The 55,393-nt window shown below is 67.3% G+C and carries 55 protein-coding genes, 1 other RNA gene and 1 pseudogene (2 of these 57 cut by a window edge); 34 read left to right on the top strand and 23 right to left on the bottom strand.

Features of this window, described 5'->3' with window-relative positions; all coding sequences use genetic code 11:
• Positions 1-342: the 3' end of an RNA polymerase-associated protein RapA gene (gene rapA, locus HR9077_RS16745; protein ID WP_136068333.1), read on the top strand. Its footprint begins 2,595 nt before the window's first position; 342 of the gene's 2,937 nt are visible here — the last part of the coding sequence; its start codon lies off the left edge, out of view; it ends in the stop codon at positions 340-342.
• A gap of 25 nt (positions 343-367) precedes the next feature.
• Here rapA and HR9077_RS16740 read toward each other — a convergent pair whose 3' ends face one another.
• Complete coding sequence (locus HR9077_RS16740; protein WP_136068332.1) at positions 368-1,270, bottom strand: TIGR01777 family oxidoreductase; 903 nt, start codon at positions 1,268-1,270, stop codon at positions 368-370.
• 443 nt (positions 1,271-1,713) lie between these two features.
• On the opposite strand from HR9077_RS16740, the gene HR9077_RS16735 reads away from it, so the two are divergent.
• The 7 genes from HR9077_RS16735 to HR9077_RS16705 are packed head-to-tail and all read left to right on the top strand — an operon-like array spanning position 1,714 to position 8,763.
• Positions 1,714-2,625, top strand: coding sequence for a MerR family transcriptional regulator (locus HR9077_RS16735; protein WP_244613314.1), 912 nt, complete (start codon positions 1,714-1,716; stop codon positions 2,623-2,625).
• 32 nt (positions 2,626-2,657) lie between these two features.
• The gene (phrB, locus tag HR9077_RS16730) at positions 2,658-4,073 is read left to right on the top strand and encodes a deoxyribodipyrimidine photo-lyase (protein WP_136068330.1); all 1,416 of its coding nucleotides are present in this window, start codon (positions 2,658-2,660) and stop codon (positions 4,071-4,073) included.
• Between the two features lie 47 nt (positions 4,074-4,120).
• Positions 4,121-4,549 carry a nuclear transport factor 2 family protein gene (locus tag HR9077_RS16725; protein WP_136068328.1) on the top strand — a complete coding sequence of 143 codons (429 nt, stop codon included), beginning with the start codon at positions 4,121-4,123 and terminating at the stop codon, positions 4,547-4,549.
• A 44-nt stretch (positions 4,550-4,593) separates the two neighbouring features.
• Positions 4,594-5,394 (top strand): SDR family NAD(P)-dependent oxidoreductase, encoded by an 801-nt coding sequence (locus HR9077_RS16720; RefSeq protein ID WP_136068326.1) that lies wholly within the window; start codon positions 4,594-4,596, stop codon positions 5,392-5,394.
• Positions 5,391-6,701, top strand: coding sequence for an NAD(P)/FAD-dependent oxidoreductase (locus tag HR9077_RS16715; RefSeq protein ID WP_136068324.1), 1,311 nt, complete (start codon positions 5,391-5,393; stop codon positions 6,699-6,701). The genes HR9077_RS16720 and HR9077_RS16715 overlap by 4 nt, the downstream gene beginning before the upstream one ends.
• On the top strand, positions 6,698-7,486 hold the full coding sequence (locus HR9077_RS16710; protein WP_136068322.1) for a DUF1365 domain-containing protein: 789 nt from the start codon (positions 6,698-6,700) through the stop codon (positions 7,484-7,486). Before HR9077_RS16715 ends, HR9077_RS16710 begins: the two co-directional genes overlap by 4 nt.
• Complete coding sequence (locus HR9077_RS16705) at positions 7,483-8,763, top strand: SAM-dependent methyltransferase (protein WP_136068320.1); 1,281 nt, start codon at positions 7,483-7,485, stop codon at positions 8,761-8,763. Before HR9077_RS16710 ends, HR9077_RS16705 begins: the two co-directional genes overlap by 4 nt.
• Positions 8,764-8,814: 51 nt before the next feature.
• Here the strand turns inward: HR9077_RS16705 and HR9077_RS16700 are convergent, their stop codons facing one another.
• On the bottom strand, positions 8,815-10,668 hold the full coding sequence (locus HR9077_RS16700; RefSeq protein ID WP_136068318.1) for a putative bifunctional diguanylate cyclase/phosphodiesterase: 1,854 nt from the start codon (positions 10,666-10,668) through the stop codon (positions 8,815-8,817).
• A gap of 217 nt (positions 10,669-10,885) precedes the next feature.
• Between HR9077_RS16700 and fabA the strand changes: the two genes are divergently transcribed.
• Positions 10,886-11,401 carry a 3-hydroxyacyl-[acyl-carrier-protein] dehydratase FabA gene (fabA, locus tag HR9077_RS16695; RefSeq protein WP_136068316.1) on the top strand — a complete coding sequence of 172 codons (516 nt, stop codon included), beginning with the start codon at positions 10,886-10,888 and terminating at the stop codon, positions 11,399-11,401.
• Positions 11,402-11,414: 13 nt separating this feature from the next.
• On the top strand, positions 11,415-12,632 hold the full coding sequence (gene fabB / locus HR9077_RS16690; protein WP_136068315.1) for a beta-ketoacyl-ACP synthase I: 1,218 nt from the start codon (positions 11,415-11,417) through the stop codon (positions 12,630-12,632).
• 92 nt (positions 12,633-12,724) lie between these two features.
• Here the strand turns inward: fabB and HR9077_RS16685 are convergent, their stop codons facing one another.
• Both HR9077_RS16685 and HR9077_RS16680 read right to left on the bottom strand, forming a co-directional pair.
• Positions 12,725-13,486 (bottom strand): lysophospholipid acyltransferase family protein, encoded by a 762-nt coding sequence (locus HR9077_RS16685; protein WP_136068313.1) that lies wholly within the window; start codon positions 13,484-13,486, stop codon positions 12,725-12,727.
• Complete coding sequence (locus tag HR9077_RS16680) at positions 13,483-14,355, bottom strand: sugar nucleotide-binding protein (protein WP_136068311.1); 873 nt, start codon at positions 14,353-14,355, stop codon at positions 13,483-13,485. The genes HR9077_RS16685 and HR9077_RS16680 overlap by 4 nt, the downstream gene beginning before the upstream one ends.
• Before the next feature lie 196 nt (positions 14,356-14,551).
• Here HR9077_RS16680 and HR9077_RS16675 point away from each other — a divergent pair, with 196 nt between their 5' ends.
• Both HR9077_RS16675 and HR9077_RS16670 read left to right on the top strand, forming a co-directional pair.
• On the top strand, positions 14,552-15,415 hold the full coding sequence (locus HR9077_RS16675) for an SMP-30/gluconolactonase/LRE family protein (RefSeq protein WP_136068309.1): 864 nt from the start codon (positions 14,552-14,554) through the stop codon (positions 15,413-15,415).
• A 161-nt stretch (positions 15,416-15,576) separates the two neighbouring features.
• The gene (locus tag HR9077_RS16670) at positions 15,577-16,032 is read left to right on the top strand and encodes a hypothetical protein (RefSeq protein WP_136068307.1); all 456 of its coding nucleotides are present in this window, start codon (positions 15,577-15,579) and stop codon (positions 16,030-16,032) included.
• Positions 16,033-16,509: 477 nt separating this feature from the next.
• On the opposite strand, the gene ssrA is transcribed toward HR9077_RS16670, so the two are convergent.
• Together ssrA and smpB are read right to left on the bottom strand one after the other, a co-directional pair.
• Positions 16,510-16,888: a transfer-messenger RNA gene (gene ssrA, locus HR9077_RS16665) on the bottom strand.
• Positions 16,889-16,948: 60 nt separating this feature from the next.
• Positions 16,949-17,428, bottom strand: coding sequence for an SsrA-binding protein SmpB (gene smpB, locus HR9077_RS16660; protein WP_136068305.1), 480 nt, complete (start codon positions 17,426-17,428; stop codon positions 16,949-16,951).
• Between the two features lie 132 nt (positions 17,429-17,560).
• On the opposite strand from smpB, the gene HR9077_RS16655 reads away from it, so the two are divergent.
• Entirely contained in the window at positions 17,561-17,998 is a 438-nt protein-coding gene (locus HR9077_RS16655) for a type II toxin-antitoxin system RatA family toxin (RefSeq protein WP_136068303.1), read from the top strand.
• The gene (locus HR9077_RS16650; protein ID WP_136068301.1) at positions 17,985-18,314 is read left to right on the top strand and encodes an RnfH family protein; all 330 of its coding nucleotides are present in this window, start codon (positions 17,985-17,987) and stop codon (positions 18,312-18,314) included. Before HR9077_RS16655 ends, HR9077_RS16650 begins: the two co-directional genes overlap by 14 nt.
• Before the next feature lie 41 nt (positions 18,315-18,355).
• On the opposite strand, the gene HR9077_RS16645 is transcribed toward HR9077_RS16650, so the two are convergent.
• A complete protein-coding gene (locus HR9077_RS16645; protein ID WP_136068299.1) occupies positions 18,356-18,802 on the bottom strand; it encodes an outer membrane protein assembly factor BamE in 447 nt (148 codons plus the stop codon).
• Between the two features lie 72 nt (positions 18,803-18,874).
• Between HR9077_RS16645 and fur the strand changes: the two genes are divergently transcribed.
• Complete coding sequence (gene fur / locus HR9077_RS16640) at positions 18,875-19,324, top strand: ferric iron uptake transcriptional regulator (protein WP_136068297.1); 450 nt, start codon at positions 18,875-18,877, stop codon at positions 19,322-19,324.
• A gap of 105 nt (positions 19,325-19,429) precedes the next feature.
• Here fur and HR9077_RS16635 read toward each other — a convergent pair whose 3' ends face one another.
• Positions 19,430-20,224 carry an SDR family oxidoreductase gene (locus tag HR9077_RS16635; protein ID WP_244613312.1) on the bottom strand — a complete coding sequence of 265 codons (795 nt, stop codon included), beginning with the start codon at positions 20,222-20,224 and terminating at the stop codon, positions 19,430-19,432.
• A 508-nt stretch (positions 20,225-20,732) separates the two neighbouring features.
• Between HR9077_RS16635 and HR9077_RS16630 the strand changes: the two genes are divergently transcribed.
• Positions 20,733-20,948, top strand: coding sequence for a hypothetical protein (locus tag HR9077_RS16630; RefSeq protein ID WP_136068295.1), 216 nt, complete (start codon positions 20,733-20,735; stop codon positions 20,946-20,948).
• 40 nt (positions 20,949-20,988) lie between these two features.
• Here HR9077_RS16630 and HR9077_RS16625 read toward each other — a convergent pair whose 3' ends face one another.
• Entirely contained in the window at positions 20,989-21,180 is a 192-nt protein-coding gene (locus HR9077_RS16625) for a hypothetical protein (protein WP_136068293.1), read from the bottom strand.
• A gap of 460 nt (positions 21,181-21,640) precedes the next feature.
• Between HR9077_RS16625 and ybiO the strand changes: the two genes are divergently transcribed.
• Both ybiO and HR9077_RS16615 read left to right on the top strand, forming a co-directional pair.
• Entirely contained in the window at positions 21,641-23,995 is a 2,355-nt protein-coding gene (gene ybiO / locus HR9077_RS16620) for a mechanosensitive channel protein (RefSeq protein ID WP_136068416.1), read from the top strand.
• A gap of 151 nt (positions 23,996-24,146) precedes the next feature.
• Positions 24,147-25,802, top strand: a complete 1,656-nt coding sequence (locus HR9077_RS16615) for a dihydroxyacetone kinase subunit DhaK (protein WP_136068292.1) — start codon at positions 24,147-24,149, stop codon at positions 25,800-25,802.
• An 86-nt stretch (positions 25,803-25,888) separates the two neighbouring features.
• On the opposite strand, the gene HR9077_RS16610 is transcribed toward HR9077_RS16615, so the two are convergent.
• Genes HR9077_RS16610 through hemC form a run of 4 tightly spaced genes read right to left on the bottom strand, consistent with a single transcriptional unit; the run spans position 25,889 to position 30,350 of the window.
• Positions 25,889-27,112 carry a heme biosynthesis HemY N-terminal domain-containing protein gene (locus HR9077_RS16610; protein ID WP_136068290.1) on the bottom strand — a complete coding sequence of 408 codons (1,224 nt, stop codon included), beginning with the start codon at positions 27,110-27,112 and terminating at the stop codon, positions 25,889-25,891.
• Positions 27,109-28,623: a uroporphyrinogen-III C-methyltransferase gene (locus HR9077_RS16605; RefSeq protein ID WP_136068288.1), complete on the bottom strand. Its 1,515-nt coding sequence runs from the start codon at positions 28,621-28,623 to the stop codon at positions 27,109-27,111. Before HR9077_RS16605 ends, HR9077_RS16610 begins: the two co-directional genes overlap by 4 nt.
• Positions 28,624-28,629: 6 nt before the next feature.
• Complete coding sequence (locus HR9077_RS16600) at positions 28,630-29,418, bottom strand: uroporphyrinogen-III synthase (RefSeq protein ID WP_136068286.1); 789 nt, start codon at positions 29,416-29,418, stop codon at positions 28,630-28,632.
• Complete coding sequence (gene hemC, locus HR9077_RS16595; protein ID WP_210725950.1) at positions 29,418-30,350, bottom strand: hydroxymethylbilane synthase; 933 nt, start codon at positions 30,348-30,350, stop codon at positions 29,418-29,420. The genes HR9077_RS16600 and hemC overlap by 1 nt, the downstream gene beginning before the upstream one ends.
• Positions 30,351-30,617: 267 nt before the next feature.
• On the opposite strand from hemC, the gene argH reads away from it, so the two are divergent.
• From argH to HR9077_RS16565, 6 genes and pseudogenes are all read left to right on the top strand, one after another.
• A complete protein-coding gene (gene argH / locus HR9077_RS16590) occupies positions 30,618-32,021 on the top strand; it encodes an argininosuccinate lyase (protein WP_136068282.1) in 1,404 nt (467 codons plus the stop codon).
• Positions 32,018-32,143, top strand: a pseudogene (gene lptM, locus HR9077_RS22395) (LPS translocon maturation chaperone LptM); the annotation flags it as partial. The gene argH and the pseudogene lptM, both read left to right, overlap by 4 nt.
• 104 nt (positions 32,144-32,247) lie before the next feature.
• Positions 32,248-33,528 carry a diaminopimelate decarboxylase gene (gene lysA, locus HR9077_RS16580; protein ID WP_136068278.1) on the top strand — a complete coding sequence of 427 codons (1,281 nt, stop codon included), beginning with the start codon at positions 32,248-32,250 and terminating at the stop codon, positions 33,526-33,528.
• Positions 33,528-34,361 (top strand): diaminopimelate epimerase, encoded by an 834-nt coding sequence (dapF, locus tag HR9077_RS16575; protein ID WP_136068276.1) that lies wholly within the window; start codon positions 33,528-33,530, stop codon positions 34,359-34,361. The genes lysA and dapF overlap by 1 nt, the downstream gene beginning before the upstream one ends.
• A gap of 56 nt (positions 34,362-34,417) precedes the next feature.
• The gene (locus tag HR9077_RS16570) at positions 34,418-35,134 is read left to right on the top strand and encodes a DUF484 family protein (protein WP_136068274.1); all 717 of its coding nucleotides are present in this window, start codon (positions 34,418-34,420) and stop codon (positions 35,132-35,134) included.
• Positions 35,118-36,020, top strand: coding sequence for a tyrosine recombinase XerC (locus HR9077_RS16565; RefSeq protein WP_136068273.1), 903 nt, complete (start codon positions 35,118-35,120; stop codon positions 36,018-36,020). Before HR9077_RS16570 ends, HR9077_RS16565 begins: the two co-directional genes overlap by 17 nt.
• 34 nt (positions 36,021-36,054) lie before the next feature.
• On the opposite strand, the gene HR9077_RS16560 is transcribed toward HR9077_RS16565, so the two are convergent.
• Positions 36,055-36,486, bottom strand: coding sequence for a hypothetical protein (locus HR9077_RS16560; RefSeq protein ID WP_136068272.1), 432 nt, complete (start codon positions 36,484-36,486; stop codon positions 36,055-36,057).
• Between the two features lie 148 nt (positions 36,487-36,634).
• Here HR9077_RS16560 and HR9077_RS16555 point away from each other — a divergent pair, with 148 nt between their 5' ends.
• The 5 genes from HR9077_RS16555 (at position 36,635) to HR9077_RS16535 (ending at position 40,285) form a co-directional block, all read left to right on the top strand.
• The gene (locus HR9077_RS16555) at positions 36,635-36,991 is read left to right on the top strand and encodes an ArsR/SmtB family transcription factor (protein ID WP_136068270.1); all 357 of its coding nucleotides are present in this window, start codon (positions 36,635-36,637) and stop codon (positions 36,989-36,991) included.
• Positions 36,988-37,401 (top strand): arsenate reductase (glutaredoxin), encoded by a 414-nt coding sequence (arsC, locus tag HR9077_RS16550; protein ID WP_136068268.1) that lies wholly within the window; start codon positions 36,988-36,990, stop codon positions 37,399-37,401. Before HR9077_RS16555 ends, arsC begins: the two co-directional genes overlap by 4 nt.
• Positions 37,398-38,114: an arsenical resistance protein ArsH gene (arsH, locus tag HR9077_RS16545; protein WP_136068266.1), complete on the top strand. Its 717-nt coding sequence runs from the start codon at positions 37,398-37,400 to the stop codon at positions 38,112-38,114. Before arsC ends, arsH begins: the two co-directional genes overlap by 4 nt.
• A 12-nt stretch (positions 38,115-38,126) precedes the next feature.
• Positions 38,127-39,434, top strand: a complete 1,308-nt coding sequence (locus tag HR9077_RS16540; protein ID WP_136068264.1) for an arsenic transporter — start codon at positions 38,127-38,129, stop codon at positions 39,432-39,434.
• A 74-nt stretch (positions 39,435-39,508) separates the two neighbouring features.
• Positions 39,509-40,285 carry an HAD family hydrolase gene (locus tag HR9077_RS16535; RefSeq protein WP_136068262.1) on the top strand — a complete coding sequence of 259 codons (777 nt, stop codon included), beginning with the start codon at positions 39,509-39,511 and terminating at the stop codon, positions 40,283-40,285.
• 206 nt (positions 40,286-40,491) lie between these two features.
• Here HR9077_RS16535 and yihA read toward each other — a convergent pair whose 3' ends face one another.
• Positions 40,492-41,166 (bottom strand): ribosome biogenesis GTP-binding protein YihA/YsxC, encoded by a 675-nt coding sequence (yihA, locus tag HR9077_RS16530; protein ID WP_136068260.1) that lies wholly within the window; start codon positions 41,164-41,166, stop codon positions 40,492-40,494.
• Between the two features lie 253 nt (positions 41,167-41,419).
• Here yihA and HR9077_RS16525 point away from each other — a divergent pair, with 253 nt between their 5' ends.
• The 5 genes from HR9077_RS16525 to HR9077_RS16505 all read left to right on the top strand — a co-directional run bounded on the left by HR9077_RS16525 (position 41,420) and on the right by HR9077_RS16505 (position 46,174).
• A complete protein-coding gene (locus HR9077_RS16525) occupies positions 41,420-42,052 on the top strand; it encodes a thiol:disulfide interchange protein DsbA/DsbL (protein WP_136068258.1) in 633 nt (210 codons plus the stop codon).
• A gap of 4 nt (positions 42,053-42,056) precedes the next feature.
• The gene (locus tag HR9077_RS16520) at positions 42,057-42,872 is read left to right on the top strand and encodes an endonuclease/exonuclease/phosphatase family protein (protein ID WP_136068256.1); all 816 of its coding nucleotides are present in this window, start codon (positions 42,057-42,059) and stop codon (positions 42,870-42,872) included.
• Between the two features lie 115 nt (positions 42,873-42,987).
• Complete coding sequence (locus HR9077_RS16515; protein ID WP_136068254.1) at positions 42,988-43,545, top strand: TRAP transporter small permease subunit; 558 nt, start codon at positions 42,988-42,990, stop codon at positions 43,543-43,545.
• Positions 43,545-44,951 carry a TRAP transporter large permease gene (locus HR9077_RS16510; RefSeq protein ID WP_136068252.1) on the top strand — a complete coding sequence of 469 codons (1,407 nt, stop codon included), beginning with the start codon at positions 43,545-43,547 and terminating at the stop codon, positions 44,949-44,951. Before HR9077_RS16515 ends, HR9077_RS16510 begins: the two co-directional genes overlap by 1 nt.
• A gap of 122 nt (positions 44,952-45,073) precedes the next feature.
• On the top strand, positions 45,074-46,174 hold the full coding sequence (locus HR9077_RS16505; RefSeq protein ID WP_136068251.1) for a TRAP transporter substrate-binding protein: 1,101 nt from the start codon (positions 45,074-45,076) through the stop codon (positions 46,172-46,174).
• A 112-nt stretch (positions 46,175-46,286) separates the two neighbouring features.
• Here HR9077_RS16505 and nuoN read toward each other — a convergent pair whose 3' ends face one another.
• From nuoN to nuoG, 8 genes are all read right to left on the bottom strand, one after another.
• Positions 46,287-47,744 (bottom strand): NADH-quinone oxidoreductase subunit NuoN, encoded by a 1,458-nt coding sequence (gene nuoN / locus HR9077_RS16500; protein ID WP_136068249.1) that lies wholly within the window; start codon positions 47,742-47,744, stop codon positions 46,287-46,289.
• A complete protein-coding gene (gene nuoM / locus HR9077_RS16495) occupies positions 47,741-49,285 on the bottom strand; it encodes an NADH-quinone oxidoreductase subunit M (RefSeq protein ID WP_136068247.1) in 1,545 nt (514 codons plus the stop codon). Before nuoM ends, nuoN begins: the two co-directional genes overlap by 4 nt.
• A gap of 93 nt (positions 49,286-49,378) precedes the next feature.
• Entirely contained in the window at positions 49,379-51,238 is a 1,860-nt protein-coding gene (nuoL, locus tag HR9077_RS16490; RefSeq protein WP_136068245.1) for an NADH-quinone oxidoreductase subunit L, read from the bottom strand.
• An 11-nt stretch (positions 51,239-51,249) separates the two neighbouring features.
• Entirely contained in the window at positions 51,250-51,558 is a 309-nt protein-coding gene (gene nuoK, locus HR9077_RS16485; protein WP_136068243.1) for an NADH-quinone oxidoreductase subunit NuoK, read from the bottom strand.
• Positions 51,555-52,100, bottom strand: coding sequence for an NADH-quinone oxidoreductase subunit J (gene nuoJ, locus HR9077_RS16480; protein ID WP_136068241.1), 546 nt, complete (start codon positions 52,098-52,100; stop codon positions 51,555-51,557). The genes nuoK and nuoJ overlap by 4 nt, the downstream gene beginning before the upstream one ends.
• A gap of 27 nt (positions 52,101-52,127) precedes the next feature.
• Positions 52,128-52,667: an NADH-quinone oxidoreductase subunit NuoI gene (gene nuoI, locus HR9077_RS16475; protein ID WP_136068239.1), complete on the bottom strand. Its 540-nt coding sequence runs from the start codon at positions 52,665-52,667 to the stop codon at positions 52,128-52,130.
• 30 nt (positions 52,668-52,697) lie between these two features.
• Positions 52,698-53,678 carry an NADH-quinone oxidoreductase subunit NuoH gene (gene nuoH / locus HR9077_RS16470; RefSeq protein ID WP_136068237.1) on the bottom strand — a complete coding sequence of 327 codons (981 nt, stop codon included), beginning with the start codon at positions 53,676-53,678 and terminating at the stop codon, positions 52,698-52,700.
• Positions 53,675-55,393, bottom strand: partial view of an NADH-quinone oxidoreductase subunit NuoG gene (gene nuoG, locus HR9077_RS16465; RefSeq protein WP_136068235.1) — the 3' portion only. 1,062 nt of this gene lie beyond the right edge of the window; the window shows 1,719 of its 2,781 coding nt (coding positions 1,063-2,781); its start codon lies off the right edge, out of view; the stop codon is at positions 53,675-53,677. The genes nuoH and nuoG overlap by 4 nt, the downstream gene beginning before the upstream one ends.

Here is a 55,393-nt window from a genome sequence, read left to right as displayed (position 1 = left end):
GGCCTGGCCAAGAACCTGCAGAAGGTCAAGAAGGCGGTCGCCCGCGACCTGATCAAGTCGCGCCACGATCAACTGCGCGAGCTGCTGGAGCAGGGCGAGCGGGAAGCCGAGCGCGAGCTGCCGACGATCGTCGAGGCCGCCCAGCAACGCATGTGCGGCGTGCTAGACGACGAGCTGTCGCGGCTGCAGGCCCTGGCGCGCCACAACCCCGCGGTGCGTCAGGACGAACTCGATGCCCTGCGCCACGAGCGCCAGGCACTCGATGCGGCGATCGAGAGCGCGCGCCTGCGCCTCGATGCGGTGCGGGTGATCGTCACCGTCGACCGCGAGACGCGCCGCTGACGGCCGCGACGGACGGCGCCAATGGCTAGGCCTTGCGCTGGAGAATGTCGGCCAGCGCCGCGTCGAGGGTCTCGAAATTGAAACGAAAACCGGCATCGAGCAACCGCCGTGGGCGCATGTCGGCGCCGGTCAGCAACAGGTGCGCCATCTCGCCCAGCCCCAGTTCGAGCAGTGGCGCCGGTACCGGCATCAATGCCGGGCGATGCAGCTGCCGGGCCAGGGTGGCGGCGAATTCGGCGTTGCGCACCGGGTGCGGCGCCGAGGCATTGAACGCCCCGTTCAGGGTGTCGTGTTCGAGCAGGAACTCGATGCTGCGCACGTGATCCTCGCGGTGGATCCACGGCATGAACTGGCGACCGTTGCCGAAGCGCCCGCCCAGACCCATCCTGAACGCCGGCAGCAGCTTGGCCAACGTGCCGCCGCCCGCGTCGAGCACCAGGCCGGTGCGCAGCAGCACGACGCGCACTCCGTGGCGTTCGGCCTCGTGGGCCTTGGCTTCCCACTGCGCGCACAGCCGATGCGCGAACTCCTCGTTGGGCGAGGTCTCCTCGTCCACGGCGCGCTGGCCCTGATCGCCGTAATACCCCATCGCCGACCCCGACACCATCACCCGTGGCGGGGTGGGCAACTGCCGGCACAGATCCACCAGTTGCTGGGTGACGCTCAGCCGCGAATCGAACAAGCGTCGCTTCTGGGCGTCGCTCCAACGCTTGCCGGCGATCGGCTCGCCGGCCAGGTTGACGATCGCTTCGGGCTCGCGCGCGGCGAACGCGGCCACCTCGTCACCGATGTCACAGCCTTCGGGCAGCACTCGCCTGGCCGAGTCAGGCGAGCGTGACACGACCATCAGCTGGTGGCCGTCGCGGGCCAGTCGCTGGCAGAGCAAACGCCCGACGAAGCCGCTACCTCCCGTGACCAGTATACGCATGGCGCCTCCCTGTCATTGTAAGTGTCGCGACGCGGTGAGCGTCGTCCCGGGCGAACACAGCGGCAGGCACCGAACGGTTTCATGCCAGATGCTGGCTGAAGCGCTCGCGGCCCTGGTTCGGCGTTTGCCGGGTTATACGGTTATTGTACGCATCTGATAGTCTAGTCAGTGGCTGTCGCGCTTGCCCAGCCATACGCTCACCCAGCCCGGCTGTCGAGCATCCGGCTGGCTTCGACGTACCGATTGTCATCAAAAGCCCTGGAAAGCCGTGCCGGAACCGCGCCAGGCGAATAAACGACTGGAACAGTTGTACAAAGGCATTATCCTGTATAACTCTTTACTCCATCCTGCCCGCATCACGGCACTCGAGGCTATGCGCAGGACACCGGCCGCCGCCCCGGATCCCCGGCGGTACCGCCAGACAGCCAGAGGCACGAGTGCGCATGACCAACGATAAGCCCATGGACACCACCGGCTCGGCACTGTACCCGATTCGCGAAGTCTCCCGGTTGACCGGCGTGAATTCGGTGACGCTGCGCGCCTGGGAACGCCGCTATGGCTTGCTTCGTCCGCAACGCACCCCCAAGGGTCACCGGCTCTACGCCGGCGAGGACATCCGGCGCGTCGAGAACATTCTCCATTGGCTCGATCGCGGCGTGTCGGTCAGTCAGGTGCGCGAACTGCTCGATCGCCCCGGCAGGGCCGAGACGATGACGATCGACGAGGGCGACTGGGCCGGCCAGCGTCGACAGTGGATCGCGGCCGTCGAAGCGCTCGACGTGCAGGGTCTCGAGACACTGTTCAACCAGACCCTGGCGCTCTACCCCGTCGCGGTCTGCCTGCTGGAAATCTGGCAGCCGGTGGTCGAGGAACTCGAGGAGCGCTGGCATGATCGCCTGGGCGCCGCCGCGCAGCGCCAACTGCTGGAGAGCTTCCTGCGCACACGGATCGGAACCCGTCTGTATCATGCCAACCAGTACCGCCAGGGACCGCCCCTGCTGCTCTCGCGGCTGTCCGATGACGCCGGCCGGCTGGGCGCGCTGTTGCTGGCGCTGGCCGCCAGCGACGCCGGCTACCGCATCCAGCTGTTCGACGCCCCGCTGCCGCTCGGTGAATGGGCGCTGGCCATGGAGCGGCTGGACGCCGCCGCGCTACTGCTGTCAAGCGACCGCGCCGAAGGCAACGAGCTGATTCGCCACCACTTGCCGCGGCTCGCCACGCAACTCAAGGCGCCACTATGCCTGGCCGGCCCGGTCGTCCATATACGCGCCGCCGACCTCGAGGCCAGCGCCATCCAGCCGCTCGGCGATACGCCGGTCGCGGCAATCGAACGTCTGCGCGGCCTGCTCGGCTGACGCAGCAACCCAGCCAGCGACGGGAGACGCTCATGGCCCGCCAATTGATGTGGTTCCGCAGTGACCTGCGCACCCTCGACAACACCGCGCTGGCTGCCGCGGCTCGACGCGGCCCGGTGATCGCGGTGTTTCTGCACAGCCCGGGGCAATGGCGCGACCATGGCCACGGCGCCAACAAGATCGACTTCCTGCGCCGCGGCGTCGAGGCCCTGCGCGAGGCCCTGACCGGGCTCAACATTCCGCTCGTCCAGCGCGATATCGGATACTTCGAGGCCGCCCCGCGGGTGCTCGCCGCGCTGGCCCACGACTACGACGCCGAGGCACTGCACTTCAATCGCGAATACCCGCTCGACGAGCGTCGCCGCGACGCCGCGGTACGCGACGCCTGCGAGACAGCCGGCCTCAGCGTGCATGGCTACACCGACGCGGTGGCCTTCGAACCGGGGGAGCTGGTTACCGGTCAGGACGATTACTACCGGGTCTTCACCCCGTTCGCCAAGGCCTGGCACCGCCGGATCGACGCCGCTCGGCTGACGCTGCGCGACACCCCCGAGCCCCAGCCACGCCAGCCGATCGCCAGCGATGCCCTGCCCGAGGCGCCCGGATACGCGGACCGCCCCGTCGATGCCGTGCTGTGGCCCGCCGGCCAGGAGGCCGCCGCCGACCGCCTGGCACGCTTTCTGCGATTCCGCGCCCGCCACTACGCCGAGCAGCGTGACCTGCCGGCGCTGGCCGGGACCAGCGAACTGTCGCCCTACCTGGCGCTGGGCATGATCTCGCCGCGCCAGTGCCTGCAGGCCGCGATGAACGAAAATGGCGGCCATCTCGGCGACGGCGACAAGGGGCTGACCAGTTGGATCAATGAGCTGGTGTGGCGTGAATTCTACCAGCACATCGTCGTCGGCTTTCCCGACGTGTGCCGTCACCGCCCCTTCCAGGCACATACCGACAAACTCGCCTGGCGTTACGACGACGCGCATTTCGCAGCCTGGTGCGAGGGCCGTACCGGCTATCCGCTGGTCGATGCCGCAATGCGCCAACTGGTCCGGACCGGCTGGATGCACAACCGCCTGCGCATGGTGACGGCCATGTTCCTCGCCAAGCATCTACTGATCGACTGGCGGCGCGGCGAGGCGTTCTTCCTGCGCCACCTGGTCGATGGCGAGTTCGCCGCCAACAACGGTGGCTGGCAATGGGCGGCTTCGACGGGCACCGACGCGGCCCCCTATTTCCGCATCTTCAACCCCACCACCCAGGCCAGCCGCTTCGATCCCGAGGGCCACTTCATCGCCCACTACCTGCCCGAGCTCGCCGAATTGCCGCCCAGGGCGCGGCACGCCCCGCCCGGCGATGCCCTCGGCGCCAGCCGCTACCCGGCCCCGATCGTCGACCACAAGGCCGCCCGCGTCCGGGCGCTCGATGCCTTCAAGGCGCTTTCCCGCGACTGACCCACCGCCGCCGCTCGGATTACCGCACCCCACGAAAGGAGCTCGCGATGGCCGTCGACCCGACACTGGAGACCTTCTGCGCCCTCTACAAAAAACTAGACAAAAACTGTACAGAAGTTCTATACGAGATTTACACTGCGGATATTGAATTCGCCGACCCGTTTCAGCGGATCGAGGGTATCGCGGCGCTCACCGGCTATTTCGAGTCGCTCTACGCCAACCTCGAAAGTGCGCGCTTCGAGTTCGCGCAGCGCCAGCGACAAGACGACCAGGCGTTCGTCTGCTGGACGCTGACGCTGGTGCATCCAAGGCTGGCCGGTGGCCGCGAGGTAGCCGTGGAAGGCTGCTCGCGACTGCGCTTTCGTGGCGACCGGGTCTGCGAGCATCGCGACTACTTCGATGCCGGCGCCCTGCTCTACGAGCACCTGCCCCTGTTCGGCACGGCGATTCGCTGGCTCAAGCGGCGCCTCGCCTGAACCCACGGCCCGATCGAAGGGGCGCCCACTGAGGGGGAACCGCGATGACGGTGTTGAGCGGACAACGACGCATCTGGCTGACCGGCGCCACCTCGGGCATCGGCATGGCGCTCGCCCGGCGATTGCTTGCCCAGGGCCACCGCGTGGCCCTCAGCGCGCGCCGCCGCGAGGCGCTCGAGACACTGGCCCGCGGTTACCCGAACGCGCTGGTCGTGCCCTGCGACATCACCGATCGCGAGGCGGTCGCCGAGGCCGCCCGCGACATCGACGCGGCGTTCGCCGGCCTCGACCTGCTGCTGCACGACGCGGGAACGTGCGAATATCTCGACGCCCGCGATTTCGACCTGGCACTGGTCGAGCGCGTGATGGAAGTCAACCTTCACGGCGCACTGAAGGTCGTCGACGCCGGCCTGCCGCTGCTGCGCCGCGCCCGGGACGCTGGCGGTACCCGGCCGCTGCTGGCCGCGGTGTCCAGCGCCGCGGCCTACCTGCCGCTGCCGCGGGCCGAGGCCTACGGCGCCTCCAAGGCTGCGCTCAGCCATTTCCTCGAATCGCTGCGCATCGACCTGGCCGGCGAAGCGATCGACGTCAGCGTGATCCACCCCGGCTTCGTCGAAACGCCGCTCACCGCGCGCAACGATTTTGCCATGCCCATGCGCATGGATGCCGAAAGCGCCGCCGACGCGATTCTCGCCGGCCTCGAGCGGCGCAGCCTGGACGTGCACTTTCCGCGCCGCTTCACGTACCTGATCAAGCTGCTGGGCATCCTGCCCCCGGCGGTGCGTCTACGCCTGGGGCGTCGTATCGCCGGACGCAGGCGCGCGACGCAGGCGGGGGCGCGATGACCGACGGGCAGCGCATCGCCGTGATCGGCAGCGGAATCAGCGGCCTGAGCGCCGCCCATTACCTGTCGGCGCACCATCGGGTGTCGCTGTTCGAGGCCGAACCGCGCCTGGGGGGACACACCGCCACCGTCGATGTGACGCTTGCCGGCCGCGACTACGCAATCGACACCGGCTTCATCGTCTTCAACGACCGTACTTACCCCCACTTCGAGCACCTGATGGAAGAGCTCGGTGTCGCCTGGCAGGCCGCCGAGATGAGCTTCTCGGTGCACGACACCCAGCGCGATTTCGAGTACAACGGCCACACTCTGGGTTCGCTGTTCGCCCAGCGCCGCAACCTCTTCCGCCCCTGCTTCTATCGCCTGCTCGGCGATATCCTGCGCTTCAATCGCGCGGCCAGCGCCGACCTCGAGGCCGGACGACTCGACCCGACGACCACGCTGGGCGAGTATCTCGATGCCGCCGGCTACGACGAGGACTTCCGCCGCCACTACCTGCTGCCCATGGGCGCCGCCATCTGGTCGGCAAGCATCGCCGACCTGAGGCGTTTCCCGGTGGCGTTCTTCGTGCGCTTCTTCCACCATCATGGCCTGCTGTCGCTCGCCGACCGGCCACAATGGCGGACCCTGGTCGGCGGTTCACGCAGCTACATCCCGGCGCTCACACAGCGCTACGCCGAGCGGATCCATCGCCATTGCACGGTTTCCTGCATTCGCCGCGATGCCGGCGGCGTCGATGTCGACACGACGCTGGGCACGGCGCGTTTCGACCAGGTGGTGCTCGCCTGCCACGCCGACCAGGCACTGGGGCTACTCGGCGACCCCAGCCCGGCCGAACGGGACATCCTCGCCGCCATTCCCTACCGGGACAACGAGGTCGTGCTGCATACCGACAGCACACTGCTGCCACGTCGCCGCCGTGCCTGGGCAAGCTGGAACTACCGCCTCGACGGGCGAACCGACGAGGCACGGGTCGCGGTGACCTACAACATGAACATGCTTCAGCGCCTGACGGCGCCAGAGACCTTCTGCGTGACGCTCAACGACACCGCGGCCATCGACCCCGCCCGGGTCCTGGGGCGCTATCGCTACGCCCACCCCACCTTCACCCGCGACGGCGAGGTGGCCCGGGCGCGCCATGGCGAGATTTCGCAACCGCGCCTGCATACCCACTATTGCGGCGCCTACTGGCGCAATGGCTTCCACGAGGATGGCGTCTGGAGCGCCCTGCGCGTGGCTCGCGCCCTGCAACCGCCCGGGGCCGGCGAAGGCGTCGCCCAGCGGACCCGCGGGGAAACGACGCCATGATCGATACACCGCGCAGCTGCATCTATCGCGGGCGACTCCGCCATCGGCGCTTCGTGCCCCGCGCGCATGCCTTCAGCTACCAGCTGTGGATGGCCTGGCTGGACCTCGACGAACTGCCCCGCCTGTTCGCCGGCGTGCCCGGCTTCAGCGCGAGGCGCGGCGCCCTGGCGCGCTTTTGCCGGGAAGACTACCTGGCCCCTCACGATCGCCCCCTCGCGCAGGCGGTGCGCGAACGCCTGGCCAGCGAACTGGGCGGCGAACTGGCCGCGGCGGCGGACGGCCGGGTGTGCATGCTCGCCCAGTTGCGGGTGTGCGGCGTGACGTTCAACCCGCTCACCCTCTACTACGTCTATGATCGCCATGAGCGACTGCGCGCGGTCCTCGGCGAGGTCACCAACACGCCCTGGGGCGAGCGCCAGGTCTATGCCTGCGCCGTCGACCCAGTTCGTCACCTGCACGGCGCGACGTTCGCCAAGGCGCTGCACGTATCGCCGTTCAATCCCATGGACATGGACTACCGCTGGCGCTTCAACAACCCCGGCGAACACCTGTACCTGCACATGGAGAACTGGCGGGAGGGGACGCGCCATTTCGATGCCACCTTGACGCTGACGGCACGGCCGGCCACCCGGCGCGTGCTGGTCGAGACGCTTTTCCGTCAGCCATGGATGAGTCTCAAGACCGTCACCGCGATTCACTTCGAGGCGTTTCGCCTGTGGGCCAAGCGGGCGCCGATTCACGCCCACCCGCGGCGCGACCCAGACCATCGGGAGGACTCGCCATGACCTCGCTTCGCCCACCCGCCGCACGTCCCGCCGGGCCCGGCGCATCGGGCCTCGATAGAGTGACGCGCTGGCTCAAGCCACGCCTGCTGGCCCAGCTCGACCGGCTCGGGGGCGGCTATATCACGCTGATCGAGCCCGACGGCGAATGCCGTCGGCTCGGCCGTGGCGGCCCGCTCTCGGCATGCGTCACGCTGCACCGCGAGCGTGCCTGGCGACGCCTGGCGCTGGGCGGCACCGTGGGCGCCGGCGAAGCCTACATGGACGGCGACTGGGACGCCGACGACCTGGTCGCGCTGGTGCGGCTGTTCGCGGCCAACCTGGAACGCGTCAATGGAGAGGTCGAGAACGGCAGTGCACGGCTGGCCCGCTGGCTGTCCGGTGCGCTCAATGTGCTCAAGCGCAACACGCGGCGCGGCTCCCGCCGCAACATCAGCGCCCACTACGACATCGGCAACGAGCTGTTCGAGTTGTTCCTCGACCGACGCCACCGCATGTATTCCAGCGCGATCTTCCCCCACCCCGGGGCGAGCCTCGAGGAGGCTTCGACCTGCAAGCTGGAACGCCTGCTCGACACACTCGATGTCGGCGCCGACAACCACCTGCTGGAGATCGGCACCGGCTGGGGCGGTCTGGCGATCCACGCCGCCCGGACCCGCGGCTGTCGCGTCACCACCACCACCCTTTCCGCCGAGCAGCATGCCCATGTCGCCCGCCGCATTGCCGAGGCGGGGCTAGAGGATCGCATCACCCTGCTTCAGCAGGATTATCGCGAACTCGAAGGACGTTTCGATCGGCTCGTCTCGGTGGAAATGATCGAGGCCGTCGGCCATCAGTACCTGGGCGACTACCTGGCGACGCTGGATCGCCTGCTCAGCGACGATGGACTCGCCGCACTCCAGGCGATCACTATCCGCGATCAGCGCTTCGAGGCCGCCAAGCGCGACGTCGACTTCATCAAGCGCCACGTGTTCCCGGGCGGCTTCCTGCCGTCGCACAGCGCGATCCTGACGGGGCTTGCCCGGCACACCACGCTCAACCTGCTCGATCTCGAGGAGATCGGCCCGCACTACGCACGGACCCTGCGCGAGTGGCGCGAGCGCTTCGAGGACAACCTGGAAAGCGTACGCCGGCTCGGCTACGAGGAGCGCTTCATCCGACTATGGCGCTACTACCTGTGCTACTGCGAAGGGGGCTTCCTCGAACGCTCGATCGGCACCTGCCAGCTGCTGCTGGCCAAGCCCGGAGCCCGCCGCAGGCCGCTTACCGGTGAACCATGAACCCGCACGGACGGGCGCTTGCCCGTACGGCTGGCTCACGCCGGCGCTCGCTCAGGTCGCCGACGAGGGCTTGAGCGAGGCATTCGCCGCCGTCTTGAGATAGCGCGCCTCGATGGTCTCGGCCGGCTCCGGCCGGGCAAACAGGAAGCCCTGGGTGATCGGGCAGCCATGGGCGATCAGGAAATCGCGCTGGGCCTGGGTCTCCACGCCCTCCGCGACCACTTCGAGGCCCAGCCCCTCGGCCATCGCCAGCACCGCCGAAACGATGGCGGCGTCGGCGACGTCCTCGGGCAACGCCCGGATGAAGGCGCGGTCGAGCTTGAGCTTGTCGATCGGCAGTCGCTTCAGATAGGCCATCGAGGAATAGCCGGTGCCGAAGTCGTCGATGGCGATCGGGTGGCCCTTGGCCCGCAACGCTTCGAGGCGCGGCGAGATATCCCCGGCACGCTCGTCGAGCAACACCGATTCGGTGAGCTCCAGGCCGAGCATGCGCGCCGGCATGCGGTGCTGGGCCAAGGCCGCGGCAAGCCGCGATTCCAGATCGCCCTGGATCAGTTGCAGCGCCGAGATGTTGACCCAGATCGGCACCCGCGGCATGCCGCTGGCGTACCAGCTGGCCAGCTGGGCGACGGCCTGCTCGATGACCCAGTTGCCCAGCGCCGTCATCAGGCCGTGGCGCTCGGCCAGCGGGATGAAATCGCCCGGCGAGACCATGCCCAGTTCGGGGTGGCGCCAGCGCAACAGCGCCTCCAGGCCGACCATGCCGCCATCGCTCAGGCGATGCTGGGTCTGGTAGTAGAGTTCCAGTTGATCGCCCTGGGCCAGGGCGCGTCGCAGGTCGTTGACCATCGCCAGCTGGCGGTCGCCGGCGACCTCCAGCGAGGGTCGAAAGCGTCGATCGTGGTTGCGACCGTGGCGCTTGGCCGAGTACAGCGCCGACTCCAGGCGCTGGAACAGCACCCCTGAGTCGTTGCCGTCGTCGGGTGCCCGGCAGCTGCCGATGGTCAGCCCCAGGCGCAGCGAACTGCTGTCGATCTCGAACGGCTCGCTGAGATGCTCGCGCAGCCCGGCGACCCACTTTTCGTGGTCGTCGAAGGTGGTGGTGCGGATCACCATGAACTCGTCGCCGCCCAGCCGGCCGACGACGCCCCCGGCGACGAAGGCCGCCAGCCGCTGGCCGAAGCGCGCCAGCAGGCGATCGCCGCAGTCGACCCCCAGGCCGTCGTTGATCGCCTTGAAGCCGTCGATGTCGATCAGCGCCATGTCGAGCCCTTCGCCGGCGCGCAGCCGACGCAGGCGCGATGTCAGCAGGTCGTGCAGCCGGCGGCGATTGGGCAGCCCGGTCAACGGATCCTCGAAGCCGATCCGCCGCAGATCCTGCTCGCGCGCCTTGTGCCGCGAGATATCCGTGAACAGGCCGACGTAATGGCTGATGCGGCCCTTGGCGTCGGGACATGCCTGCATCCGCAGCCATTCGGGATACTGGTCGCCGTGCTTGCGCTGATTCCAGATTTCGCCCTCCCAGCGTCCGGTGGCGTCCAGCGTCTGCCAGTAGCGCTCGTAGAAGGCCTTGTCGTGGCGTCCGGACGACAGCGTCGAGGCGTCCAGGCCCAGCACCTCCTCGCGGGTATAGCCGGTAATCTGGGTGAAAGCCGGGTTCACGCTGATGATCCGGTTGTGCTTGTCGGAGATGATCACGCCGTCGCCGGACAGCTTGAGCGCCTCTTCGCTGAGCAGACGACGGCGATGCTCGCGCTTGACCTGACGCCAGCCATCGACCAGGGCGAACAGCACCATGGCCAGCGCGGCCAGACGCAGCGACACCAGCGGCAGCCAGCTCATCGCCGCCAGGGCGGCCAGGCCCATCCAGGTCATCGGGCGATTAAGGGTAAAGGTGGGCCACATGGCTGCTCGTCTTGTGTGGGGTTGGCGCGACAAATAGTGGCATCATGCCCCGCGCGCCAAGTCTGGCGCAAGCTGCACCGCCACCAATGTCGGCATTGCGCGACGTTCTCACCCCGGCTAGCCTGGGGCCGGCGTGCATTCACCTCGCGGTGCCAGTAGACTAGGCCCGTCTGCGCCGGGTGCGTGGCACAACAATTCGGACTCTCGGAATGACTCAGTGACCAAGCAACACTCTTTCAGCTACGAAGAACTGCTGGCATGCAGCCGCGGCGAACTGTTCGGCCCGGGCAACGCCCAGTTGCCGGCCCCCAACATGCTGATGCTCGACCGCATCACGCAGATCCATGAGGCCGGCGGCGAATACGACAAGGGCGAGCTGATCGCCGAACTGGATATCCATCCCGACCTGTGGTTCTTCGACTGCCACTTCCCGGGCGACCCGGTGATGCCCGGCTGTCTGGGGCTGGACGCCATGTGGCAACTGGTCGGCTTCTACCTGGGCTGGCTGGGCCACCCGGGCCGCGGGCGGGCGCTGGGCTGCGGCGAAGTCAAGTTTTCGGGCCAGATCATGCCGGATGCAGAGAAAGTCACCTACCGGATCAACCTCAAGCGGATCATCACCCGGCGGTTGATACTGGGCATCGCCGACGGCACCGTCTCGGTCGACGGTCGTGACATCTACCAGGCCAATGACCTGCGTGTCGGCCTGTTCACCTCCACCGCGAATTTCTGATCAGGAGGCTTCCATGAGACGAGTGGTAGTCACCGGCCTGGGTATCGTTTCCTGCCTCGGCAATGACCAGCATCAGGTTCTGGATTCCCTGAAAAGCGGCCGTTCCGGCATCCGCTTCAAGGACGAGTATGCTGAGCGCGGATTCCGCAGCCATGTCGCCGGCGTGGTCGACATCGACCTCGATGCGCTGGTCGATCGCAAGCAGCGCCGTTTCATGGGCGACGCGGCCGCCTATGCCTACGTGTCCATGGCCCAGGCCATCGAGGACGCCGGGCTGAGCCCCGACCAGGTGTCCAACGAGCGTACCGGGCTGATCGCCGGCTCCGGCGGCGCCTCCAGCGCCAATCAGGTCGAGGCCGCCGACGTGTTGCGTGAAAAGGGTCTGCGGCGTGTCGGCCCCTACCGGGTCACGCGCACCATGGGCAGCACCGTGTCGGCCTGCCTGGCCACGCCCTTCCAGATCAAGGGGGTCAATTACTCGATCTCCTCGGCCTGCGCGACCTCCGCCCACTGCATCGGCAACGCCGTCGAGCAGATCCAGCTCGGCAAGCAGGACGTGGTGTTCGCCGGCGGCGGCGAAGAGGAACACTGGACGCTCTCGTGCCTGTTCGACGCCATGGGCGCACTGTCCACTGGCTACAACGATCGTCCCGAGCAGGCCTCGCGACCCTACGACAAGGGCCGTGACGGTTTCGTCATTGCCGGCGGGGGCGGCATGGTGGTGCTCGAGGAACTCGAACACGCCAGGGCCCGCGGTGCCAGGATCTACGCCGAGGTGGTCGGCTACGGTGCGACCTCGGATGGCTACGACATGGTCGCGCCTTCCGGTGAAGGCGCCGCGCGCTGCATGCGCCAGGCCATGGCGACAGTCGACGGCCGCATCGATTACATCAATACCCACGGCACCTCGACGCCGGTCGGCGATGTCGCCGAGCTCAAGGCGGTCCGCGAAGTATTCGGCGACCGCACCCCGGCGATGAGTTCGACCAAGTCGCTGACCGGCCACTCGCTGGGTGCGACCGGCGTTCAGGAAGCAATCTACTCGCTGCTGATGATGGAGCACGATTTCGTTGCCGCCTCGGCCAACGTCGAGACCCTCGACGACCAGGCCGAAGGCTTCGATATCGTCACCCAGCGCCGCGACAACGTGGCCCTCGAGCGCGTGCTGTCCAACAGCTTCGGCTTCGGCGGCACCAATGCCTGCCTGGTGCTGCAGCGCCACAGGGACTGACCCCCGGCGGAAGCAGGACAGTGGCTCGCACAAGCAAGGGCACCCGATTCAGGGTGCCTTTCTTGTTGCCGGGAATGTCCGGGCGGCCCCGGTCAGACCGGCAGCTTGCTGGCCGCCGTTTCGCTGGCTGCCGCCGGCCGCGGCACCTCGGAAATCGATGCCAGCTGCTCCTCGATCCAGGCCTCGACCTCGACAAGCACCGCTTCCGGCGTGCGCCCTTCGGTAGCGATCGGCGGGCCGACCACGACATTCAGCGGCCCGGGGTTCTTGACCCAATGATGTCCCGGCCAGCGCTCGCCGGCATTGTGCGCCACCGGCAGCACCGGCACGCCGGCCCGGCAGGCGATCACCGCCCCACTCTTGTTGTAACGCCGTCGATGGCCCGGCTCGACCCGCGTGCCCTCGGGAAAGATCAGCACCGACAAGCCTTCGCGCAGACGCTGCGGCCCCTGCGAGAGCACCTGTTTCATGGCCCTTGCCGGGCGCGAGCGATCCAGCGCGATAGGATGCAATAACCGCAGCGCCCAGCCGAACAGCGGCAGGTTGAGCAGTTCCTGCTTGAGCACCGTGCATACCGGCGGCTTGAGAATCTGCAGGAACAGCGTTTCCCACTCGCACTGATGGTTGGCGAGTATCACCACCGGCCCCGCCGGCACGTTGTCGCGCCCGCGCACCGTATAGCGTACGCCACAGATCCGGGCGAACCAGCCGACGATGAAGTGATTGTAGAGGTTGAGCAGCCGGTAGCGCCCGGCCAGCGGCAACAGCGGGGTGATCGGCAGGCACAGCAGGCCGAATACCAGGATGGCCAGGAAATAGCCGAGATAGAAGATAGCGCTACGAATCGTCTTCATGGCGCCTCCTGGGCCTGGTAGGCCTGGCACCAGGTGTCCAGCATGCGTCCCAGTTCGAGCCGCCAGGGTTTCTGGTGGACGCCGAAGGCATCCAGCACCCGCCGGCAATTGAGCACCCGGCGCAGGGGCTGATCGTGGTGGTGATTGAGCGCCTTGAGCTCGCCCAGCGCCGCCTGCCTGCCGAGCCCCTCGAGACGCGTCGCCAGCTGGGTGCGGACTACCGAGGCAAAGGTATAGCCGCTGACCGGCTCGGTGCCGGCCAGGTGGTAGGCGCCCCAGGCATCGGCACCACAGCCTTGCTGCTGGAGCATGCCGATCAGGGCCAGCGCCACGGAATCCGCCGAGGTGGGGCAGAAGATGATGTCTTCGGCGACCCTTACCTGGCGGCCGGCCATCAGCGTATCGATCAACTCGGTCAGCCAGGCCCCGGCGCCCTCGAGGGCGAACAGCGGCCCCAGGCGCACGATCAGATGCCGGGCGCACCGTTCGCGTACCCGGTTGCCGGTCACGATCAGCCGCCTCAGGTTCTCGTCGCGTGGCGACGGGATCACGTGCTCGTCGATCGGCGTATCGGCACCGTCTTCGTAGAGCTGGTCGGAAACGCACCAGACCAGCGGCACATCGTGGCGCTGGCAACACTCAAGACACCCCTCCACGGCTTCGGCATGCGCCATGACCGCGGAGGGGTCGGCATCGCTGGGCTGCACCAGCGGCGGGATCAAGACGGCATCCGGCGCCATTTCGGCGAGCCGGTCCGGGTCGAGCAGCATCCCCTCCTCAATGACCAGCTCGGTGTCCCCCCGCCGGTTGGCCTCGCGCGCCAGCGCCAGACTCAAGCAGTGGGGGGCGTCCAGGATCAACAACTTCACGGCGCTTCCCTTATAAAATTGGCTTCGCGACAAATCGCCTTCGCGTTCCGCGGCGCGGCATGCAGCGCGATTCGGCTCGGCAAACGGTGTCCATACTTAGCACTTCCGCCAAAAGCTGTCATCCGCGTGCGTTCTCATCAGGGCTCGCTTGCGGCACTCTAGTGCAACGCGCTTGCACCGTCTCGACGAGGAGCCCATGACCGCACAACCGCAAAACCTCTGGAACGCCCGCACCCGACTCGGCGAAGGACCGTTGTGGTCCAGCGAGTATCGCTGCCTGCTGTTCGTCGACATCCTTGGCAGCCGCCTGCTGAGCTACGCCCCCGACAGCGGCGAGACGCGCAGCTGGCCGCTCGAAGAGGCCTGCTGCTGGCTGGTGCCGCATGCCGGGGGCGGCTTCGTCGCCGGGCTGCGCTCGCGGCTCGTCCACCTGACCCTGGACGACGGCTCGCCACGTATCCTGGCAACCCTCGCCGAGCCGGTCGCCGAAGCCCCCGGCCACCGCCTCAACGACGGCAAGGCCGATCTCCGGGGTCGACTCTGGTTCGGCAGCATGGACAGCCAGGAGCAGGCGGCCAGTGGCCGGCTGCTACGCTTCGACCAACGCGGCCTGCACGAGATGGACCGCCCCTATACGGTGACCAACGGTCCGGCGATCAGCGCCGATGGCGGAACGCTCTACCACACCGACAGCCCGGCGCGCACGATCTACGCCTTCGACCTTGCCGACGACGGCACGCTCAGCAACAAGCGCCGGCACCTCCGGTTCAGCGAGGAGGACGGCTTTCCCGACGGCATGACGCTGGACGCCGAAGGCGGCCTGTGGGTCGCCCACTGGGAGGGCGCCCGGGTGAGCCGCTTTCTCGCCGACGGTCGCCGCGACCGGGAGATTCGACTACCGGCTTCGCGCGTCACCTGTTGCGCCTTCGGCGGCGACGATCTCGCCACACTGTATATTACCACCGCAGCCGAGGGCTGTGAGGCACAAAGCCAGGCCGGCGCCCTGTTCGGCATACGCCCCGGCGTCCGGGGCCTGGCGCCTGGCGCCTACCGCCCATGAGTGGAGAGGCTTTTCGGCTCGGTCGAAGGCACAAAACTCGCAAAGGTTAACCCATGATCAGGTACAGGGGGGCCATGCCGGGTTACTTTCAAGGGTTCCCGGCGGCCGGGCGCTCCGACTACCGGGGAACAAGGAGCAAGATTACCGATAAGGAGGTCACCATGACCGAGCAGAACGATTACCTTGCAGACGACGCACGCCAGGTGGAGCCCGGCGAGCTGGTCGCCTTCGATGTGCCGATCCTCAGCTCGAATGCCCGCGCCAAGGAAATCGGCGAGATGCTGCGTTTCCTGCAGGACGCCGCCGCCTTTGGCGCCGCACCGTACATCGCGCGGGTCCGCTACGATTCCACCGGTGGGGTATGCCACATCGACGTCGACGAGACCGTCTCGTTACCCGAACGGGCCCGGCATCAGCTGCTCGGCGCGGCACGCAAGCATCTGGCGCGCTTCACGCTCTGTGGCGTCAACGAGCTCGGCGAGTCGAGAGCCCGCATCGAGCACCCCGACGATACCTCCGGCTACCCCCAGGCTGCCGACAACGATGACGCGGTCACCGGGAACCCCGGCCCCGCCGATACCCTGACCGACCCGCTTCGCGACGGCAGCGCATCCTGACGCCCCGATGCGCGCCTGCTCTCCCCTGCGCCCCGCGCCGCCAGCGGGGCGCCTTGAGGGCCAGCGGCCCCCGACCCATGGCAGATCTCGCGCAAGCGATGTCCGTGATCTCTTACACGCAAACGCAACGCAGGTTAATTGCCCGGAAGCGCAGGGCTTCCAGACTATGCGTGGTGAGCAAGGACACACTCACTACAGGGACGAACGAGCTACGGATGGCTCGACCAGGGATGCGCGGGCAGGAGGCCCGCGGAGGCAGCAAGGAATGCACGGCGCCATGAGCCCGGCCAATACGGTCGGGCTCATTTTTTTGCACCGCCGTCGACGCGCCGCCATGAACGTGGAAGGCACCAGGCTGGCCTTGCCCATCCATACGGCGGGAGGCAGGCGAAACGCCCGAAAAGCTGACCACGGCACGCCCGAACCATGCCCGGAAACGAAAAAAGCACCCGCAGGTGCTTGATTCGTATGCTTGAGTGGTGGAGGCGGGGGGAATTGAACCCCCGTCCGCCGGCACTCGCCCATTGGCTCTACATGCTTAGTTCCGTCTTTTGTTTTAGCGTTACTGGCTCCGACGGGCAGGATCCAGCAACGCGAGCCTTCTTAAGTTTGACGATTGACGCGAAGGCGCCGCCAACCGCGATCCCATTACTTTGCGCTCGTCTCCCGTCCACGATGAATGGGCACATCGCTTCGGGGCCAGGCTAACACTAGCAGGTTTTAAGCTGCCAGCGCGCCCTGAGCGTAGTTTTCGTCGTTTGCGACTATTTAATCGTGATGTTGGATTTACGAGATACATCACGCTCTCGGCATGCACCTCAGGGGTTGTCACCGGCGTCGAAGCCATGTCGCCCCCATAACGCGCAGATCATACCAGAGTATTTTGCTCAGGTACAACCTGCATCGGCCGTCTCTCTCACTTGTTGTCGCGCATGATGCGCGCCTTCTGACGGTTCCAGTCGCGCTCCTTTTCCGTGGCGCGCTTGTCGTGCTGCTTCTTGCCCGTGACCAGCGCCAGCTCGCACTTCACCAGGTTCTTCTTCCAGTACAGCTTCAGCGGCACACAGGTATGGCCCTTGTCCTGCGTCCGCGAGAAGATCTTGGCGATCTCCTTGCGATGCAGCAGCAGCTTGCGCGTGCGCGTCGGATCGGCCAGCACATGGGTACTGGTGGTATTGAGCGGCATGAAGTGACTGCCCAGCAGCCAGGCCTCACCGTTCTTGACCAGAATATAGGTGTCGGTCAGCTGGGCCTTGCCGGCGCGCAGGCTCTTTACCTCCCAGCCCGCCAGAGCCAGGCCCGCCTCGAAGGTTTCTTCGATGTGGTATTCGAAGCGCGCCTTCTTGTTGAGAGCGATGGCACTGCTGCCCGCCTTGTTGGCTTTTTTCTTGCCCATGGATCCTCGTATGTCGCTATGCGGTGACGCCCAATAGGCCCCACATGGGGTGAGGCATGATATCCTTCAAGGGCTTGGCGAGATAAATCGCCATGATACGCTCCAGTTTCAGGGAAGTCAGCGGAGAGGTACATGCCCACGGTCAATCGGTCCGCATTGGTGCGACATTCCGCCCAGGCCATGTTCGATCTGGTCAACGATTTCGAGCGCTACCCGGAATTTCTACCGGGCTGTCGGCGTACCCGACTGATCGAACGCGACGCAGAGCACCTGGTCGGTGAGCTGACGCTGGCCAAGGCCGGTGTCGAACAGAGCTTCACCACGCGCAACGACCTCTACCCGCCCGAGCGCATCGAGCTGTCGCTGGTCAGTGGTCCGTTCAAGCGCCTGCAAGGCCAGTGGCTGTTCACGCCGATGGGCGAGGACACCTGCAAGGTGTCGCTGGAGATGAGCTTCGAGTTTTCCAACCGCATACTCGGCATGGCGTTCGGCAAGCTGTTCAGCCAGGTGGCCAGCCAGCTGGTGGATGCCTTCACGCGGCGCGCCGATGATGTCTATGGTCGCTACTGAACCCCACGACGAGCCTGCAGCAATCAATGTCGAGGTAGCCTTCGCGCTGCCCCAGCGCCAGCGCATCGTCGCCCTGACGCTGGCCGCCGGGACAACGGCCCGCGAGGCGGTGCGGTGCGCGGAACTCGGCCGCCATTTCCCCGAACTGCCGGCATCGACCTTTCTCGAAGCCGAACTGGGCATCTTCGGCAAGGTTCTGCGCGAGCCTCACAAGCATGTACTGCAACCCGGCGATCGGATCGAGGTCTATCGACCGCTGCTCATCGACCCCAAGCAGGCCCGTCGTCAGCGCGCCGACCGCTCTTCCGACCGATAACCGGCCCGGGGCAGCTTCTCGCCCGGGCAGGCAGGTGGCGGCTACTCGGCCGCTCCAGCTCCCAACGAAGTACGCCCGGGCGTCGTGTCGATGACGTTGCCCGGCGGCGCGTCCTCCTGCATCGCCGGACCCGGCCCGCTCTCCGGCTCGAGATCGACGTCGGTATCGATCTCGCCAAAGGTCCGCATGTCGACCAGGCGATCATTGTCGAAAGTGAGCGTCAGACGCTTGTAGATGACGTCGCCGTAGGCCTCGTCGAGGCGAAACACGTAGTCCCACTGGTCATCGTCGAATGGCGTCTCGAGCAACGGACTCCCCATGACATACTGGACCTGCTCACGGCTCATGCCGGGTTCGAGCTGCTCCAGCATGTCCTCGGTGATCAGGTTGCCCTGGGGCAGGTCGCGCTTGTAGACGCCGAGGTAGCTACAGCCACTGACGAGCACCAGCGCGAGGGAAAAGATGACTGTTTTGATCAGGTTTTGCATTTGGTCCCGTTCTTCACTATCGTTGCTTTGGTCGATCATAACCGACCCACCACGATACTGCGAAGAGTAACCATGGCCGACCAGAACCATGAATTGCGCCGGGCAGGACTTAAAGTCACGCTTCCCCGCGTCAAGATCCTGCAAATCCTCGAAAAGTCCCGGGACATGGAGACTCATCTCAGCGCCGAGGACGTCTACAAGGCGTTGCTGGACGCCGGTGAAGATGTCGGTTTGGCAACCGTGTACCGCGTACTGACTCAATTCGAAGCCGCTGGCCTGGTCATCCGCCATCACTTCGATGGTGGCCATGCCCTGTTCGAGGTTTCCCAGGAAGAACATCACGACCACATGGTCTGCCTGGAAAGCGGCAAGATCGTCGAATTCTACGACGAGGCCATCGAAAGGCTCCAGCACGAGATCGCCGAAGAGCATGGCTTCGAGCTCGTCGATCATGCACTGGTGCTTTACGTGCGACCCAAGGGTTCCAAGGTCACTCGTCAGGACGGCAGCAAGAAGGCCTGATCGGTTGACCCAGCCGCCGGCGATGGTCATCGCCGGCGGCTTCCGCATGTCCGATGCCTGCCGGCCCACCGGTTCCGCAAGGCCACGCCATCTGGCCGTCCGACCTCAATGGCCGCCGGGGAAATTCTCGGAATGCCGCCCCTCCCGCTTGAGCGTCTCTCCCCCGTCGACGAACAGCGTCTGCCCGGTGACAAAGCGATTGTTCAGCAGATAGTCGAGCGCCTGTCCCAGTTCGGCCAGCTCACCCTGGCGTGCCAGCGGAATGCCGTCGCGCCGCCAGGCCAGATAGTCGTCGCCGCGCACCAAGGCCGGCAGCACCACGCCTGGCGCAATGGCGTTGACGCGAATGCCTGGAGCGAGCTCCAGGGCCGCCATGCGGGTCAGTTCACCGAGGCTCTTCTTGGCGAGCAGGTAGGCTGCGTAGGCCGGCTGGTTGAACGCGATCTTGTTATCCAGGATATTGACGATGCTCCCCTCGCCGATCTCGTTGGCGAAGCTGCGCGTCAGTCGGAACGGCGCAAACAGATTGACGGCGAACTGCTCCTCGAGAAGCGGCCCCGAGGTCTCGACAATAGCGGCTGCCGCGTAAGCCGAGGCGCTGTTGACCACGAGGCAAAGCGCCGGGAAGTGCGCCTTGGCGCGAGGGATGAGCGCCTCGACGTCGCCTTCGCGAAAGTCGCAGGGCAGGCACTCGCAGGCTCGCCCCATGTCACGAACGAGCGCGGCCACCTCGCTCGCCTGCTTGTCGGAATGATGGTAATGCAAGGCGATATCGTAGCCCTGCCGCGCCAGGTGTATCGCAAAAAAGCGGCCGATTCGGGTTGCCCCACCGGTAACCAGTGCGGCCTTGCTGAGGGTTTCGATGCTGCCACTCCCGGGATCGCTGGATTGAGTCGTCAAATACCTTCACAACATACCCAGCCACCCCGACGCCAACAAGCCTTACCGTGCGCTGGCGGCCAGCAGCTGGCCGATGGCCTCCGCGGCATGGCCTGTCGCGGAGCTGGCGACGGGCTCGTACTCATGGTGACGGCACTGCGGGCAGGCAGGGGGCATGGCATGGCGAGCATGCTGGATATAGACGAGCGTCCAGCAATATCGACAGACATGTAATGACCGATCCCCTTCCATCTTCGCTTCCTCGTTCGTCCCGGCAATGGCACCAGTGCCAGTTGCAGTGTGGCAGCGCCCGCCGAGACTCGTCGAGATGGAAAATGCCCGCTATATGAGCGAGAGTTCAAGCCACACTCGCAGCGTGTTCGGCTCCTGCACGGCGTGACCAGGAAAGCCATGCTTTATGTGTCATGCCGGGCTAATCGGCGCTCATGGCCACTGGCCGTTGCGCTTCGATACACGGCCGCCCCTGTGCCACACTCGGACTACATCCTGCCAAGGAGGCAAATCAGCGATGCTCAAGAAAACCATCACCTGGCGCAAACTTCCGGATCCTCACAATGTCGAGGCGCCGAAGTACGAGGTCTACGACAGTGACACCGGCGCCACCATCGGCGTGTTCGATGACCGCGAGGCCGCCGAGGATGAAGTCGCCCGCATGAACCGTTCGGACGTGGAAGGCCTCGAGAAGCAACATCGCAAGAAGGATGCCGACCCGGCCGACAGCTGAGAACGCCGGTCGGTCACTGCAGCCGCCGCCCGGCCAACGGTCAGGAAGCCAGGCGGGCCGGGCGCTGCGTGACGCTGTCGCGCGCCAGCACTCTTTCGAGGTCGTCGCCGTGGCACTTGAACGCCCCGCACTCGGCGCAGCGAATGGTCTGATCGGTCTCTTCGAGCGTCGGCAGCATGAAGCGCTCGCCGTTACAGACGTTACAACGCAATTCCAGCGTGACTTTCAACATGGGTGATCCCTTCCCTTTTTCGACTGTCGCCATTGCATTCGGCCCGGTTCGGCGGCCCTCGCCGGGCCGACACGCCCCTGCCGGTGCCTTGCCCCTTGCAGCCGCACACCAGTTATCGGCCGATCGTGAAGGCCTTGTGTGTCTATCGGCTCATGTACAACATGCGTATAATAATTTCACCGACTCTGCCAGACAATGCGCCCCGAAGCCGTGCTGGCCCACTTTGAAGCCGACCGTTCGCGACCGATTGGCTGCGGGACGCCAGATGCCGGGTCCTAGACAGGGTAGCGAATGACAGAGAATCTTGCCTGCCCCTTCACCGAGCTGGCCACGCCTGGTAAAGGTTCTTCAGCGACACCCGACAACCAGCCGGCAGACCAGTGCCGCCGTTACATGGAGGTTCAACGTGCTGAAATCGCGCAATATCCCTTGGTCAGGCTGCTGGCTGGCCCTGGCCCTGATGCTGTTCTGCGCCCTGCCGGCATTCGCTCAGCAATCCTCCAGCGCCGTGGAGCCGTCGCAACCGGAACAGTCGGTGCCGGCCTACGCCACGCTCGCCGATCTGCTCGAGAATGAGACGTCGCGGCAGCGCCTGATCGAGGAGTTGCGCTCGCTGGCCGAGACGACCACGCCGGGCGAACAGGCGCTGCCCGCCGAGGCTCCCAGCGCCGAGGCCGTGGCCGACCAGGCTCCCAGCAACCAGCGTCCCGAGCAGGTTTCGCTGGCGCGCCGGCTGGCCGTCATGACCAGCAGCATCGCCGGCGATATCGGCGGCCAGTTCAGTGCCCTGGCCGGCGCACTGGGCGGGCTCTTCGCGCCCCAGGCCGATGCCGGCCCCGGTATCGATACCGCCGCCGCGCTCTCCGCGGCCGTCAACCTGGGGCTGGTCATCGTCGCCACCTTCGTGGTGTTCTTCATTCTGCGTCGCCTGGGCCACCCCCTGTTCTCGCGCATCAGCCAGTGGTCGCAGGCAAGCAATGAGCGCAGCGCTCTGCTACGCCTGGTCGGCGCCGTGGCCATCGCCGCGCTGATCGACATCATCGTCGTCGCGCTGGCCTATGTCGGCGGCAACCTGATCGCCACCTTCGCCATCGGCGACAGCGGCAGCCTGTCGACCCAGGCCTCGCTGTTTCTCAATGCCTTCTTGATCATCGAGCTGGTCAAGGCAGCGATCCGCATGCTGTTCTCATCGCACTACGATGGCCTGCGGCTATTGCCGACCACCGCCGACGAGGCGAAACACTGGAACCGCTGGCTGGCCACGCTCACCGGCTTCGTCGGCTACGGCATGCTGGTGCTGGTGCCGATCGTCAACTTCAACCTGTCGCCGGCGCTGGGCCAGGGCATCGGCCTGGTCATCATGCTGCTGGCATTCGTCTACGCCACCCTGATGGTGCTCAAGAATCGCGCCAAGGTGCGCGCCGCCCTCGAGGCCAAGGCCGAGCAGGCCACCATGAGCCCCAGCCGAGTGGCCCTGCGGCTGCTGGGCAAGCTCTGGCACCTGCTGGCCATCGCCTACTTCCTGGTGGTCCTGCTGGTCAGCATCGTTCGCCCCGAGGACGCCCTGCCGAGCGTCGCCGCGGCGACCCTGCAGACGCTGATCATCGCCGGGCTGGGCCTGCTGCTTTCGGGGGTGCTCACCCAGCTGATCGGTCGGCGCATCACGCTCTCCGACGACCTGCGGCGCAAGCTGCCCAAGCTGGAGACGCGGCTCAACGCCTATATCCCCACCTTCCTCAAGGTGATCCGCGCGATCATCCTGATCGCGGTGATCATGCTGGTCCTCAACGCCTGGGGCGTATTCGACCTGGTCGCCTGGTATGCCACCGACGCCGGCCGCGGCACGATCGGCAAGCTGATCGACGTGATCATCATCCTGGTGGTCGCCTGCACGCTGTGGATCGCCCTGGCCAGTCTCATCGAGCATCGCCTCAATCCGGAGACCGGCACCGGCGAACCCACGGCTCGCGCCAAGACGCTGCTCAGCCTGTTCCGCAACGCCCTGGCGATCGCCCTGATCACGTTGACCGCGATGATCGTGCTGGCCGAGATCGGCATCAACATCGGACCGCTGATCGCCGGCGCCGGGGTGCTGGGCCTGGCGATCGGCTTTGGCGCCCAGAAGCTGGTTCAGGACATCATCACCGGGGTGTTCATCCAGGTGGAAAACGCCATGAATACCGGCGACGTGGTCACCGTCGGCGGCGTCACCGGCACCGCCGAGCGGCTGAGCATTCGCTCGGTGGGCATCCGCGACCTGGCCGGCACCTACCACATCGTGCCGTTCTCCAGCGTCGACACCGTCTCCAACTACATGCGCGAGTTCGGCAACCATGTCGGCGAGTACGGCATCGCCTATCGCGAGAGCATCGACGACGCCATCGCCCAGCTGGAGCTCGCCTTCGAGGATCTCAAGGCCAGCGAGGAGCACGGTCACAAGCTGCTGGCACCATTGACCGTGGCCGGTGTGGTGGCCCTGGCCGACAGCTCGGTCAACATCCGCGTGGTGATCAAGACCACGCCGGGCGACCAGTGGGGCGTGGGCCGCGCCTACAACCGCCTGGTCAAGCTGCGCTTCGACGCCGCGGGCATCGAGATCCCCTTCCCGCATACCACGCTGTACTTCGGCGAGGACAAGGATGGCGGCGCGCCGCCGGCCAACATCCGGCTGGTCGAGGAACGTCACCAGGCCGTGGATACCCGCCAGGAAGCGGACGCCTCCAGCGGCGCTGCGGCGCCACCGGTCTACCGGGTCAGCGATCCGTCTCACCGCAAGCCCGACAGCGACGACGTCGACGATCCTCAGGAGCGCTGACGCTCGGCAGCGCCTCGTCGGCCGCCCGCTTCGCGACGGTCCTGGCAGTACCGCGAATCCCGCCTCGAGGCGGGATTCGCGTTTGTGGTGCCATACGAGAACGGAAGGCACTACCCTTTTAGGCGCCCCTTGCTATGGACCAGGAGCCTTCATGAAGCATTTCTACAATGCCCCGGACGATCTCGTCGCGGAAATCCTCGAAGCCGAGGCGTACCTGGGACCCGTGCGCCTTTCCTCCGCGGCGAGCGGCATGCGCCTCGTGCTGCGCGCCGACTGGGACAGGCAGCGCCAAGGCGACAGCCAGGTGGCCGTGCTCTCGGGTGGTGGTTCGGGACACGAGCCCGCCCATGCCGGCTTCGTCGGCGAGGGCATGCTGACCGGCGCCATCGCCGGCAGCCTGTTCGCCTCGCCCAGCGTCGAGGCCGTGCTCAGCGGTATCCGCGAAGTCTGCGGCCGGGCCGGCTGCCTGCTGATCGTCAAGAACTACACCGGCGACCGGCTCAATTTCGGCCTGGCCGCCGAGCGGGCGCGTGGCGAAGGGCTCGCTGTCGAGATGGTCATCGTCGCCGACGATATCGCTCTGCCCGATACGCCGCAGCCCCGCGGCATCGCCGGCACCGTCGTCGTGCACAAGGTCGCGGGCTATCATGCCGCCCAGGGCGAACCGCTGGCCGAGATCGCCCGCCTGGCCAGCGAGGCCGCCGGGGGAATGGCCTCGCTGGGCATGGCGCTGCGCGGTGCGAGCCTGCCGGGCCAGGCGACCGACGAGCGCGCGCCGGAACTCGGCCTGGGCATCCACAACGAGGCCGGCGCCCAGCGCGTCTCGCCGGGCACCGCCGGCGAGGCACTGGCCAGCGTGCTGAGGCCGCTGCTGGCGACGCTCCGTGAGCGTCATGGGTCACAACCGCCAATGATCGCCCTGCTCAACAACCTCGGCGGCTGTGCCACCCAGGAGATGGCGGTGCTGGCCCAGGGTCTGCTCGCCGAGCTCGGCCCCGAGCGCCTGCCGATGCTGATCGGTCCCGCACCGCTGATGACCTCGCTCGACATGCATGGCTTCTCCATCACCCTGATGCCGCATGGCGAGGCGCTGGCCACGGCGCTGAGCGCGCCAACCACGGCGCCCGGCTGGCCCGGGGTACGCCAGGTGCGCACGCCGCAGCGCTTCGAGCCCCGCAGCGTCCAGCAGGCCAGCGCACTGGCCGACGGCGCCCCGCAGGACGCCGCCACCGCTCGTGCGCTCCAGCGGGTCCTCGATGCGCTGAGCGAGGCCCGCGAGACGCTGGACGCCCTGGATGCGCGCAGCGGCGACGGCGACGCCGGCAGCAGCCTGGCCAGCGGCGCCGGGTCCATCGGCAAGGCCCTGCGGGCCGGCCGCCTCGACACGCAGGATCCCGCCGCCATGCTCAACGGGATCGGCGAACTGCTGGCCCGCGACATGGGCGGGTCCAGCGGCGTACTGCTGTCGATCCTGGCCACCGCGTCGGGTGCCGCCCTGGGCCAGGGCAGAGCCTGGGGCGAGGCCCTGGGCGACGCCGTCGAGCGCATGCAGCACTACGGCGGTGCGCGCCCGGGGGACCGGACCATGATCGATGCGCTGATACCGGCCAGCGACGCGCTCGAGGCGGGGCAGGCAATGGCCGATGCCGCCAGGGCCGCACGCCAGGGCGCCGAGGCGACCGCCGGCATGAAACAGGCCGGTGCCGGTCGTTCGGCCTACGTTCCCGAGGACGCCCTCGACGGCGTCACCGACCCGGGCGCCGAGGCGGTCGCCCTGGCCTTCGCGGCGCTGGCCGATATCAACTGATCGATCGGCCCTCGTAAGTAGCCCCGCACATACGCCCGTCATAAAAAAAGGGCGCCCTCGGGCGCCCAGGAGAGCATTCGTAGCGATCAGGGATTCTGATCGCTCGGCTGGGGCAGTGCCGGTAGCGACTTGTCGAGCAACTCGACGCTCTGCCGGTAATACAGCTGGCTCTTGTTGTGCTCGCCGAGATTGGCGAACAGCCGCGCCAGCTCGGCGCACACCACACCGCTGGGGCGCTGGCGCTGACTGGCCTCGAAGTACTCCTGCGCCTTGCCCCAGTAGGCGTTGCGCAACGACAGGCGCCCCAGGGTCAGCAGCAGGTCGGGGTCGTTGGGACGCTCCTGCAGCCACTTCTCGGCATAGGCCAGCTGGCGGCCGGCATCGACGTTGAGCAGCCCGTAGCGCAGCACCAGGCGGTTGTCCCAGCGCTCCTTGAGGGTCTGCCGCAGCAGACGTTCGGCCAGGGCCTCCTCCTTGCCGCGCACCAATGCCTCGGTATACAGGGCGACCAGCTCGACCTCGTTGCGCAGATGATCGGGCATGTCCGCCCAGAGATTGCGCACCCGCTCCAGGTCGCCGGGCGGCCGGGCCGCCTGCAGGATCAGTTCGCGATAGGCGCGCTGCTCGAGCTCGCGACGCTCGTCGTCGCTGACCAACTGCTGGCGGGCCAGCCGCGGCATCAGGCGACGCAGCCCTTCCCAGTCGTTGACGCTGAGGTAGGCCTGCTTGAGCAGCTTGAGCACCTGGGGATGCTCGGGCAGCTGCTTCTCGAGACGCGTCAGGGTCGCCAACGCCTCCTCGAACTGCTGACGATCGAGCATCAGTTGCGCCTGCACCAGCCCGACCGCGGTCTCGGCGCCCTCGGTGCTGAAATGGGCCCGCTTGAGCAGGCTGTCCGCCTGCTCGTAGCGCCCCTGGTAATGCGCCGCCAGCGCCGCCGACAGATAGTTCACCAGCGGCGTGCTGGAGTCGTCGGCGGCCTTGGTCAGCGACTTCTCGGCGCGCTTCCAGCGGCCCTCGGCGAGCGCCACCAGTCCGCGCACGGTGCGCCGCATGGCGTTGCGGTTGCGGGTGCGGCTGTTCCATACCTTGAGCCGGCTGACCGGGCGCCGCAGTCGCGTCAGCAGCCGCAGCAGGAAGTGCAGGACCAGGAACGCGGCCAGCAACAGGATCAGCCCGAACCAGAACGAGGTCTGGAAGGAGGTGTCGCCGACCCGGATCAGCCAGTAGCCGGGCAGCGACTTCATCAGCTGGCCGAACAGCGCGCCGATGGCCAGGCCGAAGACGACGATCAGGACGAACTTTCTCATGCCGCGTCGCTCCCGGCGTCATGGCGACGCTCCATGATCTCGCGCAGCTGCTGCAGCGACGCGCTGATATCCGGCAGCTCGGGGTGCACGTTCCTGTCGGCCAGGGTGGCCAGCCGCTCGAGCGAATTGGCGACGCCCTGATTGCCGGTATCGTAGTAACGCTCGATCAGCTTGCGCGCCTTGTCGAGGCTCGCCGCGTAAAGCTCGGCGTTGCTCTGCAACAGCGCCAGCTGGGCCTGCTCGAGCTGCAATCGCACGTTCTGGCGCAGGTAGGATTCCTGCTCCGGGGTCATCAGCGCCTCGAGCGCCTGGTCGTGCTTGCGCACCACCACCAGATCCTTGAGTTCCTGACCGAAGCGCGACAGCTGCTGCCGCCAGCCACCTTCCATCGGCGAGGTATCGCCGGCCTCGGCGGCCTGCTGCTGGACGTCCTGCTCCAGCGGCAACCGGGCGAGCTGCTCCTGCTGGGCCATCAGCTCCAGATAGAGCCCGGTGCGGTCGACCTGAGCGACCGAATCGAGCGCGCCGATCTCCGACTGGATGGCCCGCCGCACCGGCGTCAGCGCCGGATTGTCGATCTGCGCCAGACGCTCGTCGGCGGTCTCGAGCAGCGACATCGCGCCCTTGACGTCGCGCTCGAGCTGCAGCCGCTGGTTGGCGAGACGCAGCAGGTACTCGACCTCGGCGAGGCGCCATTCGCTGGTGTCGGTCTGCTGCTTGCTGGCGAGCTGCTCGAGCACCTTGTCCAGGGTGGCGTTCATCTCCTCGCGGTACTGCTGGAAATCGTCGCGCAGCGTCTGCATCGCCTGCTGGCGTTGCTGGTCGCCATCGCCGAGCTGCGACTCGAGCCGGGAGATCGCCTGGGCATTGCCTTCGATCTGCGTCAGGCGCTGCTGCTGGGTCTGGAGTTTCTGCCAGCCCCACCAGCCGCCCAGCAGCACGACCAGCGCCAGGATGATCACCAGTGCCAACGCGATGCCTCCGGCCTTGCCGCCATTGCCGGACCTGCCACCCGGCGGCTTGCCACCGGAACCGCTGCCGCCGCCAGGCTTGGCGGCCGCGCCCGCCGCAGTGGATGTAGCGCTATCGCGCGAGCCGGCGGGCTTGTCGGCTGGCGTCGAGGACGGGGCGGATGCCGAGCCAGACTTGGCATCGCCGCCGGACGGCGACTTGTTGCTGCCCTTGTCCTTGCCCGAATCGCTCTTGCCCCTGCCAGCATCGGCGCTCTTCGTCGTCTCGGCGGCCGGTCGCTTGCTCGAGATGTTCGCGCTGTCCGGGCCAGCGGAACTGCCGGACGGGGCCCTGGCGGCCGACGTGCCCTGCTCCGGCTTGTCTTCGCCGGACTTCGACGCCGCGGTGGGCTGCTCGCCGCCCGACGACGTCGACGCGTCCTGATCGGCGCTCGCCGGGGCGTCGGCCGGGCGCCGGGACGCCTCGTCCGCCTTGCCCTTGTCCTTGCCCGCGCCTGAAGACGCACGCTGTCCGTCCTGATCGTGCTCTTGCTTACTCATCTGTCGCTAGCCCTTTTCAAGATCGTCATGATCGGCGCCGTCCAGGTCGCAGGCATCGGCCACCGCTGTCGCCAGCGCGGCCGGGGAGGCGCCTCGCGCCACCCGGGGGCGCAGAAAGCCCAGCGTGTCGGCCAGTGTAGCCAAACGCCGACTGGAAACGATTAGCGGTTGGTTCAACGCACCCGCACCACACCATCCTGCCAGATGTTCGAGCAGTTCGCCGCTGGTGACCACCAGCGCGGCGTAATCGCCGCCGGCCAGGAGCCGCTCGCCCGCCCCTTCGGGGGGACGCATCAGCCGCCGGTAGAGCGCCAGCCGGGTCAGCCGCGCGCCGCGCCGGGTCAATTCCTCGGCGAGCCGCTCGCGGCCGCCCTCGCCGGCCGCCAGCAGCACCCGCTGCTCGGCGAGACACTTAAGCGAGGGTAGCGCCAATAGCGCCTCGCTGGTGCTGCCCTGTTCGCTGGACGGCAGATGCACGCGGACACCCAGCCGCTCGTTGAGAACCTGGGCACTGCCCGTGCCCAGCGCATAGAAGCACGGACCCAGCGGCAGCTGCGGCCAGTAGCGATCGAGCCCCTCGGCCAGGCACCCCGCGGCGAAGGGGCTGGCCACCACTACCCGCTGAAAATTGTCGAAGTCGAGCCATGCCTGGCGCACCGCCGGCGTCTCGTCGAGCGTCTCGAGGCGCATCACGCCGAGCGTTTCTACCTCGGCGCCACGCGCCTCCAGCGCCCGGCGCAGCGGCGGGGCGCGCTCGCCGGGCCGGGTAATCACTACCCGCGGGCGCGGCTGCATCACGCCTCGCCGTAGACCTGGGCGAGGATCTCCCCGGCGCCCTGCTCGAGCAGATCCTCGGCGACCCGCACGCCGAGGGTTTCGGGCTCGTAGACCGAGCCGCGACCTTCGGCCCGCAGCACCCGCGAGCCATCGGGCGTCCCCACCAGCGCGCGCAGCCACAACGTGCGGCCCCCCTCCTCGAGCACCGCGTGACCGCCGATGGGGACCTGGCAGCCCCCCTCGAGCCGGGTGTTCATGGCACGCTCGGCACGCACCCGGGTGGCGGTCTCGGCGTGATCGAGCGGTGCCAGCAGCGCCAGCAGTTCGGGATCGTTGGTCCGGCACTCGATGCCCAGCGCCCCCTGGCCACAGGCCGGCAGGCTGACTTCCGGCGGCAGTTCGTAGGTGATCCGCGCGTCCAGTCCCAGCCGGCGCAGCCCGGAGGTGGCGAGGATGATCGCGTCGAAATCGCCGGCATCGAGCTTGCCCAGCCGGGTCTGGACATTGCCGCGCAGGCTGAGCACCTCGAGATCGGGGCGCGCCTCGCTGATCTGCAGGCCCCGGCGCAGGCTCGAGGTGCCCACCCGGGCGCCCTCGGGCAGCGCTTCGGGGCCGGCGTAGTGATTGGAGACGAAGGCGTCGGTGGGCTCGGCGCCCTCGAGGATCACCGACAGGCCGAGCCCCTCGGGAAAGTGCATCGGCACATCCTTCATCGAGTGCACGGCGATGTCGGCGCGCCCGTCGAGCATGGCGTCCTCGAGCTCCTTGACGAACAAGCCCTTGCCGCCGACCTTGGCCAGCGGCGTATCGAGAATCTTGTCACCCTTGGTGGCCATCGCCACCAGTTCCACGTTCAGTTCCGGATGGAGGGCCATCAGCCGGTCGCGCACATGTTCGGCCTGCCACATGGCCAGGCGGCTCTTGCGGGTGGCGATTCGAAGGGTCGTCATGGTCGGCACTGGGCTCTCCCGGCGCGAGCCCGGCACGGGCTCGGTGAAATTAGGCGCGATGAGCGGCTCATCGATGAAGGCCGCGCAAAAGGCGGCGAATCGATCACCAGCGTCTGCGGCATGTATGCCGTCATCATAAAGCAGTCGTCAGACAAGGAAAATCGCTCGTCCGGACGCCGCCGGGCGGGCCGCCCGCTCGCCTGCCGCGCTGACTCTGGTACACTCGGAACACAACGTTCTCGTGACCATGCAGGATCCGCAACCCCGATGAGCCAGCACACCAACCAGTCCTGGGGTGGCCGCTTCAGCGAACCCACCGATGCCTTCGTCGCCGCCTTTACCGCGTCGATCCCGTTCGACAAGCGTCTCTATCACCACGATATCCGCGGCTCGATCGCCCATGCCACCATGCTGGCGCAAGTCGGCGTGCTGACCGACGACGAGCGCGACAGCATCATCGACGGCCTGAAAGCCATCGAGGCGGAGATCGAGCGCGGCGAGGTCGAATGGTCGATCGCGCTCGAAGACATCCACATGAACATCGAAGCGCGCCTGACCGACAGGATCGGGGTCACCGGCAAGAAGCTGCATACCGGACGCTCGCGCAACGACCAGATCGCCACCGACATCCGTCTCTACCTGCGTGACGAGATCGATGCCGTGGCTGCCGAGCTCTCACGCCTGCGCGGCGGCCTGATCGAGCTGGCCGATCGCGAGGCGGATACCATCATGCCCGGCTTCACCCACCTGCAGACGGCGCAGCCGGTCACCTTCGGTCACCACCTGCTGGCGTGGCAGGAGATGGTCGCCCGCGATCACGAGCGACTGCTCGACTGTCGCAAGCGGGTCAACGTGCTGCCGCTGGGCGCCGCCGCGCTGGCCGGCACCACCTATCCCATCGACCGTCACGTCACCGCCGAGCTGCTGGGTTTCGAACGCCCGGCGGAAAACTCGCTGGACGCGGTCAGCGATCGCGACTTCGCCATCGAATTCACCGCCTTCGCCAGCATCCTGCTGATGCACCTGTCGCGCATGAGCGAGGAGATGGTGCTGTGGGCCAGCGCCCAGTTCGATTTCGTCGATCTGCCCGACCGTTTCTGCACCGGCTCGTCGATCATGCCGCAGAAGAAGAACCCCGACGTGCCGGAGCTGGTGCGCGGCAAGACCGGGCGCGTCTATGGCCACCTGATGAGCCTGCTGACGCTGATGAAGTCCCAGCCGCTGGCCTACAACAAGGACAATCAGGAGGACAAGGAGCCGCTGTTCGACACCCTCGACACGGTCAAGGGCTGCCTGCGCGCCTTCGCCGACATGATCCCGGCGCTCGAGGCCAAGGCCGACAACATGCATGAAGCGGCACGGCGCGGCTTTTCCACCGCCACCGACCTGGCCGACTACCTGGTACGCAGGGGCGTGGCCTTCCGCGACGCCCACGAGATCGTCGGCCAGTCGGTGGCCTACGGGCTCGCGCAGGGCAAGGATCTCTCCGAGATGACCCTCGACGAGCTCCGTCAGTTCTCGGAAGCCATCGGCGAGGATGTCTTCGAGGTCCTGACGCTCGAGGGCTCGGTCGCCGCGCGCAACCATATCGGCGGCACCGCACCGGACCAGGTTCGCGCCGCTGCCCAGCGCGCCCGCGACGCCCTGGCCACGCAGGGAGACGCCCGATGATCGCCCCCCGCATTGTACTCGGCAGCGTGCTGGCCACCTGCGTGCTGCTCGCCGGCTGCGGTCAGAAGGGCCCGTTGTACATGCCCGGCGACGAGCAGGCCGCCGAACAGTACGATCCGGCCGACGCCTACGAGAATGGCGACAGCACCGCGGCGGATGCCGAGCCGGGCGCCGAGGGCGAGGAAGCGCAGAATACCCGGCCGAGCGAGCAGAGCGGAGAGTAAGCATGGATCATTTCGACTATCGTGACGGCGTACTCTATGGTGAAGACGTACCGCTGCCCCAGGTCGCCGGGCGCTTCGGCACGCCCTGCTACGTCTATTCGCGCGCCACTCTGGAACGCCATTACCGAGCCTACAGCGAGGCGCTGTCCGGTCATCCGCACCTGATCTGCTACGCGGTCAAGGCCAACTCCAACCTCGCGGTGCTCAATCTGCTGGCGCGTCTCGGCGCCGGCTTCGACATCGTCTCGGTGGGCGAGCTCGAGCGCGTGCTGGCCGCCGGCGGCGACCCCGCCAAGGTGGTCTTCTCGGGGGTCGCCAAGCAGCGCCACGAGATGGCCCGGGCGCTCGAGGTGGGCATCAAGTGTTTCAACGTCGAATCGCTGGCCGAACTCGAGCGCCTCGACGAGGTGGCCGGCGAGTGCCGCGAGATCGCGCGGGTCTCGCTGCGCGTCAACCCCGACGTCGACGCGCGCACGCATCCCTACATCTCCACCGGACTCAAGGCCAACAAGTTCGGCATCCCCGCCGACCAGGCCTTCGACATCTACGCCCGGGCCGCCGAGTTCGCGCACCTCGAGGTGGTCGGCATCGACTGCCATATCGGCTCGCAGCTCACCGAGCTGGCGCCGTTCCTCGATGCCCTGGACCGCCTGCTGGTGCTGCTCGACCGGCTCGCCGAGCGCGGCATCGCCATCGAGCACCTGGATCTCGGCGGCGGTCTCGGCGTGCCCTACCACGACGAGACCCCGCCGGCACCGTACGACTACGCCCGCGCGCTGCTCGAACGGCTCGCGCAGTGGGACAGCCAGCGCAAGCTGACCCTGCTGTTCGAGCCCGGGCGCTCGATTGCCGCCAATGCCGGGGTACTGCTGACCCGCGTGGAATATCTCAAGCCCGGCGAGGAGAAGAACTTCGCGGTGATCGACGCCGGCATGAACGATCTGATCCGCCCGTCGCTGTACCAGGCCTGGCAGGCGATCCTCCCGGTGGATGCGCGCCAGCCGCGCGATTCGGCACGCTACGACGTGGTCGGCCCGGTCTGCGAGACCGGCGACTTCCTGGGCAAGGATCGCGACCTGGCGATCGGCGCCGGCGACCTGCTGGCGGTCCGCTCGGCCGGCGCCTACGGTTTCGTCATGGCCTCGAACTACAACAGCCGGCCGCGGCCCGCGGAGGTGATGGTCGACGGCGATCGCATGCATCTGGTCCGCCAGCGCGAGAGCGTCGAGTCGCTGTGGGCGGGCGAGGCGCTATTGCCGGCCCCCGCCGTGGAGCGTCGTTGATGCGGGTGCACTTCACCAAGATGCATGGCCTGGGCAACGACTTCATGGTGGTCGACCTGGTCACCCAGCGCGTACGTTTCGAGCCCGAGCAGATACGCCGGCTGGCCGATCGGCATTTCGGCATCGGCTTCGATCAGCTGCTGCTGGTCGAACCGCCGCGCGACCCCGAGCTGGACTTTCGCTATCGCATCTACAACGCCGACGGCGGCGAGGTCGAGAACTGCGGCAACGGCGCGCGCTGTTTCGCCCGCTTCGTGCGTGACCAGCAACTGACCCACAAGCGCGAGATTCGCGTCGAGACGCTGGGCGGGCCACTGACCCTGCGCGTGGACGATGACGAGCGCGTCCGCGTCGACATGGGCACGCCGCGCTTCGCTCCGGCGACGGTGCCCTTCGCGGCCGAGGCCGACCTGGCCCGTCATGCCCTGGAGGTCGATGGCGAACGGCTCGAGGTCGGCGTGGTATCGATGGGCAACCCCCATGCGGTGCTGCGGGTCGACGACATCGATGACGCGCCGGTGACCCGGCTGGGGCCGGCCATCGAGCGCCACCCGCGCTTCCCGCGCCAGGTCAACGCCGGCTTCATGCAGGTCGTGTCGCGTCACGAGATCCGCCTGCGGGTCTTCGAGCGCGGTGCCGGCGAGACGCTGGCCTGCGGCACCGGTGCCTGCGCCGCGGTGGCCAGCGGCATTCGTCAGGGACTGCTCGACAGCCCGGTCGAGGTCCATCTGCGCGGCGGCCGGCTGACCATCGAATGGCCGGGCGGCGATGCGCCGTTGATCATGACCGGCCCCGCCGAGCGGGTCTTCGACGGTCGTGTACAACTTTGTTGAGTCACTGAGTTTTGTTAGCTCGCTGATCTCAGCGAGCCGAACGACAAGAGGACGCCATGCCCCCTGCGAAAGCGCCCGAATCCCGCCAGACGCTCGACGCTGAAAGCGTGGCCCGCTGGCTGGCCCGCCATCCCGACTTCTTCATCGGTCGCGAGGGCCTGCTCCAGCAACTCAAGGTGCCGCATCCCGAATCTCACGGCGCCATTTCGCTACTCGAACGACTGGTCATCGATCTCCGCGAGCGCGCCGAAGGCGCCGAATGGCGACTCGAACAGCTGCTCGAGTCGGCGCGCTACAACGAATCGCAGTATCGCCGCACCCGCGAACTGGTGCTGGCGCTGCTCGAGGCCGAAGACAGCGACGCCCTCGGCGAGGCGCTGGCCACCCAGCTCGCCGAGCGCTTCCAGACCCAGGCGGTGGCGCTGTGGTGCGCCCCCGAGCTCACCGATATCGAACCCCGGCCGCCGCAGCCGCCGCGCTTCGTGCTCGACGAGAACAGCGGCACCCGCCTGGGCGCGTTGCTCGATGGCCGCGCCAGCCGTTGCCGGCGCCTGTCGCGCAAGGACTGGCAGCGTCTGCTGCCGCACAGCGAGCCGCCCAAGCAGGCCGGCTCCTGCGCGCTGACCCGGCTGACCCTGGGCGAGCCCCTGGGTTACTTGATCCTCGCCAGCCACGACGGCGACTACTTCCGTGCCAGCCTCGACACACTCTTCACCGAATACCTCGGTGAAGTCGTCGCCCGCCTGATGATGCGCCATGCCGGACGCCTGTGATCGCCTGACGGCCGAAATCGAGGCATTCCTCGCCGGCTTGGCGCAGCACGCCAGCCCGGCCACCGTCGATGCCTATCGCCGTGACACCGCGGCCCTGCTGCGCTTCGCCCGCGATCGCGACCTGCGCGACTGGAGCGCGCTCGATGTCGCCGAGGTGCGCCGCTTCCTAGGGGGCGAGCGCAGCCGCGGCCTGGCCCCTCGCAGCTTGGCGCGGCGACGCGCGGCGCTGTCGAGCTTCGCCGAGCACTTGGTCCGGCACGGCGTGCTCGCCCATAACCCGGTGCGCCTGGCGCCCTCGCCGCGCGCCCCTCGGCACCTGCCCCGTCCCGTCGACGTCGACCAGTTGGCGCGCTTCCTGGATACGCCCCACGACGGCTCGCCGCTGGCGCTGCGCGACCAGGCGATGTGCGAGCTGCTCTACTCCTGCGGCCTGCGCCTGGCCGAGCTCGCCGCGCTGGACCTTTCGAATCTCGACGGCCAGCGCGCACGGGTAATCGGCAAGGGCGGCAAGCCGCGCCAGGTGCCCGTCGGCCGCCGCGCTCGCCAGGCGCTGGATGCCTGGCTGATGGCCCGCCGGAGCCTGGTCGGCGGCGACGAGCCGGCGCTGTTCGTCGGAAGCCGCGGCGCGCGGCTCGGTCACCGCGCCATCCAGAAGCGCCTGGCCCGGCTCGCCGTGGAGCGCGGCCTGCCCGAGCACCTGCATCCGCATCGCCTGCGCCACTCCTTCGCCAGCCATCTGCTGGAATCCAGCCAGGACCTGCGCGCCGTGCAGGAGCTGCTCGGCCATGCGCACCTGTCGACCACCCAGGTCTATACCCACCTGGACTGGCAACAGCTGGCCGGGGTCTACGATGCTGCCCACCCGCGGGCGCGACGCCGCGACTGAGCGAACGCCGGCCCTTGGAACCGCGGGTGATCGGTCACTCTCCGCCGAGCCGCACCTCGCTCCCCGCGTACCGCCCGCTCGGATAACGGCCATTCGCGGGCTGGTGCTCGCTGATCTCGAGCGTCACGTCGGTCGGGGTCGCGCCGTAGCGGGCCGCGATCTCCGCAAATGCCGCCTGCATGTGCGTGTCGATGATTTTCGCCATGGCTTCCCGGGTGGCGCGATAGTCGGCAATGGTCTTGTCGAGCCCGGCGTCTTGGGTCCGCTCGGGGCGTTCCGGCTCTGGCTGCGGGCCTGGCTCCTGCGCAGAGGCGGCCTCGCCTTCGTAGGTCGTGGCGCTCTCGCCGGCATAGGCCCGCAGGGAGTCGATGAGCTCATCGATGACCTGCCTGTCCCCCTGACGCGCTCGCGCGGCAAGCGACCCCGCCCGGGCAAGGTTCCTGATCAGTCTGTCAAAGTCGCTCATGCGGCCTCCTGTCGAATCCATGAAATGGAACGTTCAGTGTAATCGCTGTCTGGCATGAGGGTTTGACCGGACTGCGCTCGTCGATGTTTCGGACAAGCCTTGGCGATACGTTGTTGCGCCTTCGCTTCATGTCTGTAATTCTGGACATATGGACAATACAACGGCTATCGACGCCTTCGCGGCACTATCCCAGGCGACCCGCCTGGAAACCTTCCGGTTGCTGGTCCGCCACGAGCCGGCGGGGCTGCCCGCCGGCGAGATCGCGCGGCTGCTGGAGGTGCCCCACAACACCCTGTCGGCCCACCTGGGGGTCCTGTCGCGGGCCGGCCTGGTCGTCTCGCGCCGGCACAGCCGCTCGGTGATCTATCGCGCCAGCCTGGAGCGCATGCAGGAAACGCTGAGCTTTCTGGTGCGCGACTGTTGCGCAGGGCGTCCCGAACTGTGCGAGCCCCTGCTCCGCGAACTGCAACCCTGCTGCCCAACCGACGAGGGAGCTCCTGCATGACCAGCGTGATCTATCACAATCCGCAGTGCGGCACGTCCCGCAACACCCTGGCGATGATGCGCCGGTCCGGGGAGGAGCCGCATGTCATCGAGTATCTGAAGACACCGCCCACGCGGGCAAGGCTGGTCGAGTTGCTGTCCGCCATGGACATGACGCCCCGGCAGCTCCTGCGCCGCAAGGGAACCCCCTACGATGAACTGGGCCTGGACGACCCCGGGCTCGGCGACGAGCAACTGATCGATGCCATGCTGGCGCACCCCATCCTGATCAACCGCCCCATCGTGGTGACCGACAAGGGCGCGCGTCTGTGCCGGCCCTCGGAGGCGGTGCTGGCCCTGCTAGCACATCCGGTGGCCGAGTTCACCAAGGAAGATGGCGAGATCGTACGCCATGGAGGAACTGCGTCATGACGCTGGATCAACTGCCCAACATCGATCCCGAGCGCTTGCGCCCCATCGACGTCGATGCGCTGGCCGGCCCCGGCCAGCCCCGGCATCCACCACGCATCCTGGTGCTCTACGGCTCGCTGCGGGAACGCTCCTACTCGCGGCTGGTGGCGGAGGAAGCCGGCCGCCTGCTGCGCTGGTTCGGCTGCGAGGTGCGCACCTTCAACCCCTCGGGGTTGCCGCTGCCCGACGACGCCGACGCCAGCCACCCCAAGGTGCGGGAATTGCGCGAGCTGGCCGAGTGGAGCGAGGGCATGGCATGGGTCAGCCCCGAGCGGCATGGGGCCATGACCGGGATCATGAAGGCTCAGATCGACTGGATCCCCCTGGCGCTGGGCGGCGTGCGCCCCACCCAGGGCAAGACGCTGGCGGTCATGCAGGTCTCCGGCGGCAGCCAGAGCTTCAACGCCGTCAACCAGCTGCGCACTCTCGGGCGCTGGATGCGCATGCTGACCATCCCCAACCAGTCCTCGGTGCCCAAGGCCTTCAACGAGTTCGACGACGCCGGGCGGATGCGACCGTCGCCGCTCTATCTGCGCATCGTCGATGTCTGCGAGGAGCTGGTGAAGTTCACCTGGCTGACGCGTGGCTGCTCGGCGTATCTGACCGATCGCTACTCGGAGCGTGTCGAGAGTGCGGAAGCGGTCTCCAGGCGCGTCAACCAATCAACGCACTGAGGAAAACGTTCAATGCTGGCCTTTGCGATCTTTCTGGTCACGCTGGTGCTGGTCATCTGGCAGCCGCGGGGGCTGGGCATCGGTTGGAGCGCCCTGGGCGGCGCCGCGGCGGCCCTGGCAACCGGCGTCGTCGACTGGCACGACGTCGGCGTCGTCTGGCATATCGTCTGGGATGCCACCTTCACCTTCGTGGCGCTGATCATCATCTCGTTGATCCTCGACGAGGCCGGCTTCTTCGCCTGGGCCGCCCTGCACATCGCCCGCTGGGGCAACGGACGGGGCCGGGTGCTGTTTCCGCTGATCGTGGTGCTGGGCGCGTTGATTGCCGCGGTGTTCGCCAACGATGGCGCGGCGCTGCTGTTGACGCCGATCGTGGTGGCCATCCTCGCCCGGCTGGAGTTCAGCCCCGCGGCGGCACTGGCGTTCATCATCGCCACGGGGTTCGTGGCCGACTCGACCAGCCTGCCGCTGGTGATCTCGAACCTGGTCAACATCGTCAGCGCCAACTATTTCGAGATCGGCTTCGATCGCTACGCCCAGGTGATGGTGCCGGTCGACCTGGTCTCGCTGGCCGCCACGCTGCTGGTGCTGGGCGTGTACTTCCGCAAGCGGATACCGCCGCGCTATGACGTCGCACGGCTGGAGGCACCGGCGACGGCGATTCGCGACCGTCAGGTCTTTCGCGCGGCCTTTCCGCTGCTGATCGCGCTGCTGGTCGCCCTGTTCCTGACCGCCCGGTGGCAAGTTCCGTTCGCCATCCTCATGGGCACCGCGGCGCTGCTCCTGACGGCCATCGCCGGACGCTGGTTCTCGCCGGGGCACGTGCATGTCGTCTCGCTCAGCAAGGTCGTGAAGAACGCGCCCTGGCAGATCGTGCTGTTCTCGCTGGGCATGTACCTGGTGGTGTATGGCCTGGGCAATGCCTGGCTCACGGCCTGGGCAGCGGACGTGCTGGTGTGGCTGAGCCGGCAAGGGGATTTCGCGGCGACCATCGGCACGGGCTTCGCCTCGGCGCTGCTGGCCTCGCTGATGAACAACATGCCGTCGACCCTGGTCGGCGCCCTGGCCATCGACCAGGCGCAGGTATCGAATCAGACACAGCAGCTGATGATCTACGCCAATGTCATCGGCAACGACCTGGGGCCCAAGTTCACACCCATCGGCAGCCTCGCCACGCTGCTCTGGCTGCACGTGCTGGCCGGCAAGGGGTATCGCATCGGCTGGGGGCAGTACATGAAGGTCGGGCTGATCATCACTCCGCCGGTGCTGCTGGCCACGCTGGTCGCGCTGGCGCTCTGGCTACCGGTCATTTCGCCATGACCCGCGAGGCGTGATCGACGGGACGATCTATGGCACATTGCCAGGCACCGGCACGACGGCCTTGCGGAGCGCCCATGACTGCAACGACACGCCACGCCCGCATCGAGGCGCTGACCTTCGACCTCGACGACACGCTGTGGGACAACCGGCCGGTGATGGAGCATGCCGAGCCGACGCACTATGCCTGGCTCGACACCGAGCTGGCCGACTGGCTGGCCGCCTCGCCGCTCGGTGAGCTGTTCGCCGGGCATGAGCGCTATGCCCAGCGCTTTCCGCTGGCCGCCTACATCGAGCGCCGCCTGGCCCTGGCGCGACGCCATCCGCTGCGGCGCGGCGACTTCACCTGGCTGCGCGAACGCGCGCTGATCGAGCTGCTCGAGGAGTACGGCCTGCCACGCAGCGCCGCCCATCTATGGGCTGCGGCGGCCATCGGCCACTTCCTGACGCTGCGCCACACGCTCACGCCCTATCCGGAGGCGATACCGCTGCTCGATGCACTGCGCCAGGATTACGCGCTGGCGGCGATCACCAACGGCAATGCCGATCTCCAGCGCCTGGAGCTGGCGCAGCATTTCCCGGTGGTGATCGCCGCCGGCGAGCTGCTCGCGCCCAAGCCCGACGCCCGCCCCTTCCTCGCCGCCCTGGCGCGACTCGGCAGTCGCCCGGCACGGGCACTGCATGTCGGCGATTCCTGGAAAGAGGATGTACTGCCGGCATGGCGGCTGGGCATGCGGGTGGCCTGGATCGACAAGCACGACGAGCGCCGCACGGACCTGCCGCCCGGCGTACACCGCCTGGCTCATATACGCGAGTTGACGGCCCTGCTCGAGCGCCTGGATGGCGAGCGCTGAAGGCCGGTCATCGATCGGTGAGGCCGCTCGGCACGGCACGTCACTCAGAACTCGTTTCCCAACTCCCAGCAATATCGGCGCCGGAGACAAGGCGAAGCAAGGGTCCTTTGCCATGGAGGGCAAAGGTAGCGCCCAAGGACGGGTTAACAGCGCCCTTGCGAAGGCTTGCCGCCGGCAAAGCCCGCCTCTCGTCTACCGAGGAACTCTCAATCGCCATCGGCCTCGTCGAGCAGCCACGCATCGAGACGCGCCGCGAGTTCGTCGACGCCCTGGCGCTTGAGCGCGGAGAACAGCTGGATGCTGACCAGATCCTCCCACTCGGCGAGCTGTCGGCGCACCTTCAGCAGACTGTTCTTGGCGGCCCCGGGCTTGAGCTTGTCGGCCTTGGTCAGCAGGATGTGCACGGGCATGTCCTGGTCGTCGGCCCAGCCCAGCATCATCTCGTCGAAGTCGGTGAGCGGATGGCGCACGTCCATCATCAGCACCAGGCCCTGCAGCGACTGGCGTTTCTGCAGGTAGTCGGAAAGGTGCCGCTGCCATTCGCGCTTGACCGATTCGGGGACCTTGGCGAAGCCGTATCCGGGCAGGTCGACCAGCCGCTGGCAAGTATCGTTGGCGATGCCGAAGAAGTTGATCAGCTGGGTGCGCCCCGGGGTCTTCGAGGTCCGCGCCAGCGCCTTCTGCTGGACCAGGGCGTTGATGGCGCTCGACTTGCCGGCGTTGGAGCGCCCGGCGAAGGCGACCTCGCGGCCGTCATCCGGCGGGCAGGCCGCCAGTGTCGGGGCACTGGTCATGAACTGGGCGGTATGGAAATTGAGGCGGCTCACGGCGGCTGGCTTCCTGGCGTTGCGGTACTGACGAATGGCTCGACGAGTGGCCATGGCACGCTTTGGCGTCACTCGCCAGGGCCTCGATGATGGCCCGGGCAGCCGCCCGGCGCGGGCCGGATTGTACCATCACGCGCTCACGGGCGGCGAACGTCGCTCGCCGCGGTACCGAAGAACACCGACCTCTCGCCTCCCGGGGAACCCCCTCGCCATTCGAGGCTCCAAGTGGGGCCGGTCGCCGTCTCATGCGACCCGGATATCTGTTACCTTTGCCGTATAGTCGGTTTTTCACGAGGAGAAAGGACGCATGTTGAAACAGTGGATCGCCGCGGTCGCCGGCCTGGGTCTGTCGTCATTGGTCATGGCCGCACCGCCGGTCGCCGGCGAGGACTACAAGGTTCTCGATACCCCGGTCGAAACCAGCGTGGCTGAGGGCCAGATCGAGGTCACCGAAGTGTTCTGGTACGGCTGCCCGCACTGCTACAAGCTGGAAGAGCCGCTCAATGCCTGGGTCGAAGAGTTACCCGACGACGTCACCTTCCAACGCGTCCCGGCGACCATGGGCGACACCTGGACGGCCCACGCGCGCGCCTTCTACGCCGCCCAGCAACTCGGCATCCTCGACAAGGTCCACGGCGATTTCTTCGATGCCATCCACGAACAGGGCCAGCGCCTGACCGCCCCCGACGACATCGCTGCCTTCTTCAGCGACTACGGTGTCAGCGAGGCGGATGCCAAGGAAGCGTTGAGCTCGTTCGGCGTGAAGAGCCAGATCAACCAGGCCCACGCCAAGATGCGCGCCTACGAGCTGATGGGCGTGCCGGCGCTGGTGGTCGACGGCCACTATGTGGTGACCGCGCGTACCGCCGGCAGCCTGGAAAACATGCCCCGGATCGCCGGTGCGCTGATCGACAAGGTTCGCCAAGAACGCAGCGAGTGACGCCATGAGCAGCGCGCGCGCCACACCGGCCGGGGCCCATGCCGAGACACTGCGGCTGATGACCTTCAACCTGCAGGTCGGCATCCAGACCTCGGCCTACCATCATTACCTGACCCGCAGCTGGCAGCACCTGCTCCCCCATCCGACGCGCCAGCGCCGTCTGGATGCCATGGGCGAGGTGCTCAAGGCGTTCGACATCGTCGGCCTGCAGGAAGTCGACGGCGGCAGCTTCCGCTCGGGTAACGTCAATCAGGTGGAGTACCTGGCCCAGCGGGCCGGGCTGCCCCATCACTACAAGCAGCTCAATCGCAACCTGGGCCGGGTCGCCCAGCACAGCAACGGCCTGTTGTCGCGCCTGGTGCCCGAGCGTATCGAGGAGCACCGTCTTCCCGGCACCCTGCCCGGCCGCGGCGCCATCCACGCGCGTTTCGGCTCGGGCCCCGACGCGCTCCACGTGTTCGTCGTCCATCTGGCGCTGAGCCATCGCTCGCGGTCCCGCCAGTTCGACTACCTCGGCGAGATCATCAAGCCGCTCAAGCATGTGGTGGTGATGGGCGATCTCAACTGTACTCCGGATCAGTTGCACAGCCGCCATTCGGGCTTCTGCACCGCGCTGCCGTTAAAGCCGGCGCGCCCCCTGTTGAGTTATCCTTCCTGGCAGCCAAGCCGGGCGCTGGATCATATCCTGCTTTCCTCGTCGCTGGAGGCGGACAATCTGCAGGTGCTCGACCAGCTCTACTCGGACCACCTGCCGATCGCCGTGGATATTCACCTCCCCGCTGGCTGCCAGCACGCCCTGGCCAGATCGTCAGACCAATGATCCATTGCCGGCCCTGCCGGCACACGGCACTCTGACGCTACTTCAGGCGTGGCCTGGCCGTTGCATACAACTCCCCCAGAAAAACGGCAACCGCTGCCACGATAGCGAGGGATCCATGAATCGAGCTGCATCCGAACCGGCGCTTCTGGTCTGGATCGACACCCTTACCGAACGGCTGGGCAAGGCACTCGCCTGGCTGGTCCTGGTAATGATGCTGGTCCAGTTCCTGGTCGTAGTGCTGCGCTACCTCTTCAACTTCAACAGCATCCCCATGCAGGAATCGGTGATGTACATGCACGCCGTGCTGTTCCTGCTGGCCGCCTCCTACACCCTCAAGCACGACGGCCACGTGCGCGTGGACATCTTCTATCGGGGCTTCTCGCCGCGCACCCAGGCCTGGGTCGACCTGCTGGGCACGCTGTTCCTGCTGCTGCCGTTCATGGCCTTCGTGGTTTTCTCCAGCCTGGGCTATGTCGGCAAGTCCTGGGCGATCCTCGAAGGCTCGCCGGACAACGGCGGCATCCCCGGCGTGTTCCTGCTCAAGACGCTGATCCCGGCCTTCGCGGTGTTGATGATCGTCCAGGGCATCGCCGAGATCATCCGCAAGGCGCTGATCATTTCCGGTCGACTGCCGCCCGCCACGGAGCATGATCACAGCGAGGAGCCGATCTGATGCTGGAGTTCATGCCGCTGGTGCTATTCGCACTGATCTGTGCCGTGCTGATGCTCGGCTTCCCGGTGGCGCTGACGCTGGCGGGCACCTCGCTGGCCTTCGCCGGGCTGGGCATGGGGCTCGAGTCGCTGGGCATCGATGCCAATTTCGACGCCAGCTTCCTGTCCGCGCTGCCCAACCGTCTCTACGGCACCATGACCAACCAGACGCTGCTCGCCGTGCCGCTGTTCGTGCTGATGGGCGTGCTGCTGGAAAAATCCAAGGTCGCCGAGACCCTGCTCGACGCCATGGCGCTGCTGTTCGGCTCGCTGCGCGGCGGGCTGGGAATCTCGGTGACCATCGTCGGCATGCTGCTGGCCGCTTCCACCGGGATCGTCGGCGCCACCGTGGTGACCATGGGCCTGCTGTCGCTGCCGACCATGCTCAAGCGCGGCTACAGCCAGTCGCTGGCCACCGGCACCATCTGCGCCACCGGCACGCTGGGCCAGATCATCCCGCCGTCCATCGCCCTGGTGCTGCTCGGCGACGTGCTCTCGTCGGCCTACCAGCAGGCGCAGTTGACGATGGGCATCTGGAGCCCCAAGACCGTCTCGGTGGGCGATCTGTTCGTCGGCGCGCTGGTCCCCGGGCTGATCCTGGTGGTGATGTACATCGCCTACGTGGCGTTCATCGCCTGGCTCAAGCCGGAGTCGGCTCCCCCGGCCGACCGTCAGGAGCTGATGGCCGAGCTCAATCACCGGGGCAGCCTGCTCACCCTGCTGCTCAAGGGCCTGGTGCCGCCGCTGGCGCTGATCGTCGCCGTGCTGGGCTCGATCCTCGGCGGCTTCGCCACCCCCACCGAAGCCTCGGCGGTGGGGGCCTTCGGCGCGCTGATGCTGGCGCTCGCCTATCGCAAGCTGGACTTCGCCACCCTGCGCGATGTGGTGCGCTCGACCACTCACGTCACCACCATGGTGTTCCTGATCCTGATCGGCGCGGCACTGTTCTCGCTGGTGTTCCGCGCCTACGGCGGCGAGGAACTGGTCGAGGAGCTGTTCGCCAACATGCCCGGCGGGGTGGTCGGCGCAACGATCATCGTCATGCTGGTGATCTTCCTGCTCGGCTTCATCCTCGACTTCATCGAGATCACCTTCGTGGTGGTGCCGATCGTCGGCCCGGTACTGCTGGCCATGGGCCTCGACCCGGTCTGGCTGGGGATCATGATCGCCATCAACCTGCAGACTTCGTTTCTCACCCCGCCGTTCGGCTTCGCGCTGTTCTACCTGCGCGGCGTGGCCCCCGAGTCGGTGCCCACCACGGCGATCTACCGCGGCGTGATCCCGTTCATCGTGCTGCAGCTCTGCATGCTGGTGGCGCTGGCCTTCGTGCCCGAGCTGGCGACCTGGTTGCCGGCCCAGTTCAAATAGCCCGAGCGAGGTTTTCCAGGGTGTAGCCGTTTTCAAGGTGTAAGGAGGGCGGGGCAACGACCCGCCCACTACCAAGCAGCGCGTCAGCCAGGCGCGTACGACACAACAAAGGGGAACGCACCATGCAAATCAAGAGGTTGGCTTCAGCAGTCGCGATGGCAACCGGCGCGGCCGGGCTGATGACCCTGGCCGCGACGGCCCAGGCGCAAGAGACTTTCGAGTGGAAGATGGTCACCTCGTGGCCGAAGAACTTTCCCGGGGTCGGCCAGGGGCCCGAGCGCCTCGCCGAGCTGGTCGACAAGATGTCCGACGGCCGGCTGACCATCGAGGTCTACGGTGCCGGCCAGCTGGTTCCCGGCTTCGAGGTCTTCGACGCGGTTGCCGAGGGTACCGCCGAGATGGGCCACTCCGCATCCTACTACTGGAAGGGCAAGGCGCCGGCCGCCCAGTTCTTCGCCGCCGTGCCGTTCGGCATGAACGCCCAGGAGATGAACGCCTGGCTGCAGTATGGCGGCGGCATGGAGCTGTGGAACGAGCTGTACGACCAGTTCGGCGTCGAGGTCATGGTCGCCGGCGCCTCGGGTGTGCAGATGGGCGGCTGGTACAACAAGGAGATCAACTCGGTCGCCGATCTCGATGGTCTGAAGATGCGCATGCCGGGGCTTGGCGGCGAAGTGATGGATCGCATGGGCGTGGCGATCGTCAACATGCCGGGCGGCGAGATCTTCACCTCGCTGCAGTCCGGGGCGATCGACGCCACCGAATGGATCGGCCCCTACAACGACCTGGCCTTCGGTCTCTACCAGGCCGCCGATTACTACTACTACCCCGGCTGGCACGAGCCGACCGTGATGTTCGAGGCGATCGTCAACGATGAAGCCATGGCGTCACTGCCGGACGACCTGCAGGCGATCCTGCGCACCGCGGTGGCCGACGTCAACCAGTCGGTGCTCGACGAGTACACCGCGCGCAACAACGACGCCCTGCAGACGCTGATCAACGAGCATGACGTCCAGCTCAAGCGCTTCCCCGACGACGTGCTCGCCGAAGCCCAGGCACTCTCCGAGGACGTGGTCAGCGAACTCGCCGCCTCCGACCCCATGGCCAGGAAGATCTACGACTCCTATCGCGCCTTCCAGGACAAGGTGGAGAGCTACCACGCGATTTCAGAGCAGGCCTTCTACAACGCCCGTAATCCCGAGGGCGACACCACCACCGAGTGAACAGGCTCGATGGGATAAGATGGGATAAGTAGTCATGCCCCGCGCCATCGGCGCGGGGCTTTTTATTGTGCCGGTGATTGCACCGGGCTTATCGCTCGCGGAGGACCGAACGTCAACCCGCCGTCTCGAGCATGGCCCCGCCCATGATCCTTACCCACTCGATCATCGGCGTGGGGTAGATCCCCAGCAGGATGATCAGCAGCGCCACGCCCAGCACCACCACGCCACCGGCGCGCACGCCCCAGTCCTCGGGGGCATCGCGCTTCTGCATGCCCGCTTCGGCCAGGTAGAGCGTGACCATCACGCGCAGGTAATAGTAGAGCCCGATGGCACTGCCCACGATCACCGCGCCGACCAGCCACCAGCGCCCGGCCTCGACGCCCAGCGCGATGATGTAGAACTTGCCGATGAAGCCGGCGGTGAAGGGGATGCCGGCCAGTGAAAGCATGGTCACGGTGAGCACCGCGGTCAGGTAGGGGCGACGCCAGAACAGCCCGCGATAATGGTGCAGCGCCGCCGCATCCTCGCCACGATAGGGGGAGGAGATCAGCGTCACCACGCCGAACGCGCCCAGCGTGGTCAGCATGTAGACCACCAGGTAGACCCCGGTCGCCTCGACCGAGAGCCCCTCGCCGATGACCAGTGCCGTCAGCAGGTAACCGAAGTGGGCGATCGACGAGTAGCCCAGCAGCCGCTTGAGGTTGGACTGGGTCAGCGCCAGCAGGTTGCCGACCAGCATGGTGAGGACCGCCAATACCGCCAGCACGCCATGCAGCCAGGCATCCTGGAAGGCCGGGGCCGCCATGACCAGGCGCAGCAGCACCACGAACACCGCGACCTTGCTGGCCGAGGCGAGAAAGGTCGAGGCTGGGCCCGGGCCGCCCTCGTAGACGTCCGGCGTCCACAGGTGAAACGGCACGATCGACAGCTTGAAGCCCATCCCCATCAGCATCAGCGCGGCCCCCGCCAAGCCCCAGGCGCCGGGTCCGCCGCTCAGCTGTGCGGCCAGGCCGGCGAAATCGAGACGGCCGGTTTCGGCGTAGAGCAGCGCCATGCCGAACAGCAGGATGGCGGTGGCCGCCGCGGACAGCACCAGATACTTGATGCCGGCCTCGAGCGAACGCCGCTCATGGTAGGTGTAGGCGAGCATCCCATACAGCGGCATCGACAACAGCTCGAGACCGAAGAACAGCGTCGCCAGGTGGGTGCTGGCGGCCAGTACCAGGCCGCCCGCCGTGGCGCACAGCAGCAGCAGGTAGAACTCCTCGCGCGGCCCCCGGTAGTGCTCGAGATAGGCATGACCCAGCGTGGCGCAGGCCAGGGCCGCGACCAGGATCAGTACCGCGGCGAAGATCGACAGGCCATCGACGGCCAGCATCGGCGTGGCCAGCGGCGCCATGAACCACACGCCGATCAGCGAGACCAGCGCCAGATTGAGCCCCACCGCCGTGGCCACGGCGATGCCGGTATGATGGCGGCGCCAGGCGATCCCCAGCATCACCACGATGGCCGTGGCACAGACCAGGATCAGCGGCGTCAACGCCAGCAGGTGCGTCGCGGTCAAGGTCATGGAGCCCCCGTCATCAGAGTGGACGACTGTGCAACGGCCCCGAACAGTTGCTGCACCTCGAGCATCGCCGCGCCGGTGGTATCAAGCAGCGGCTGCGGGTAGAGCCCGAACAGCAGTACCAGGGCGAGGATCGACAGCATCATCAGGTATTCGCGGCCGTCGAGGTCGGCAAAGCGCCCCTCGCCCTTGGCGGGACCGAAGTGGACCCGCTGCATCAGCAGCAGCGAATAGACGGCCGCCAGCACCAGCCCGCCGCTGGCGATGACCACCGTCCAGGGGGCCGCCGGGAAGCTGCCGAACAGGACCATGAACTCGCCGAGGAAATTGGCGGTGCCGGGCATGCCCAGCGAGGCGGCGACGAAACACAGCGAGAACCCCGGCAGGCTACCCATGCGCCCCCAGAGACCGCCCATCTCGCGCATGTCGCGGGTATGCAGCCGCTCGTAGAGCTGACCGCTGAGGATGAAAAGTCCGGCCGCCGAGAAGGCGTGGGCGACCATCAGCATCACCACCCCCTGCAGGGCGAGTTCGGTGCCTGCGTAGATGCCGATCAGCACGAAGCCCATGTGCGAGATACTGGTGTAGGCGATCAGCCGCTTGACGTCCTGCTGCCCGCAGGCCAGCAACGCCCCGTAGAAGATGCCCACCAGGCCCAGCGTCATGGCCACCGGGGCGAATGCCTGGGATGCCTCGGGGAAAAGCGGCAGGGCGAAGCGCAGCATGCCGTAGGCGGCGGTCTTGAGCAGGATCCCGGCGAGATCGACGCTACCCGCGGTCGGCGCCTGGGCATGGGCATCGGGCAGCCAGCCGTGCAGCGGCACCACCGGAAGCTTGACCGCGAAGGCGACGAAGAAGCCGAGCATCAGCAGCATCGCCGTGCCCTCCGACAACGGCGTCTCCAGCAACGTGGCATACGCGAACGAGTACTCGCCGGTGTTGGCGTGGTGAGCGAACACCAGCCCCAGGATCGATACCAGCATCAACAGGCCGCTGGCCTGGGTATAGATGAAGAACTTGGTCGCCGCGCGGATGCGGGTCCGCCCTTCCGAGCCGCTGTGCCCCCACAGCGCGATCAGGAAGTACATCGGCACCAGCATCATTTCCCAGAAGAAGAAGAACAGGAACAGGTCGATCGCCAGGAAAACACCGACCACGCCGCCGAGTATCCACAGCAGGTTGAGATGAAAGAAGCCGACCCGGCGCACGATCTCGTTCCAGGAGCAGAGCACCGCCAGCATGCCCAGAAAGCCGGTCAGCGCGATCAGCACCAGCGACAGGCCGTCCAGCGCCAGGTGGACATCGATGCCGAAGCGCGGGATCCACGCCACCTGCCACTCCATGGACCAGCGGGTCGCCTCGCTGGCGGTACCCATCTGCGGCAAGTGGTAATCGCCGTGGAACCACAGCCCCAGCGTGATCAACAGCTCGATCAGCATCGTCGCCAGCGCGATCCAGCGCGGCGCCTGATCGCCGAAGCGCTCGCCCTGCCAGCACAGCAGGCCGCCGACGAAGGGAATCAGGATCAGCCAGAGCAGCGTCATAAGCGGTGCGTTCCCTGTGGTTGTCGATACATTGGTGGCATCCCCCCGCCTCTCCTTATGCAAGTCCGAGTCATAGTGTGCCGGTCACGTCGTTCAGCCGCCCAGTACCAGCACCAGCAGGATCACCGTGACCCCCAGTGCCATGCTGGTGGCATACAGCCGCAGCTTGCCCGACTGGGTGTAGCTCAGGCCGCGGTGCGACAGCCAGGCCATCCACCCCGCCACCAGCACGAGACGGTCGATGATGTCGTTGCGCAGCACATGTACCAGGCCGCGATAGGGGCGCACCAGCAGCCGATCGTAGGCGATGTCGAAGCCCCAGGCCTGATTCCAGAGCCGCCACAATCGCGCCTCCCAGCCACCGGCGACGCGCTCGGCGAGCCAGCGCCGCCGCTTGAGGAACAGCCAGGCGGCCAGCCCCAGGCCACCCAGCGAGGCCGCCGCGGCGAAGATCCCCAGCACGGTGTGGCCGACACCGTGCGCATCGGCACCGGGACCCGACGGCAGCACGCCCTCCAGCGGCGGGTGGATCCCCGCGCCGATGAAGGTCGACAGGAGCGCCAGCACCACCAGTGGCAGGCCATGCACCAGCCCGCGGCCGGGCTCGGCGTGACGGGCGTTGTCGCTTTTCATTTCGCCATGGAAGGTGCCGATGATCAGCCGCAGGGTGTACAGCGAGGTCAGGAAGGCGCCGACCAGGCCGGCGAGCATCAACCCGCCGTTGCCGGCGGCCCAGGCCTCCCAGAGAATCTCGTCCTTGCTGTAGAAACCGGCGGTGACCAGCGGCAGTGCCGCCAGGGCCGCCCCGCCGACCACGAAACCGGCATACGCCAGCGGCAGACGACGCCACAGCCCGCCCAGCCGGCGCATGTCCTGTTCGTGGTGGCAACTGACGATCACCGCCCCGGCGGAGAGGAACAGCAGCGCCTTGAAGAAGGCGTGGGTCATCAGGTGGAAGATCGCCGCGTCGTAGGCCCCCACCCCCAGCGCCAGAAACATGTAGCCGATCTGGCTCATCGTCGAATAGGCCAGTACCCGCTTGATGTCGGTCTGCGCCAGCGCCGCGAAGCCGGCCATCAGCAGCGTCAGCGCGCCGATCAGCCCCACCAGGTAGAGCACCGTCGGCGCCAGCTCGAAGATCCCGTGCATCCGGGCGATCAGGTAGACGCCCGCGGTGACCATGGTCGCCGCGTGAATCAGCGCCGACACCGGCGTGGGGCCGGCCATGGCATCGGCCAGCCAGGTGTGCAGCGGCAGCTGGGCCGACTTGCCCAGCGCCCCGCCGAGGATCAGCAACGCCGCCAGCTGGACCTCGAGGGAGCCCTCGTTCCACACCTCGGGCGCGCGCGCGAGGATCTCGGCAATGTTGAGCGTGCCCAGCGCGCGGAACAGCAGAAACAACCCGATGGCCAGGAACACGTCACCCAGCCGGGTGACGATGAACGCCTTGAAGGCCGCCCAGCCGTTGGCCGAGGTCTGATAGTAATAGCCGATCAGCAGGTAGCTGCACAGGCCGACCCCCTCCCAGCCCAGGTACAGCAGCAGGACGTTGTCGCCGAGCACCAGCAGGATCATGCTGAACACGAACAGGTTCATGTAGGCGTAGAAGCGGGTCACGCCGCTCTCGCCACGCATGTACCAGGCGGCGAACAGGTGGATCAGGAAGCCGACGCCGGTGATGATCGACAGCATGGTCAGCGACAGGCCGTCGAGGCGCAACCCGATGGCCGGCTGGAAATCGCCCACCGACAGCCAGGTCCACAGCGTCATGTCGACACCGGTACCGCCGTCGGCCCGGAAGGTCCAGCCGACCCAGGCGGTGACCAGGGCCGCCAGCCCGACGCTGGCCACGCCGACCACCGCACTGGCGCGCGCGTTGAGCGTGCCCCGCGACAGCGCCAGGATCAGAGTGCCGACCAGCGGCAGCAAAAACGTCAGTGGCAACAACGACATCGACAGCTCCCTTAGCCGCGCATACGGTTGGCGGCATCCACATCAAGCGACTTGAAGCGATGGTGGAGCTGGATCAGCAGCGCCAGGCCCACGCTCGCTTCGGCCGCGGCCAGGGTGATCACCAGCAGGAACATCGCCTGGCCCTCCGGCTGGCCCCAGGCCGTACCGCCGACGATGAACGCCAACGCCGCGGCATTGAGCATGACTTCCAGGCTCATCAGCACGAACACCATGTTGCGCCGGCAGATCAGCCCGGCGAAACCCAGCGTGAACAGGATCGCGGCCAGTACCAGGCCATGTTCCATGGGTATTCCGTTCATGAGGCCTCCTTGCGGGCGCCCGATTCGGCATTCACCTCGGGCTTGTCGGGCGAGGCCACGCGACCGACATGCGACGCCGTGACCAGCGCCGCCAGCAGCAGCATGGCGCCCAGCTCGACGACCATCAGCCAGGGGCCGAACAGCAGCGAGCCCACCGCCTTGGCGGTCAGCACCTCGCCGCTGATCATGCGCCCGGCGTCCCCCGACCACAGCGTGGCGATCAGGGTCACCAGCAGCACCGCGGCGAGCAGCGACGGGCCCAGCCAGATCCGCGGCCTGAGCCAGGCCTTCTCCTGGGCGGCGCCCTGATCGCCCAGGTTGAGCATCATCACCACGAACACGAACAGCACCATGATCGCCCCGGCATAGACGATCACCTCCAGCGCCCCGGCGAACGGTGCGCCCAGCGCGAAGAACACCAGCGCCACCGAGATCAGCGAGACGATCAGGTAGAGCAGCGCATGCACCGGATTGGTGTTGGTGATGACCCCCAGCGTCGCCAGTACGGCGATCAGGCCACTCAGGTAGAAGGCGATTTCCATGGTTGCGTCCTGCTAGTAAATGCTGACTTACGGCAGCAGCGTCTTGACGTCGATCGGTTGTTCCTCGTTCTGCGCCCGCCCCTTGTCCTTGCCGGCGATCGACAGGCCCGCCACCTTGTAGAAGTGGTAGTCGTGATCCTTGCCGGGCCCGTCGATCAACAGGTCCTGTTTCTCGTAGACGAGCTCCTGACGCCGATACTCGCTCATCTCGAAGTCCGGGGTGAGCTGGATCGCCGAAGTCGGACAGGCCTCCTCGCACATGCCGCAGAAGATGCAGCGCGAAAAGTTGATGCGAAAGAACTCGGGGTACCAGCGACCATCCTCCTGCTCGCCCTTCTGCAGCGAGATACAGGCCACCGGACAGGCCACCGCGCACAGGTTGCAGGCCACGCAGCGCTCCTCGCCGTCGGGGTCGCGGGTCAGCACGATGCGCCCCCGGTAACGCGGCGCCAGGTAGACCGGCTCTTCGGGGTAGTTGAGCGTCTCGCGCTTGCGGAAGCTGTGCATGAAGACCATGCCCAGCGTACGCAGCTGGGAGACGCTGCCCTTGATCACTTTCATGAACATGGCCGTATCTCCTCGGTTACAGTGGCGTGATCACAGCGGGTCGGCAATCAGAATCACCGCCCCGGTCACCAGCAGATTGATCAGGGTCAGCGGCAGGCAGAACTTCCAGCCGAAACTCATCACCCGGTCGTAGCGTGGCCGCGGCAGCGAAGCGCGCAACAGCACGAAGAACACCAGGAAGGCGCCTGTCTTGAGCGCGAACCAGACGATCGGCGGCAGCAGCGGACCGTGCCAGCCGCCGAAGAACAGCGTCACGATCAGCGCCGAGACCAGCACCATGCCGACATACTCGCCGATGAAGAACATGCCGAACTTCATGCTCGAGTATTCGATGTGATAGCCGTCGGCGAGCTCCTGTTCGGCCTCGGGCTGGTCGAAAGGGTGACGGTGGGTCACCGCGATCCCGGCGATCAGGAAGGTGCAGAAGCCGAAGAACTGGGGAATGACGAACCACAGCCCCTCCTGGGCGTTGACGATCTCGCGCATGTTGAACGAGCCGGTCATCGCCACCACGCCCATCAGCGCCAGCCCCATGAACACCTCGTAGGAGAGCGTCTGCGCCGAGGCACGCATGGCGCCGATCAGGGCGTACTTGTTGCTGCTCGACCAGCCGCCGAACAGCACCGCATAGACGTTGATGCCGGCCATGGCGAGGAAGAACAGCAGCCCGATGTTGAGGTCCGCCACCCCCCAGCCGGGGGTGATGGGGATGATCATGAACGACAGCAGCAGCGAGGCCATGGCGATCACCGGGGCCAGCACGAACAGGGTGCGATCGGCGAACGGCGGGATCCAGTCCTCCTTGAAGAAGATCTTGATCATGTCGGCGATCAGCTGCAGCGAGCCGAACGGCCCCACCCGGTTGGGGCCATAACGATCCTGCCACAGCCCCAGCAGGCGCCGTTCGACCACCGTCATCACCGCCCCCAGCAGCACCGCGCCGAGCAGGATCACCACGGCCTGGAGCATGGCGATCAGACTGGCGACGATCGTCGGCGACAACCAGCTCATGGGCGATCTCCTGTCTCGTCGCCACGCCGTGCCATGGCGCCGGCATCGTGATAGTTCGTCGCGCCCGGGCTCAACTCGGCCCAGTCACCGCTGACCAGCCCCGGCTCGACGCCCGCCGGTACGCCGATCAACCCGGCGGGCAACGCGGCGTCGAGTTGTACCGGCAGGCTGACCCGGCCGCTGGCGGTGGCCACGCCGAGCAGATCGCCGTCGCTGCATCCCAGTCGCTGGGCGTCGTCGGCCGAGAGCCTCAGCGTCGCCGGCGCGGCGCGTTCGACGATCGGCGCGGCCCGCGACGAGGTCTCCTCGCCGCCGAACAGCCGCGGCAGCACCACTACCTGCCAGCTCGACTCGCGCGGGGCGAAACCGGCGGGCAGCGCGTCGAAATAAGCGTAGTCGCCCGGCCGGGGATGCAGCAGGCGCACCCCGGGATCGCCGGCGCTGAGGTGGCCGCCGACCTCGTCGGTGAACTTGTTCCAGGCCTGTGGCGAGTTCCAGCCCGGCGCCCAGGCGAAGGCGACCTCCTCGCGAGGCCGGTCGAAGCCGTTGTAGCCCTCCATCGAGAAGGTGAACGGCGAATCGGGGTCCTGGGGCGCCCGTGGCTCGCTGACGTCGAGATGCGCCCGCATGGCGGTGCGCCCGCTGTAGCGGTGCGGCTCGCGGGCCAGCTTGAGCCCGCGCACCCGGTAGTCGGCGCCCGGCGCGGCACCGAGGATGCCGTGCAACGCGGGATGACGTTCGGCACAGGCCTGGGTCACCGCGTCGAGGGTGATCTCGCCGACGTCGTGACGCAGCATGTCGGCGCGCAGCGCGTGAAGCCAGCGCCAGCTCTCGTGGATGCGCGTCTCGGGGCGAATGTAGCGCGGGTCGAAGACCTGGAAGAAACGCTGGGCGCGCCCCTCCAGGCTGACCAGGGTGCCGTCGCCCTCGGTGAAGGCCGCCGCCGGCAGCCCCAGGTGGGCGTGCTGCCAGGTGGCGGTGCGCTGATGGTCGAGCGTGATGACCGTTTCGGCGCGCTCCAGCGCGGCATCGACCCGCGTCCGGGGGGCACGCCGATAGAGATCGTTCTCGAGGATCACCACCGCATCGGCACGCGCGCCATCGAGTTCATCGAGGGCCCACTCGAGCGACTCGCCGCCGAGCATCGTCAGCCCGGTGCTGTTGGCCTCGCCGCGCACCAGCAGCAGGCTGCCCTCCCGGGCCGAGCGCGACAGTGCCCGGGCCACGCTGCCGGCCGCCTCGATCACCGCCGGCGAGCCCAGCGAGCCGCCGCCGATCACCAGCGGGCGGCGTGCCGCCAGCAATCGCTCGGCGATCGTCTCGGCCTCGCGCCGGGTGGCCTCGTCGAGCCCTTCCACCGCCGGGGCCGTCGAATCGATGGCGTGCGCCACGGCGAAGCCGAGCCGCGCGATGTCGTCCGGCGCCAGCGCCCAGCTCGCGGCACTGACTTCGTCGAGCCCGGTGGCGGTGGGGTAGGCGATGTACAGCGGGTGGTAGCTGTCCTGGCCGAGGGTCCTGACCGCCTCGTCGTTCCAGGCCGGGATGCCGCGCTCGGCGGCCAGTTCGGTGCGCCGCGCGGTGGCCGCCTGGCGCACCGCCAGGCCGACCCGGGCGGCGCTGGCGATCAGGTCCTCGCCGAGCACCAGCACGGCGTCATGATCCTCGACGTCGCGCAGCGTCGGGGTGGGCAATCCGCAGCTCTGGTTGAGCGTCTG

This window comes from Modicisalibacter radicis, assembly GCF_900961225.1.
Taxonomy (GTDB): domain Bacteria; phylum Pseudomonadota; class Gammaproteobacteria; order Pseudomonadales; family Halomonadaceae; genus Modicisalibacter.
The sequence above is the reverse complement of the archived record's forward strand: the minus strand, read 5'-3'. Positions and strand labels throughout refer to the sequence as shown.

Coding starts and splice junctions, on each gene's coding strand:
- HR9077_RS16740 (WP_136068332.1), bottom strand. CDS start 1,270: ATGCGTATACTGGTCACGGGAGGTAGCGGCTTCGTCGGGCGTTTGCTC.
- HR9077_RS16735 (WP_244613314.1), top strand. CDS start 1,714: ATGACCAACGATAAGCCCATGGACACCACCGGCTCGGCACTGTACCCG.
- phrB (WP_136068330.1), top strand. CDS start 2,658: ATGGCCCGCCAATTGATGTGGTTCCGCAGTGACCTGCGCACCCTCGAC.
- HR9077_RS16725 (WP_136068328.1), top strand. CDS start 4,121: ATGGCCGTCGACCCGACACTGGAGACCTTCTGCGCCCTCTACAAAAAA.
- HR9077_RS16720 (WP_136068326.1), top strand. CDS start 4,594: ATGACGGTGTTGAGCGGACAACGACGCATCTGGCTGACCGGCGCCACC.
- HR9077_RS16715 (WP_136068324.1), top strand. CDS start 5,391: ATGACCGACGGGCAGCGCATCGCCGTGATCGGCAGCGGAATCAGCGGC.
- HR9077_RS16710 (WP_136068322.1), top strand. CDS start 6,698: ATGATCGATACACCGCGCAGCTGCATCTATCGCGGGCGACTCCGCCAT.
- HR9077_RS16705 (WP_136068320.1), top strand. CDS start 7,483: ATGACCTCGCTTCGCCCACCCGCCGCACGTCCCGCCGGGCCCGGCGCA.
- HR9077_RS16700 (WP_136068318.1), bottom strand. CDS start 10,668: ATGTGGCCCACCTTTACCCTTAATCGCCCGATGACCTGGATGGGCCTG.
- fabB (WP_136068315.1), top strand. CDS start 11,415: ATGAGACGAGTGGTAGTCACCGGCCTGGGTATCGTTTCCTGCCTCGGC.
- HR9077_RS16685 (WP_136068313.1), bottom strand. CDS start 13,486: ATGAAGACGATTCGTAGCGCTATCTTCTATCTCGGCTATTTCCTGGCC.
- HR9077_RS16675 (WP_136068309.1), top strand. CDS start 14,552: ATGACCGCACAACCGCAAAACCTCTGGAACGCCCGCACCCGACTCGGC.
- HR9077_RS16670 (WP_136068307.1), top strand. CDS start 15,577: ATGACCGAGCAGAACGATTACCTTGCAGACGACGCACGCCAGGTGGAG.
- smpB (WP_136068305.1), bottom strand. CDS start 17,428: ATGGGCAAGAAAAAAGCCAACAAGGCGGGCAGCAGTGCCATCGCTCTC.
- HR9077_RS16655 (WP_136068303.1), top strand. CDS start 17,561: ATGCCCACGGTCAATCGGTCCGCATTGGTGCGACATTCCGCCCAGGCC.
- HR9077_RS16650 (WP_136068301.1), top strand. CDS start 17,985: ATGGTCGCTACTGAACCCCACGACGAGCCTGCAGCAATCAATGTCGAG.
- HR9077_RS16645 (WP_136068299.1), bottom strand. CDS start 18,802: ATGCAAAACCTGATCAAAACAGTCATCTTTTCCCTCGCGCTGGTGCTC.
- fur (WP_136068297.1), top strand. CDS start 18,875: ATGGCCGACCAGAACCATGAATTGCGCCGGGCAGGACTTAAAGTCACG.
- HR9077_RS16630 (WP_136068295.1), top strand. CDS start 20,733: ATGCTCAAGAAAACCATCACCTGGCGCAAACTTCCGGATCCTCACAAT.
- HR9077_RS16625 (WP_136068293.1), bottom strand. CDS start 21,180: ATGTTGAAAGTCACGCTGGAATTGCGTTGTAACGTCTGTAACGGCGAG.
- ybiO (WP_136068416.1), top strand. CDS start 21,641: ATGCTGTTCTGCGCCCTGCCGGCATTCGCTCAGCAATCCTCCAGCGCC.
- HR9077_RS16615 (WP_136068292.1), top strand. CDS start 24,147: ATGAAGCATTTCTACAATGCCCCGGACGATCTCGTCGCGGAAATCCTC.
- HR9077_RS16610 (WP_136068290.1), bottom strand. CDS start 27,112: ATGAGAAAGTTCGTCCTGATCGTCGTCTTCGGCCTGGCCATCGGCGCG.
- HR9077_RS16605 (WP_136068288.1), bottom strand. CDS start 28,623: ATGAGTAAGCAAGAGCACGATCAGGACGGACAGCGTGCGTCTTCAGGC.
- HR9077_RS16600 (WP_136068286.1), bottom strand. CDS start 29,418: ATGCAGCCGCGCCCGCGGGTAGTGATTACCCGGCCCGGCGAGCGCGCC.
- hemC (WP_210725950.1), bottom strand. CDS start 30,350: ATGACGACCCTTCGAATCGCCACCCGCAAGAGCCGCCTGGCCATGTGG.
- argH (WP_136068282.1), top strand. CDS start 30,618: ATGAGCCAGCACACCAACCAGTCCTGGGGTGGCCGCTTCAGCGAACCC.
- lysA (WP_136068278.1), top strand. CDS start 32,248: ATGGATCATTTCGACTATCGTGACGGCGTACTCTATGGTGAAGACGTA.
- dapF (WP_136068276.1), top strand. CDS start 33,528: ATGCGGGTGCACTTCACCAAGATGCATGGCCTGGGCAACGACTTCATG.
- HR9077_RS16570 (WP_136068274.1), top strand. CDS start 34,418: ATGCCCCCTGCGAAAGCGCCCGAATCCCGCCAGACGCTCGACGCTGAA.
- HR9077_RS16565 (WP_136068273.1), top strand. CDS start 35,118: ATGCCGGACGCCTGTGATCGCCTGACGGCCGAAATCGAGGCATTCCTC.
- HR9077_RS16560 (WP_136068272.1), bottom strand. CDS start 36,486: ATGAGCGACTTTGACAGACTGATCAGGAACCTTGCCCGGGCGGGGTCG.
- HR9077_RS16555 (WP_136068270.1), top strand. CDS start 36,635: ATGGACAATACAACGGCTATCGACGCCTTCGCGGCACTATCCCAGGCG.
- arsC (WP_136068268.1), top strand. CDS start 36,988: ATGACCAGCGTGATCTATCACAATCCGCAGTGCGGCACGTCCCGCAAC.
- arsH (WP_136068266.1), top strand. CDS start 37,398: ATGACGCTGGATCAACTGCCCAACATCGATCCCGAGCGCTTGCGCCCC.
- HR9077_RS16540 (WP_136068264.1), top strand. CDS start 38,127: ATGCTGGCCTTTGCGATCTTTCTGGTCACGCTGGTGCTGGTCATCTGG.
- HR9077_RS16535 (WP_136068262.1), top strand. CDS start 39,509: ATGACTGCAACGACACGCCACGCCCGCATCGAGGCGCTGACCTTCGAC.
- yihA (WP_136068260.1), bottom strand. CDS start 41,166: ATGGCCACTCGTCGAGCCATTCGTCAGTACCGCAACGCCAGGAAGCCA.
- HR9077_RS16525 (WP_136068258.1), top strand. CDS start 41,420: ATGTTGAAACAGTGGATCGCCGCGGTCGCCGGCCTGGGTCTGTCGTCA.
- HR9077_RS16520 (WP_136068256.1), top strand. CDS start 42,057: ATGAGCAGCGCGCGCGCCACACCGGCCGGGGCCCATGCCGAGACACTG.
- HR9077_RS16515 (WP_136068254.1), top strand. CDS start 42,988: ATGAATCGAGCTGCATCCGAACCGGCGCTTCTGGTCTGGATCGACACC.
- HR9077_RS16510 (WP_136068252.1), top strand. CDS start 43,545: ATGCTGGAGTTCATGCCGCTGGTGCTATTCGCACTGATCTGTGCCGTG.
- HR9077_RS16505 (WP_136068251.1), top strand. CDS start 45,074: ATGCAAATCAAGAGGTTGGCTTCAGCAGTCGCGATGGCAACCGGCGCG.
- nuoN (WP_136068249.1), bottom strand. CDS start 47,744: ATGACCTTGACCGCGACGCACCTGCTGGCGTTGACGCCGCTGATCCTG.
- nuoM (WP_136068247.1), bottom strand. CDS start 49,285: ATGACGCTGCTCTGGCTGATCCTGATTCCCTTCGTCGGCGGCCTGCTG.
- nuoL (WP_136068245.1), bottom strand. CDS start 51,238: ATGTCGTTGTTGCCACTGACGTTTTTGCTGCCGCTGGTCGGCACTCTG.
- nuoK (WP_136068243.1), bottom strand. CDS start 51,558: ATGAACGGAATACCCATGGAACATGGCCTGGTACTGGCCGCGATCCTG.
- nuoJ (WP_136068241.1), bottom strand. CDS start 52,100: ATGGAAATCGCCTTCTACCTGAGTGGCCTGATCGCCGTACTGGCGACG.
- nuoI (WP_136068239.1), bottom strand. CDS start 52,667: ATGTTCATGAAAGTGATCAAGGGCAGCGTCTCCCAGCTGCGTACGCTG.
- nuoH (WP_136068237.1), bottom strand. CDS start 53,678: ATGAGCTGGTTGTCGCCGACGATCGTCGCCAGTCTGATCGCCATGCTC.